At 61.8% G+C, this 53768-nt stretch carries 58 protein-coding genes and 1 pseudogene (2 of these 59 only partly in view); 29 read left to right on the top strand and 30 right to left on the bottom strand.

Annotated elements, in window-relative coordinates:
- The 5 genes in view from FHT82_RS26855 to FHT82_RS26835 are tightly spaced (at most 14 nt apart) and all read left to right on the top strand, a layout consistent with a single transcriptional unit that may run on beyond the window.
- On the top strand, positions 1–833 hold the 3' portion of the coding sequence (locus FHT82_RS26855; RefSeq protein WP_183735740.1) for a sll0787 family AIR synthase-like protein. It extends 145 nt beyond the left edge of the window; 833 of the gene's 978 nt are visible here — the last part of the coding sequence; its start codon lies off the left edge, out of view; it ends in the stop codon at positions 831–833.
- Positions 830–2167, top strand: coding sequence for an MSMEG_0565 family glycosyltransferase (locus FHT82_RS26850; protein WP_183735739.1), 1338 nt, complete (start codon positions 830–832; stop codon positions 2165–2167). Before FHT82_RS26855 ends, FHT82_RS26850 begins: the two co-directional genes overlap by 4 nt.
- Complete coding sequence (locus FHT82_RS26845; protein ID WP_183735738.1) at positions 2160–2447, top strand: MSMEG_0570 family nitrogen starvation response protein; 288 nt, start codon at positions 2160–2162, stop codon at positions 2445–2447. Before FHT82_RS26850 ends, FHT82_RS26845 begins: the two co-directional genes overlap by 8 nt.
- A gap of 14 nt (positions 2448–2461) precedes the next feature.
- Positions 2462–3733, top strand: a complete 1272-nt coding sequence (locus FHT82_RS26840) for an MSMEG_0569 family flavin-dependent oxidoreductase (protein WP_183735737.1) — start codon at positions 2462–2464, stop codon at positions 3731–3733.
- Between the two features lie 2 nt (positions 3734–3735).
- Positions 3736–4608: a Pnap_2097 family protein gene (locus FHT82_RS26835; protein WP_183735776.1), complete on the top strand. Its 873-nt coding sequence runs from the start codon at positions 3736–3738 to the stop codon at positions 4606–4608.
- Here the strand turns inward: FHT82_RS26835 and FHT82_RS26830 are convergent.
- Positions 4571–6010: a PLP-dependent aminotransferase family protein gene (locus FHT82_RS26830; protein ID WP_183735736.1), complete on the bottom strand. Its 1440-nt coding sequence runs from the start codon at positions 6008–6010 to the stop codon at positions 4571–4573. The two genes, FHT82_RS26835 and FHT82_RS26830, sit on opposite strands and share 38 nt — an antisense overlap.
- A gap of 90 nt (positions 6011–6100) precedes the next feature.
- Here FHT82_RS26830 and FHT82_RS26825 point away from each other — a divergent pair, with 90 nt between their 5' ends.
- The gene (locus FHT82_RS26825; protein ID WP_183735735.1) at positions 6101–6964 is read left to right on the top strand and encodes a DMT family transporter; all 864 of its coding nucleotides are present in this window, start codon (positions 6101–6103) and stop codon (positions 6962–6964) included.
- A gap of 45 nt (positions 6965–7009) precedes the next feature.
- Positions 7010–7735 (top strand): class I SAM-dependent methyltransferase, encoded by a 726-nt coding sequence (locus tag FHT82_RS26820; protein WP_183735734.1) that lies wholly within the window; start codon positions 7010–7012, stop codon positions 7733–7735.
- A gap of 21 nt (positions 7736–7756) precedes the next feature.
- On the opposite strand, the gene FHT82_RS26815 is transcribed toward FHT82_RS26820, so the two are convergent.
- Positions 7757–8377: a CGNR zinc finger domain-containing protein gene (locus FHT82_RS26815; protein WP_183735775.1), complete on the bottom strand. Its 621-nt coding sequence runs from the start codon at positions 8375–8377 to the stop codon at positions 7757–7759.
- Between the two features lie 161 nt (positions 8378–8538).
- On the opposite strand from FHT82_RS26815, the gene FHT82_RS26810 reads away from it, so the two are divergent.
- Entirely contained in the window at positions 8539–9378 is an 840-nt protein-coding gene (locus FHT82_RS26810; protein WP_183735733.1) for an alpha/beta hydrolase, read from the top strand.
- A gap of 10 nt (positions 9379–9388) precedes the next feature.
- On the opposite strand, the gene FHT82_RS26805 is transcribed toward FHT82_RS26810, so the two are convergent.
- The 4 genes from FHT82_RS26805 to FHT82_RS26790 form a co-directional block, all read right to left on the bottom strand.
- Positions 9389–9763: a VOC family protein gene (locus tag FHT82_RS26805; RefSeq protein WP_183735732.1), complete on the bottom strand. Its 375-nt coding sequence runs from the start codon at positions 9761–9763 to the stop codon at positions 9389–9391.
- Positions 9764–9769: 6 nt separating this feature from the next.
- Positions 9770–9946: a hypothetical protein gene (locus FHT82_RS26800; RefSeq protein WP_183735731.1), complete on the bottom strand. Its 177-nt coding sequence runs from the start codon at positions 9944–9946 to the stop codon at positions 9770–9772.
- A gap of 112 nt (positions 9947–10058) precedes the next feature.
- Positions 10059–10493, bottom strand: a complete 435-nt coding sequence (locus FHT82_RS26795) for a DUF1801 domain-containing protein (protein ID WP_183735730.1) — start codon at positions 10491–10493, stop codon at positions 10059–10061.
- 12 nt (positions 10494–10505) lie between these two features.
- Positions 10506–10937 (bottom strand): DUF1801 domain-containing protein, encoded by a 432-nt coding sequence (locus tag FHT82_RS26790; RefSeq protein ID WP_183735729.1) that lies wholly within the window; start codon positions 10935–10937, stop codon positions 10506–10508.
- Between the two features lie 165 nt (positions 10938–11102).
- On the opposite strand from FHT82_RS26790, the gene FHT82_RS26785 reads away from it, so the two are divergent.
- A complete protein-coding gene (locus FHT82_RS26785) occupies positions 11103–12725 on the top strand; it encodes an ABC-F family ATP-binding cassette domain-containing protein (RefSeq protein ID WP_183735728.1) in 1623 nt (540 codons plus the stop codon).
- Here the strand turns inward: FHT82_RS26785 and FHT82_RS26780 are convergent.
- On the bottom strand, positions 12722–13675 hold the full coding sequence (locus tag FHT82_RS26780; RefSeq protein ID WP_183735727.1) for an SDR family NAD(P)-dependent oxidoreductase: 954 nt from the start codon (positions 13673–13675) through the stop codon (positions 12722–12724). The two genes, FHT82_RS26785 and FHT82_RS26780, sit on opposite strands and share 4 nt — an antisense overlap.
- A gap of 116 nt (positions 13676–13791) precedes the next feature.
- Between FHT82_RS26780 and FHT82_RS26775 the strand changes: the two genes are divergently transcribed.
- Entirely contained in the window at positions 13792–14709 is a 918-nt protein-coding gene (locus FHT82_RS26775) for an AraC family transcriptional regulator (RefSeq protein ID WP_183735774.1), read from the top strand.
- A 156-nt stretch (positions 14710–14865) separates the two neighbouring features.
- On the top strand, positions 14866–15771 hold the full coding sequence (locus FHT82_RS26770; RefSeq protein WP_183735726.1) for a S1C family serine protease: 906 nt from the start codon (positions 14866–14868) through the stop codon (positions 15769–15771).
- Between the two features lie 44 nt (positions 15772–15815).
- Here the strand turns inward: FHT82_RS26770 and FHT82_RS26765 are convergent, their stop codons facing one another.
- Both FHT82_RS26765 and FHT82_RS26760 read right to left on the bottom strand, forming a co-directional pair.
- A complete protein-coding gene (locus FHT82_RS26765) occupies positions 15816–16544 on the bottom strand; it encodes an alpha/beta hydrolase-fold protein (protein ID WP_183735725.1) in 729 nt (242 codons plus the stop codon).
- On the bottom strand, positions 16541–17506 hold the full coding sequence (locus FHT82_RS26760; protein WP_183735724.1) for an acetylxylan esterase: 966 nt from the start codon (positions 17504–17506) through the stop codon (positions 16541–16543). The genes FHT82_RS26765 and FHT82_RS26760 overlap by 4 nt, the downstream gene beginning before the upstream one ends.
- A gap of 279 nt (positions 17507–17785) precedes the next feature.
- Between FHT82_RS26760 and denD the strand changes: the two genes are divergently transcribed.
- From denD to FHT82_RS26745, 3 genes are read left to right on the top strand one after another with little or no spacing between them, the layout of a single operon-like run.
- Positions 17786–18772 carry a D-erythronate dehydrogenase gene (gene denD / locus FHT82_RS26755; RefSeq protein WP_183735723.1) on the top strand — a complete coding sequence of 329 codons (987 nt, stop codon included), beginning with the start codon at positions 17786–17788 and terminating at the stop codon, positions 18770–18772.
- 1 nt (position 18773) lies between these two features.
- Entirely contained in the window at positions 18774–20036 is a 1263-nt protein-coding gene (gene otnK / locus FHT82_RS26750) for a 3-oxo-tetronate kinase (RefSeq protein WP_183735722.1), read from the top strand.
- Positions 20029–20664, top strand: coding sequence for an aldolase (locus FHT82_RS26745; protein WP_183735721.1), 636 nt, complete (start codon positions 20029–20031; stop codon positions 20662–20664). Before otnK ends, FHT82_RS26745 begins: the two co-directional genes overlap by 8 nt.
- On the opposite strand, the gene FHT82_RS26740 is transcribed toward FHT82_RS26745, so the two are convergent.
- Positions 20661–21470, bottom strand: coding sequence for an endonuclease/exonuclease/phosphatase family protein (locus FHT82_RS26740; protein WP_183735720.1), 810 nt, complete (start codon positions 21468–21470; stop codon positions 20661–20663). The genes FHT82_RS26745 and FHT82_RS26740 overlap by 4 nt on opposite strands.
- A gap of 93 nt (positions 21471–21563) precedes the next feature.
- Here FHT82_RS26740 and FHT82_RS26735 point away from each other — a divergent pair, with 93 nt between their 5' ends.
- The 3 genes and pseudogenes from FHT82_RS26735 (at position 21564) to FHT82_RS30720 (ending at position 22231) form a co-directional block, all read left to right on the top strand.
- Complete coding sequence (locus FHT82_RS26735; protein WP_183735719.1) at positions 21564–21767, top strand: hypothetical protein; 204 nt, start codon at positions 21564–21566, stop codon at positions 21765–21767.
- A gap of 8 nt (positions 21768–21775) precedes the next feature.
- Positions 21776–21955, top strand: coding sequence for a hypothetical protein (locus FHT82_RS26730; protein WP_183735718.1), 180 nt, complete (start codon positions 21776–21778; stop codon positions 21953–21955).
- 49 nt (positions 21956–22004) lie between these two features.
- Positions 22005–22231: pseudogene (locus FHT82_RS30720) on the top strand (hypothetical protein).
- 22 nt (positions 22232–22253) lie between these two features.
- Here the strand turns inward: FHT82_RS30720 and FHT82_RS26725 are convergent.
- Complete coding sequence (locus FHT82_RS26725) at positions 22254–23168, bottom strand: SDR family oxidoreductase (protein WP_183735717.1); 915 nt, start codon at positions 23166–23168, stop codon at positions 22254–22256.
- A gap of 101 nt (positions 23169–23269) precedes the next feature.
- Here FHT82_RS26725 and FHT82_RS26720 point away from each other — a divergent pair, with 101 nt between their 5' ends.
- The 3 genes from FHT82_RS26720 (at position 23270) to FHT82_RS26710 (ending at position 26739) form a co-directional block, all read left to right on the top strand.
- A complete protein-coding gene (locus FHT82_RS26720; RefSeq protein ID WP_183735716.1) occupies positions 23270–23839 on the top strand; it encodes a TetR family transcriptional regulator in 570 nt (189 codons plus the stop codon).
- A gap of 103 nt (positions 23840–23942) precedes the next feature.
- The gene (ampC, locus tag FHT82_RS26715; protein WP_183735773.1) at positions 23943–25094 is read left to right on the top strand and encodes a class C beta-lactamase; all 1152 of its coding nucleotides are present in this window, start codon (positions 23943–23945) and stop codon (positions 25092–25094) included.
- Between the two features lie 136 nt (positions 25095–25230).
- On the top strand, positions 25231–26739 hold the full coding sequence (locus FHT82_RS26710) for a mechanosensitive ion channel family protein (RefSeq protein ID WP_183735715.1): 1509 nt from the start codon (positions 25231–25233) through the stop codon (positions 26737–26739).
- A 3-nt stretch (positions 26740–26742) separates the two neighbouring features.
- Here the strand turns inward: FHT82_RS26710 and FHT82_RS26705 are convergent, their stop codons facing one another.
- Positions 26743–27228, bottom strand: a complete 486-nt coding sequence (locus FHT82_RS26705; protein WP_183735714.1) for a YcgN family cysteine cluster protein — start codon at positions 27226–27228, stop codon at positions 26743–26745.
- A 188-nt stretch (positions 27229–27416) separates the two neighbouring features.
- On the opposite strand from FHT82_RS26705, the gene FHT82_RS26700 reads away from it, so the two are divergent.
- From FHT82_RS26700 to FHT82_RS26690, 3 genes are all read left to right on the top strand, one after another.
- Positions 27417–29603, top strand: coding sequence for a transglycosylase domain-containing protein (locus FHT82_RS26700; RefSeq protein WP_183735713.1), 2187 nt, complete (start codon positions 27417–27419; stop codon positions 29601–29603).
- A 129-nt stretch (positions 29604–29732) separates the two neighbouring features.
- Entirely contained in the window at positions 29733–30320 is a 588-nt protein-coding gene (locus FHT82_RS26695; protein ID WP_183735712.1) for a DUF1214 domain-containing protein, read from the top strand.
- Positions 30313–30861: a DUF1254 domain-containing protein gene (locus FHT82_RS26690; RefSeq protein ID WP_183735711.1), complete on the top strand. Its 549-nt coding sequence runs from the start codon at positions 30313–30315 to the stop codon at positions 30859–30861. Before FHT82_RS26695 ends, FHT82_RS26690 begins: the two co-directional genes overlap by 8 nt.
- A 650-nt stretch (positions 30862–31511) precedes the next feature.
- Here the strand turns inward: FHT82_RS26690 and FHT82_RS26685 are convergent.
- Positions 31512–32162, bottom strand: coding sequence for a MarC family protein (locus FHT82_RS26685; protein WP_183735710.1), 651 nt, complete (start codon positions 32160–32162; stop codon positions 31512–31514).
- A 191-nt stretch (positions 32163–32353) separates the two neighbouring features.
- Complete coding sequence (locus tag FHT82_RS26680; RefSeq protein ID WP_210276913.1) at positions 32354–33223, bottom strand: transporter; 870 nt, start codon at positions 33221–33223, stop codon at positions 32354–32356.
- 426 nt (positions 33224–33649) lie between these two features.
- Here FHT82_RS26680 and FHT82_RS30715 point away from each other — a divergent pair, with 426 nt between their 5' ends.
- Positions 33650–33991 carry a hypothetical protein gene (locus FHT82_RS30715; protein ID WP_183735709.1) on the top strand — a complete coding sequence of 114 codons (342 nt, stop codon included), beginning with the start codon at positions 33650–33652 and terminating at the stop codon, positions 33989–33991.
- 15 nt (positions 33992–34006) lie between these two features.
- On the opposite strand, the gene FHT82_RS26670 is transcribed toward FHT82_RS30715, so the two are convergent.
- Positions 34007–34177: a hypothetical protein gene (locus FHT82_RS26670; RefSeq protein WP_183735708.1), complete on the bottom strand. Its 171-nt coding sequence runs from the start codon at positions 34175–34177 to the stop codon at positions 34007–34009.
- A 542-nt stretch (positions 34178–34719) separates the two neighbouring features.
- Here FHT82_RS26670 and FHT82_RS26665 point away from each other — a divergent pair.
- Positions 34720–34926 (top strand): hypothetical protein, encoded by a 207-nt coding sequence (locus FHT82_RS26665; protein WP_183735707.1) that lies wholly within the window; start codon positions 34720–34722, stop codon positions 34924–34926.
- 257 nt (positions 34927–35183) lie between these two features.
- The gene (locus FHT82_RS26660; RefSeq protein WP_183735706.1) at positions 35184–36233 is read left to right on the top strand and encodes a DUF2336 domain-containing protein; all 1050 of its coding nucleotides are present in this window, start codon (positions 35184–35186) and stop codon (positions 36231–36233) included.
- 131 nt (positions 36234–36364) lie between these two features.
- Here the strand turns inward: FHT82_RS26660 and FHT82_RS26655 are convergent, their stop codons facing one another.
- The 4 genes from FHT82_RS26655 to FHT82_RS26640 form a co-directional block, all read right to left on the bottom strand.
- Entirely contained in the window at positions 36365–37951 is a 1587-nt protein-coding gene (locus FHT82_RS26655; RefSeq protein ID WP_183735705.1) for an ABC-F family ATP-binding cassette domain-containing protein, read from the bottom strand.
- Between the two features lie 125 nt (positions 37952–38076).
- Complete coding sequence (locus FHT82_RS26650) at positions 38077–38415, bottom strand: DUF1491 family protein (RefSeq protein ID WP_183735704.1); 339 nt, start codon at positions 38413–38415, stop codon at positions 38077–38079.
- 37 nt (positions 38416–38452) lie between these two features.
- Entirely contained in the window at positions 38453–39901 is a 1449-nt protein-coding gene (locus FHT82_RS26645) for a methyl-accepting chemotaxis protein (RefSeq protein ID WP_183735703.1), read from the bottom strand.
- 126 nt (positions 39902–40027) lie between these two features.
- Positions 40028–41002 (bottom strand): oxidoreductase, encoded by a 975-nt coding sequence (locus tag FHT82_RS26640; RefSeq protein ID WP_183735702.1) that lies wholly within the window; start codon positions 41000–41002, stop codon positions 40028–40030.
- Between the two features lie 54 nt (positions 41003–41056).
- Between FHT82_RS26640 and FHT82_RS26635 the strand changes: the two genes are divergently transcribed.
- On the top strand, positions 41057–42124 hold the full coding sequence (locus tag FHT82_RS26635) for an AraC family transcriptional regulator (protein WP_183735701.1): 1068 nt from the start codon (positions 41057–41059) through the stop codon (positions 42122–42124).
- Between the two features lie 2 nt (positions 42125–42126).
- On the opposite strand, the gene FHT82_RS26630 is transcribed toward FHT82_RS26635, so the two are convergent.
- On the bottom strand, positions 42127–43080 hold the full coding sequence (locus tag FHT82_RS26630; RefSeq protein WP_183735700.1) for a peptidoglycan-binding domain-containing protein: 954 nt from the start codon (positions 43078–43080) through the stop codon (positions 42127–42129).
- Positions 43052–44590, bottom strand: a complete 1539-nt coding sequence (locus tag FHT82_RS26625; protein ID WP_183735699.1) for a HAMP domain-containing sensor histidine kinase — start codon at positions 44588–44590, stop codon at positions 43052–43054. The genes FHT82_RS26630 and FHT82_RS26625 overlap by 29 nt, the downstream gene beginning before the upstream one ends.
- A 450-nt stretch (positions 44591–45040) precedes the next feature.
- Between FHT82_RS26625 and FHT82_RS26620 the strand changes: the two genes are divergently transcribed.
- Positions 45041–45565, top strand: a complete 525-nt coding sequence (locus tag FHT82_RS26620; protein ID WP_183735771.1) for a DUF5330 domain-containing protein — start codon at positions 45041–45043, stop codon at positions 45563–45565.
- 210 nt (positions 45566–45775) lie between these two features.
- Complete coding sequence (locus tag FHT82_RS26615; protein WP_183735698.1) at positions 45776–46198, top strand: SufE family protein; 423 nt, start codon at positions 45776–45778, stop codon at positions 46196–46198.
- 59 nt (positions 46199–46257) lie between these two features.
- Here FHT82_RS26615 and FHT82_RS26610 read toward each other — a convergent pair whose 3' ends face one another.
- The 9 genes from FHT82_RS26610 to FHT82_RS26570 all read right to left on the bottom strand — a co-directional run.
- Positions 46258–46683 (bottom strand): YciI family protein, encoded by a 426-nt coding sequence (locus tag FHT82_RS26610; RefSeq protein WP_183735697.1) that lies wholly within the window; start codon positions 46681–46683, stop codon positions 46258–46260.
- A gap of 272 nt (positions 46684–46955) precedes the next feature.
- Positions 46956–47387, bottom strand: a complete 432-nt coding sequence (locus tag FHT82_RS26605) for a MucR family transcriptional regulator (RefSeq protein ID WP_007821525.1) — start codon at positions 47385–47387, stop codon at positions 46956–46958.
- A gap of 438 nt (positions 47388–47825) precedes the next feature.
- Positions 47826–48158, bottom strand: a complete 333-nt coding sequence (gene mnhG / locus FHT82_RS26600; RefSeq protein ID WP_183735770.1) for a monovalent cation/H(+) antiporter subunit G — start codon at positions 48156–48158, stop codon at positions 47826–47828.
- 2 nt (positions 48159–48160) lie between these two features.
- Positions 48161–48478 (bottom strand): cation:proton antiporter, encoded by a 318-nt coding sequence (locus FHT82_RS26595; protein WP_183735696.1) that lies wholly within the window; start codon positions 48476–48478, stop codon positions 48161–48163.
- A complete protein-coding gene (locus FHT82_RS26590) occupies positions 48475–48954 on the bottom strand; it encodes a Na+/H+ antiporter subunit E (protein WP_183735769.1) in 480 nt (159 codons plus the stop codon). The genes FHT82_RS26595 and FHT82_RS26590 overlap by 4 nt, the downstream gene beginning before the upstream one ends.
- On the bottom strand, positions 48954–50498 hold the full coding sequence (locus tag FHT82_RS26585; protein WP_183735695.1) for a Na+/H+ antiporter subunit D: 1545 nt from the start codon (positions 50496–50498) through the stop codon (positions 48954–48956). Before FHT82_RS26585 ends, FHT82_RS26590 begins: the two co-directional genes overlap by 1 nt.
- Positions 50499–50598: 100 nt before the next feature.
- Positions 50599–50976 (bottom strand): Na+/H+ antiporter subunit C, encoded by a 378-nt coding sequence (locus FHT82_RS26580; RefSeq protein WP_183735694.1) that lies wholly within the window; start codon positions 50974–50976, stop codon positions 50599–50601.
- On the bottom strand, positions 50976–51395 hold the full coding sequence (locus tag FHT82_RS26575; protein WP_183735693.1) for a Na+/H+ antiporter subunit B: 420 nt from the start codon (positions 51393–51395) through the stop codon (positions 50976–50978). The genes FHT82_RS26580 and FHT82_RS26575 overlap by 1 nt, the downstream gene beginning before the upstream one ends.
- Positions 51396–51693: 298 nt before the next feature.
- Positions 51694–53768 carry the 3' portion of a putative monovalent cation/H+ antiporter subunit A gene (locus FHT82_RS26570; protein ID WP_183735692.1) on the bottom strand. It continues 286 nt past the right edge of the window, so the window shows 2075 of its 2361 coding nt (coding positions 287–2361); the start codon falls outside the window, past its right edge; the stop codon is at positions 51694–51696.

Genomic DNA, 53768 nt, shown 5'->3' with positions numbered 1-53768 from the left:
TGCCCGATGGCAACGGCTACATGCTTTTCGCCATCGAGGGCTTCATCAACGAATTCGTCGCCGCCGACCCCTGGTTTGCCGGCTGGTGCGGGGTGATGGTCAATATTTCCGATGTCGCCGCGATGGGCGGCCGCCCGATTGCCGTCGTCGACGCCGTCTGGGCGAATGGCGAGACAGGCGCCGCGCCGGTGCTCGAGGGCATGCGAGCGGCCGCACGAACGTTCGGCGTGCCAATCGTTGGTGGCCATACGAATATCCGCACCGATCGCGGCCAGCTCTCCGTCGCCATTCTCGGCAGGGCGAGAAAGCTGCTGACGAGTTTCGATGCCAAGGCGGGCGATGTGCTGATCGCCGCAATCGATCATCGCGGCCGTTATCGCGAACCTTTCAACAACTGGGAGGCGGCAACCGATGCCCCGCCCGCGCGGCTGCGCGGCGATCTGGAGATCCTGCCCGACATCGCAGAAGCCGGATTGGCATTGGCCGCCAAGGATATCAGCCAAGGCGGCATTGCCGGCACTGCGATCATGCTGGCGGAATGTTCTGATGTCGGCATCGACATCGATATTTCTGCGGTCCCGCTGCCGGATGGCGTGGCGCTCGACCGCTGGCTCGCGACCTTCCCGAGCTTTGGCTACCTGATCTCCACCACGCCTGAAAAGGCCGACGAGGTGATCCTGCGTTTTGCCGCCCGCAACATCAGTGCCACTGTCATCGGCAGCGTCACAGCCGGCAGCGAGGTGGCGCTAACGGACGGGACCGAGCGCGCCGTGATCCGCGACTATGCGGAGCAGCCGCTGTTGCAGCTTGGCCGGCAGGAGAACGCGGCATGACACGCAAGCTGCGGATCGCCATGCTCTCGCATTCCACCAATCCGCGTGGCGGCGTGGTGCATGCCATGCAGCTTTCCGAGGCGTTGGCGAGCTTCGGCCATGAGGTCGTGCTGCATGCGCCGGATGCAAAAGGGACGGGCTTTTTCCGTGAGCCGGCCTGTGGCGCGGTGTTGGTGCCGGTTGCGCAGGTTTCTCCCCCTTCTCCCCAGCGGGGAGAAGATGCCCGAAGGGCAGATGAGGGGGCGGAGCGAAGCGACGCATCGAGCGGCAAGCGAGATGCTAAACTTGCGGGCGCGGCCCCCTCATCCGACCCTTCGGGCCACCAACCGGGGTTGAGCCACGGGTCTCAACCCGTCCTTCGCACCCCCGCTGGGGAGAAGGGAGGAATGACCGCCATGGTCGAACAGAGGATCGCCGATTACATCAATCACTTCCAAAACCCCGCCGCCCGCGGTTTCGACATCTACCACGCCCATGACGGCATTTCCGGGAATGCGCTGGCAACCTTGAAGGAGCACGGGCTGATCCCGGCCTTCGTCCGCACCGTCCATCATATCGACCAGTTCGCCGATATCAGGCTGATGGCGCTGCAGGATCGCTCCATCGACCATGCCGACCTGTTTTTCACCGTCAGTTCGATGTGGCGCAAGACGCTCGAGGAGACGCGCGGCATCAGCTCCATCGTCGTCGGCAACGGCGTCGATACCAAGCGCTTCTCTCCCGCCGTCGACGGCAGCGCGCTGCGCCGCAAACTCAAGCTTCCTGATGGCCCTGTTTTCCTCGCCGTCGGCGGTATCGAGGCGCGCAAGAATACGATCGCCATGCTGGAAGCCTTCGGCCAAGTGCGCGCCATCCGCCCGGATGCGCAATTCGTCATCGCCGGCGGTGCTTCGCTGCTCGATCACAGCGGCTATCAGGGCGAGTTCCGCGCCGTGCTTGCCTCACTCGGCGGACATGCGGCTGCCGTCCACATCCTCGGGACCATTGCCGATGAGGACATGCCGGCGCTCTACCGGCTGGCCGATACGCTGGTCTTCGCCTCGGTCAAGGAAGGTTTCGGCCTCGTGGTGCTGGAGGCGATGGCGAGCGGCGTGCCCGTCGTGGTCTCCTCGATCGCGCCCTTTACCGAATATCTCTGTAACGATGACGTCGTCTGGTGCGATCCGCACAATGCCGCCTCGATCGCCGAAGCCATGGTGATCTCGCTCATGCCGCCGGTGCGCGCGGGGCTCATCCCGCGTGGGATGACACTTGCCGCCCATCACAGCTGGCAGCGCACGGCTGCCGCCCATCTCCAAGCCTACGAGACATTGAAGGAGCCTGCCCATGCCTGAAATGCGCTTCGTCATCGCCTGGCCGGATGGCCGCGAAGAGACCTGTTATTCGCCCTCCCTGGTGATCCGGGATTTCTTCGAGGAAGGCCAGACCTATCCGATCCGCGATTTTCTCGACCGCAGCCGCAAGGCGCTGACCATCGCCAGCGACCGGGTGGAAGCGAAATACGGCTATCCCTGCTCGCTTGCCCGCGGCCAGCTCGCCCGCATCGAGGAGGCGGGCTCCCTCTTTCTTGCCGACGTCGATGCGCGCGTGCGCTGCGAAACCTTCATTCTCTGAAAGGAACCCGACCCATGACCCTTTCCCTCAAGCCGCATTACAGCGCCGTCGTGATCGGCGGCGGTCAGGCCGGGCTTTCGGCCAGCCATTACCTGACGAAATACGGCATCGATCATGTCGTCTTCGAAAAGAAGACCGTGGCGCATAAATGGAAGAACGAGCGCTGGGACGCCTTCTGCCTGGTGACGCCGAACTGGCAATGCCAGCTGCCCGATCACCCCTATGATGGCGACGACCCGCACGGCTTCATGGTGAAGGACGAGATCATCGCCTATGTCGACCGCTTCGTGAAAAAGGTGAATGCGCCCGTGCTGGAAGGCACCAGCGTCACGTCGCTGGAAAAGGTGGGCGACCTCTTCCGGCTCTCGACCTCGGCTGGCGCGGTGACCGCCGACAGCGTCATCATCGCCACCAGCCTCTACAGCGCGCCGGCCATTCCGCGCGCCGCCGAGCGCATTCCCGACGATATCCTGCAGATCCACACGGCGGATTATCGCAATCCCGGCCAACTGCCGGAGGGCGCCGTCGTCGTCGTCGGCTCCGGCCAGTCCGGCTGCCAGATCGCCGAGGACCTGCATCTTGCCGGCCGCAAGGTGCATATGGTGACCGGCAATGCGCCACGCTGCGCCCGCTTCTACCGCGGCCGCGATGTGGTCGACTGGCTTGCCGATGTCGGCCAGTACGACATCACCGTCGAGCATGACGGCATGACCAAGAAGAAGCACGATACCAACCACTATCTGACCGGCCGCGACGGCGGGCGCGATATCGACCTACGCAAGTTCGCGCTGGAGGGCATGTCGCTCTATGGCCGCATGGACGGCGTGTCCGGCGGACGGATGATTTTCGAAGCCAACCTCAAATCCAATCTCGACAATGCCGACCGCGTCTTTAACGGCATCAATGCGCTGATCGACCGGCACATTGCCGAGAAGGGCATCGATGCGCCGCCGGCAAGCGTCTATGCGCCGCTCTGGGAGCCGGAAAGCGAACCGGCGGAACTCGATCTCAAGGCGGAAGGTGTCACCTCCGTCATCTGGGCAACCGGCTTTTTGCCTGACTGGTCATTCGTCGGCCTGCCGATCTTCGATGGCACCGGTTATCCGGTGCAACGGCGCGGCGTGACCGGCATAGACGGTGTCTACGTGCTCGGCCTGCCCTGGCTCTGGACCTGGGGTTCCGGCCGGTTCCTTGCCGTCGGCAAGGATGCCGAGCATGTGGTGGACCATCTCGCCAGCCATCTGGAAGCCGCCCGTCCTGTCCTCAAACAGGCGGCCAGCGCTTGAACATGAATGTAGCGATCCTCGATTTTCATCCGCCCGAGCCGTCAGCGCGCGAGCTGATGGAACTGGCGCTTGCGCCGCACATGCTGATCGGCATGCCGCACCTGACGCCCACGGGCCTTTCGGAGACGTGGGCGATGAAGGAGCTCGGGCATCGCCACTGGCTGATGCTCGCCCGCCATCTCGGCATGGAGAATGCCGATTTCCGCACACCCGACGGCGGCGAGGCCTATGCGGCGATCTGCGCGACGTCGCTGGAGCACGCAAATTTCGATGCGGTGCGTGCCAATGACGTGCTGACGATCCGCTCGGCGCTCTCGCCGATCTCGCGCACGCAGGTCTCGACCCGTCACCGGCTTTTCGTGCGCGGCAACCTGATCGGCGAGGTGGAGTTGATCTCCACCTTCGTCTGCCGCATGCGGGAGGGCGACAATTACTCGATCGCCCGCGTTCCCCTGCCCGGCCTGACGGCGGCTGCCGAGGATAATGCCTTGGCAAGGACGGCGGCACTGCTGCGCGCCGGCACGCTGGAGACGCATTTCGGTCTGCCGGCCAATCCGGCCAAGGCGTTGCGCGGCTATCGGTTCGAGCCGGATGCCTCGCAGGAATTCAACGGCGCTGGCCTCTTCTACTTCGCCGAATTCCAGGCGCTCACCGATCGCGCCTTCGGGCGGTGGTTCCCTGAGCTTTCGCAGGTGTCCCGGCGAGAGATATTCTTTTCCGGCAATATCCGGCCGGGCGAAGCCGTGCGGGTGGAATTGATGGGGCTTTCTCCAGACCGACGGCAAGCCTGCTGCCGGCTGCGGCGGGAAGAGGATGGCAAGGTGATCGGCAAAGCCTTTATGGAGTGGCAGGCGGACGAATTGATGCCTGCTTGAGCGCATCCCGAAGCACCTCAAATACCCTGCTATCCAGCGTCTGGGAGACATTGAAGCGCATGAAGCCGGTGGCCGATTGCGACAGGCTGAAGGCATTGCCGGGCGCCAGTACGACATTGCGGGCAAGTGCGGCGCGCGCCACGACGGCGGCGTCGAGGCCGTCAGGCAGGTGGCACCAGAGGAACATGCCAGCCTGCGGCTCCAGCCAGGGCCGGATGCCCAGGGCTTTCAGCCGCGTCGTCACCTCGAACATCGTCTTGGAAAGGCGGCTGCGCAGGTTTTCCGCATGTTTGCGATAGCTGCCGTCGCTGAGCACGCCGAGCACCAGTTCGGCATTCATTCGTGCACCGCCGAAGGATGTGGCGATCTTGAGATCGATCAGGCCCTCAATCCAGTCCGGCCGCGCCGCAATGAAGCCGCAGCGTGCGGCGGCCGAGAGCGTCTTGGAAAAACTGCCGATATGGATGACGCGATCCAGCCCGTCGAAGGCGGCAAGACGCGGTGCGGCCGCATGTTCGAAATCGGCGAAGATATCGTCCTCGATGATGGTCAGGCCATGCTGCTCGGCGAGCTTCAAGAGCCGGTGGGCCGTCACCGGCGAGAGTGTCGCGCCGGTCGGGTTATGGATTGCGGAATTGGTGATGTAGAGCCGCGGCCTGTGCTCGGCGAGTGCGCCGGCGAAGCGTTCGATATCGGGGCCGGAGGGCGTGTAGGGAACGCTGACGACCTTGGCGCGATGGGCTCTCAGCAGCGCATGAAAGTTGAAATAGCAGGGATCGTCGACCAGCACCGTATCGCCGGGTTCGATCAGGAAGCGGCAGAGAAAATCGATCGCCTGGGTTCCGGATTCGGTGAGCATGATCTGGTCGGGCGAGGCCTCTATGCCGCGCTCGGCCATGCGCCTGACAATGAGCTGGCGCAGCGGCAGAAGGCCGAGCGGGGCGCCGTAATCGGAAAGGCTTGCGGCATCGGTGCGCGACAGAGTTCTCAGCGTCCGGCGGATGGCGTCTTGCGGAAACCAGGAAGGTGGCAGCCAGCCGCAGCCGGGTTTGAGGTCGCTTTCACGCGCCTCCAGCGATTGCCGCGACACCCAGAAGGGATCGACGGCGCGATCGAGCTTCGGGCCGATATCGGCGAGCGAGAGTGGTGCCGTCTGGCTCGCGACATAAAAGCCGGAACCGGGGCGTGAGAGGATCGCGCCTTCGGCGACCAGCCGTTCATAGGCATCGACCACCGTCGAGGCAGAGACTTTCAAGGTTCCCGAAAGGCTGCGGATCGACGGCAGCTTTGAGCCTGGTGTGAGGCTGCGGCCGGCAATGCGCTGGCGGATCGTCGCCATGACCATGCCGACCCTGCTGCCAGCCTGTATCTGCTCGTCCATCCGTACTGGTCCTTTCACCATTACAGTTTCAGCAAACTGTATCGAACTGTGGCTGGCAACACCAGCGCGAAGCGCCGATAAGCGTGGGACGAACTAATGAGGGAGCCTCGCATGGATCGCACCGCGACCGGATGGATCAATGGTTTTATCGGCGTGCTGATCTTCAGCGGGTCGCTGCCGGCCACACGCGTGGCAGTGATGCAGCTTGATCCGGTTTTTCTGACAGTCGCCCGAGCGGCGATTGCCGGCATTCTGGCGCTCTGCCTGCTGATCGCCTTCCGTGAGAAGAGGCCTTCGCGGCAGGATCTCATCTCGCTCGTCGTTATCGCGCTTGGCGTTGTCGTCGGCTTTCCGCTGCTGACAGCGCTGGCGCTGCAGCATGTGACCTCGGCGCATTCGATCGTCTTCATCGGCCTGCTGCCGCTCGCGACCGCGATCTTCGGCGTCGTCAGGGGCGGCGAGCGGCCGAAGCCGGCATTCTGGCTTTTCTCATTGCTCGGCAGCGCCTTGGTCGCAGGCTTTGCGCTGATGCAGGGGCTGACCGCCTCGCCTATCGGCGATGCGCTGATGCTCGGCGCCATCATCGTCTGCGGGCTCGGTTATGCCGAAGGCGCCAGGCTGTCGCGTCGGCTCGGTGGCTGGCAGGTGATTTCCTGGGCTCTCGTCGTATCCCTGCCGGTCATGCTTGTGGCTGCCATCGCCTACCGGCCGCCCAACCTCGCCGACATCCAGACGCCCGCCATGCTGGGCCTCGCCTATGTCTCGCTCTTCAGCATGCTGATCGGTTTCATCTTCTGGTATCGCGGCCTCGCGCAGGGCGGCATCGCCGCCGTCGGCCAGCTGCAGTTGCTGCAGCCCTTCTTCGGGCTGGCGCTTGCCGCAACGCTGCTGCGCGAAACGGTGAGCTGGTCCATGCTTGCCGTGACGGTCGCCGTCATTCTCTGCGTGGCCGGGGCACGCAAGTTTGCGAAATAGGCTTGCGAATTGACAGTTCGGATATCGTGTAATAATTAAAGTTACATGATGAGAGATGACCATCCGCCCTCGCCCCCTGACAGATCTGCGGCCCGCGTGCCGGCATCCCCCTTCACCGGGGATGCGGTCAAATCCTATCTTGAAGGTCCGCCGCGCCAGGTTCCGGGTTTCTCAAGCCTGCATCGCATGGCGGCGATGCTGATGGCGGAGCGCACACCCGTGAACGGCCGGGTGCTCGTGCTTGGTGCGGGCGGCGGACTGGAACTCAAGGCTTTTGCCGAGGCGCACGAGGGCTGGACTTTTGACGGTGTGGATCCCTCCGCCGACATGCTGCAACTGGCAAGGCAGGTCGTCGGAGAGCACGGCAGACGCATCGGTTTTCACGAGGGCAGCATCAATGTCGCGCCGGAGGGTCCGTTCGACGCGGCGGCGTGCCTGCTGACCTTCCATCATATCCCTCGCGAACAACGCCTTGAAACACTTCAGCAAATTCGGCGTCGCCTGAAAGCGGATGCGCCGTTTGTTCTGGCGCATGTGAGCTTCCCGCAAACGGAGCCGGAGCGATCGATATGGATCGATCGGCATATCGCTTATGGCGCACCCGATGGGGCGGATCCTGCGCGGCTGAACAATGCCCGCAAGGCCATGCGGGAAAGGCTCGAAATCCTCGCCCCAGAAGATGAGGAGGCCATGCTGCGCGCGGCAGGCTATTCAGACGTAACCCTGTTCTACGCGGCCTTCAGCTTCAGAGGTTGGGTGGCTTATGCCTAACCAAGCTGCCTGTCGCGGCCCTCAAGCCTGCCTGATCCGGTGCCGATGCGCGGCCTGTTTGGCGCGATTGCCGCAGAGCGCCATGCTGCACCAGCGCCTGCGATGACCACGGGTGTGATCGGCAAACAGCAGCGTGCAGGACGGGCCTTCGCAGGCCTTCACATTGGAAAAATCCTCCGTGCAGACAAAACGGCCGAGCGCCTCGCCGACCGGTAGCAACAGCGCTTCCGGCGAGCGCCATTTGCGCATGTGCTGGAAGTCGAAGACCTCGCCCTCATCGGTCTGCCGCGCCACGACGCGGCTGTACCCTTCGTCGCGTTCCAGCAGACGGTTCAGCGGTTCGAGCTCGGTGAGCGCCTCGGGCTTCAACGGCTTTCCCCTGTGCTCGCGGACGAAGGTCCGGAACCACTCGCGCAGATTCCTCGCCTGATCGGCGACCTTGTCCAATTCTCCCGGCAGCGCCTGAGCCCGTATGGCCTCCAGCGTTTCCAACGAGACGAGCTTTGCCTGATCGAGCCAGCGCAGCAATCCCTCCCCGTCCTCGATCGCGTCGACAGGCACATCGACTGACGTTGCCACCGAGTTCAGAAAATCCAGCGCCGGTGCATCACCCAGAAAAAGGGCGGTAGAGTGGTTATCCATCACGGGTCCTATTCCGGCTGCCGTGCAATCCAAAGCAGCTTCTTTCGAAACGTTGTTTATATGTAACCGTTCAAATTGCTGTTGACAAGTTATCTTCTTCGAGAGTAACCGTTCTATACCGATTTAAGCAGTTACGAGGCGAAAACGAAGGAAACATGACGATGACCAAGATCAGCTACCGCAACACCACCGTCGACGGCATCAAGATCGCCTATCGCGAGGCCGGCGCGCGGGGCGCTCCGAAGCTCCTGCTGCTGCATGGCTTCCCGACCTCCGGCCACATGTTCCGCGATCTGATCCCGCTGCTTGCCGATCGCTATCACATCATCGCCCCTGATCTTCCGGGCTTCGGCCAATCTGGCGATCCGGCTGTCAACAGCTTCGACAGCATTGCAGAGACGATCGACCGCTTCACCGAGATCGTCGGCTTCGATCGCTATGCCGTCTATGTCTTCGATTACGGCGCGCCGACGGGCTTCCGCTTGGCGGTGAAGCATCCAGAGCGGATCACGGGCATCATCTCACAGAATGGCAATGCCTATGTCGATGGCCTCAGCGAGGCATGGAACCCGGTGCGGGCCTATTGGCAGGATGGAACGCAAGAAAACCGCGCCGTGCTGAAGGCGTTCCTCGGGCCGGAAACGACGATCTGGCAGTATACGCATGGCGTTGCCGATCCGACCACGGTCTCGCCAGACGGTTATTCGCTCGACAATTTCTATCTCTCGCGTCCGGGCGCGGAAGATGTGCAGCTCGATCTGATGGGCGACTACAAGAGCAATGTGGCGCTTTACCCGACCTTTCAGGATTACTTCCGGACCCACAAACCGCGCTTCCTTGCCGTCTGGGGCAAGAACGATCCCTTCTTCCTGCCACCAGGTGCGGAGGCATTCGCCCGCGATATTCCCGATGCCGTAATCAAGTTCTTCGACACCGGCCATTTCGCGCTCGAAACGCATGCGGAAGAGATCGCCGCCGCGATCCGCGATTTCCTCGGCTGAGGCTGACCGACTATCCGGAGGTGACGCAGAAATTGTTGCCTTCGGGATCGTTCAGCACGGTATAGTCAGCCGTTTCACGCACGAAGGTCGCGCCGAGCGATATCAGGCGCGCGACCTCCTTTTCGCGGTCATCGGCTGCGATATCGAGATGAACGCGGTTGCGGGCCGGCCGCTCTCCCCGGCGAAGATGGAAGCAGAGGCGCGTTCCCGGGCCTGCGACCATCACCACCGGGTCGGTTTCGGGTGTCAGGCCGAGCGCTGCCAGACGCGCGATTTCCTCATCGTCGTAAGGCAGAACCGCATAGCCGTCGAGCGCCTCAGCCCAGAAGCGGGCGACGCGCGAGGGCAGATCGCAATCGACGACGATTTCCTTCAGCCGCCCCATCGTCTCTCACGAATTGCCGGAGCGGCGCTGGACGACACGTTCAGCGACCGCGCCGCCGACTGCGGGCAGCAGGCCGAAAAGGATCAGTTGCGGCGTTCCTGTCAGCGCCAACAGGCTGGACAGGAGAATGGCGATGAGCATTCCTGCCAGTCCGCCTACCAGATAGGGAAGGTAATCTTTCAAGAGAGCCTCCGTGTTATCGGGTTTCAGTCGACGTGATTGAACAGGGTCCCAGATAGGACGCTTTGCGGTATCGGCAATGACCGGTTTTGGCACGAAACGCTTTTGGGCCGATCTAGCCGCTTGCTTTCTTTGAAGCGGGTTTGCGCGCCGTGTTCAGCGCCACTGCCGCCTGCACCAGCGCCTTCAGTGCCGTTTCATTGATCTCCTCCCCTTCATGAATATCAATCGCGCGTCGCGTATTGCCTTCAAGGCTGGAGTTGAAAAGGCCAGCGGGGTCTTCCACGGAAGCACCTTTGGCGAAGGTCAGCTTCACCACGGCCTTATAGGTTTCGCCGGTGCAGATGATGCCGGCATGTTCCCAGACCGGGACGCCACGCCATTTCCACGTTTCCTCCACGTCCGGGTCGGCCTCGCGGATGATGGCTCTGACACGGGCGAGCGTTTCGCCGCGCCAGTCGCCGAGTTCCTTGATCTTCGCATCGATGCGTTCGGCGGGAGAGGGTTCCTTTGGTTCCGTTTCCTTTTTCGTCGTCGCCGCTTTCTTCATCGTCTCTCTTCCTTACATTTTCTCGCCCGGCAGCAGGCTCGCCTGCTTCACCCATTCTGTAAACTGCGCCTCGTCGATCTCATCCTCTTCGTGGATGTGGAAATAACGTGTTTCCGCGGTCTTGGATTCTCCCGACGGAACCGGCTTGAGCCCGGCGCCGCGGAAGAAGGCGACCTTGATGTATTTGTTGAAGCAGTGGATGCCGAGAAACCAGCCGTCGCCCTTCATACCGTAGAGCGGCGAGTTCCATTTGACGGCCTTGTGGGCATCGGGAACGGTGCGCATGATCAGTCCGTCGAGGCGGCGGCCGACCTCGCTTTTCCAGCCGGGCATGGCGGCAATATAGGCCTGCACCGGGCCATCGCCCTCGCCTTTGGCGATCTGCGGATTGCCGCCTGACAGCAATCGCGGTTCTGCCTGTCTGTCAGTCGTTTTGTCGACCATGGGGTTCCTCCACCGAGGGGGATAATAAGGAGGGATCACCGGATTTCCAGTCACACCGGGCGGGTCGTTTCCAACATCACGGCTTCATGACGCGGAAAAATTGCGACAGGAGCGAAAACCCGTGGCATAAGGGCGCCAAATTCTCTTGAAGCACCCGCGTTAGACATGATCCGTATCGACAATATCAGCAAGCAGAACAGCCACCGCATCCTCTTCATCGAAGCCACAGCCGCCCTCAATCGCGGCGAAAAGATCGGCCTGGTCGGCCCGAACGGCGCCGGCAAGACCACGCTTTTTCGCATGATCAACGGCGAAGAGCTGCCGGATGAAGGCCAGGTCTCGGTCGAAAAGCACGTCACCATCGGCTATTTCAACCAGGATGTCGGCGAAATGGCCGGCCGCAGCGCGGTTGCCGAAGTGATGGAAGGCGCCGGCCCCGTCAGCATCGTCGCAGCAGAACTGCGCGAGCTGGAAGCGGCCATGTCCGATCCCGACCGCATGGACGAGATGGAAGAGATCATCGAGCGCTATGGCGAAGTGCAGGCGCGCTATGAGGAACTGGACGGCTATGCGCTCGAAGGCCGGGCGCGTGAGGTTCTGGCGGGTCTCAGCTTCAGCCAGGAGATGATGGACGGCGATGTCGGCGCGCTTTCGGGCGGCTGGAAGATGCGCGTGGCCCTCGGCCGCATCCTGCTGATGCGGCCGGACGTGATGCTGCTCGACGAGCCGAGCAACCATCTGGATCTCGAAAGCTTGATCTGGCTGGAAGAATTCCTCAAAACCTATGAAGGCGCGCTGCTGATGACCTCGCACGATCGCGAGTTCATGAACCGCATCGTCACCAAGATCATCGAGATCGATGCCGGCTCGCTCAACAGCTATTCCGGCGACTACGGCTTCTACGAGCAGCAGCGGGCACAGAACGAGAAGCAGCAGCAGGCGCAATTCGAGCGCCAGCAGGCGATGCTTGCCAAGGAAATCAAGTTCATCGAGCGCTTCAAGGCGCGCGCCAGCCACGCCTCGCAGGTACAGAGCCGTGTGAAGAAGCTGGAAAAGATCGAGCGCGTCGAGCCGCCGAAGCGCCGCCAGACGGTGGCCTTCGAATTCCAGCCGGCGCCGCGTTCGGGCGAAGACGTCGTCAACCTCAAGAACGTGCATAAGAAATACGGCAGCCGCGTTATCTATGAAGGCCTGGATTTCATGGTCCGCCGCAAGGAGCGCTGGTGCATCATGGGCGTCAATGGCGCCGGCAAGTCGACGCTGCTGAAGCTGGTGACGGGCACTGCCGATCCTGATGCCGGCAGTGTGGCGCTGGGTGCCAGCGTCAAGCTTGGCTATTTCGCCCAGCACGCCATGGACCTGCTCGATGGCGAGCGTACCGTGCTGGAATGGCTGGAAGATTCCTTCCCGCTTGCCGGCCAGGCGCCGCTCAGAGCGCTTGCCGGCTGCTTCGGCTTTTCGGGCGATGACGTCGACAAGCGCTGCCGCGTGCTTTCCGGCGGCGAGAAGGCCCGCCTCGTCATGGCCAAGATGCTGTTCGACCCGCCGAACTTCCTCGTGCTCGACGAGCCGACCAACCATCTCGATCTCGACACCAAGGAAATGCTCATCAAGGCGCTCGCCGATTTCGAGGGCACGATGCTGTTCGTCTCGCACGACCGGCACTTCCTTGCCGCCCTTTCCAACCGCGTGCTGGAACTGACGCCCGACGGCATCCACCAGTATGGCGGCGGCTACACGGAATATGTCGAGCGCACCGGCTACGAGGCTCCCGGCATCCACGCTTAACGGCTAAACGCGTCTACACCGGTCAGTTCCGCCGAGAGCGCCCAGAGACGGGCCGCCTCGTCGGGATCGACGGCATAGGCGCGCACGCTGGTTTCCGCGCCGTCGTCCGAGATGACAGCGACGTTACAATCGGCGCAATAGATGCCGCCGAGGCCTGCAAGCTGCGGCGAGGTTGCAGCCCAGACCTGTGTCGCGGCGCCCTGTGCAGGCGTTTTGAAACTCGGGTCGATGGCATTGCCCTCGGCATCGATCCAGCCGGCGGCGACCATTTCCTCCTTCTGCAAATGGCGCTGCAGCGGCGTCAAGATCTTGCCGGGATGCAGCGAGAAAGCGCGTATGCCGGTATCCCTGCCCAGCCTGTCGAGCTGCACCGCAAAGAGCGCGTTTGCAGTCTTCGACTGTCCATAGGCCTGCCACCGGTCATAACCCTTGGTGAACTGGATATCGTCCCAGCGGATGGGCGTGATGCCATGAGCACCGGAGGAGACGGCAACCACGCGGGCTCCGCTTGCAATCGCCGGCCAGAGACGGTTGACGAGCGCGAAATGGCCGAGATGGTTGGTGGCAAATTGCGCCTCCCAGCCCGGCCCTATCAGAGTTTCCGGGCAGGCCATGATACCGGCGCTGTTGATGACCATATCGGCCTTGCGTCCCGACGCGACGAAGCGCTCGGCAAACCGCCGCACGCTTTCGAGATCGGAAAGATCGAGCCTTTCTACCTCTACATTGGCGATACCGGCGAGCGCCCTGGCCGCCTCTTCGGGCCGGCGGGCGCCGACCAGCACATGGCTGCCTGCCCGCGACAGCGCCTTCGTCGTCTCCAGTCCGAGGCCGGAATGGCCGCCGGTGACGATTGCCAGTCTGCCCGTGAGATCGATGCCCGCGAGCACGTCGTCAGCCGTCGAGCGGGCACCGAAACCGGAGCTGATCGGGTGTTGCGCGTTTTCCATTGATGTCTCCTTTCTGCTTTCGGCCGAAGAGTAATGCGGTGGCGCGCATACGATCTATGCGTTAAAGTCCACGATATGTTTGCGATCGTCCGGATTTCCACATGAGTTCCGTTTCCATGGATCCGCTCTCCGATGTGCTGGCGCTTTTGAAGCCGAAGAGCTACGTCTCGCTCGGGCTCGATGCCGGCCGCGACTGGGCGATTGATTTTCCGCCGCCGCAGGGCATCAAGTTCAATGCCGTGCTTTCGGGCAGCTGCTGGCTGGAGGTGGAGGGCGTCGAGCCCATCCTGCTCGAAGAGGGCGATTGTTTCCTGCTGACGCAAAGCCGGCCCTTCCGCATGATGAGCGATCGCAGCCTGCCGACAATCCCGGCCCATGATATCTATGCGCATGCGAAGGATGGGGTTGCCATCTGCAATGGCGGCGGCGCCTTCTTCCTGGTCGGCAGCCGCTTCGGCTTTTCCGGCGCCGGCGCGGATCTGCTTGTCGGCATATTGCCGCCGGTCGTCCATATCAGCGAACATTCGGATCAGGCTTCGGTTCTGCGCTTTGCGATCGACCAGATGGCGCGGGAACTGCGCGGCCGGCATCCGGGCGGTTTCCTGATGACGGAGCATCTGGCGCATATCATGCTGATGCAGATCCTGCGACTCTATCTCGCAGCCCCCGATACCGAAGGCACCGGCTGGCTCTTTGCGCTCGCCGACCGGCAGATCGGCCTGGCGATCGGCGCCATGCATGCCGAGCCGGCGCGGCGCTGGACGCTGCAGCAGCTTGCCACGTTGGCCGGCATGTCGCGCTCCTCCTTTGCCGAGCGCTTCAAGGAGAAGGTCGGAGCCGCGCCGATGGATTATCTCACCCGCTGGCGTATGATGCTGGCAGGCGAGCGTCTGACAAACAGCAGCGAGCCGATCGGCACGATCGCCCTTTCGCTCGGCTACGAGTCCGAAAGCGCCTTCAGCACTGCCTTCAAGCGGGTGATGGCGCGCTCGCCGCGGCAGTATGGCCGAGAGGCGGCCGCTCAAGCGAGATAAGGTCAGGTGAGATAAGGCCGGGTAAAAGACCGCAGGCCACAGGTCTTGCAGCGGAGCGTTCCGTTACATAGTTATCAAGGGAATGGTATGCGTCCGGCCCTTGCCGGCCCTCGCGACATTCCGAGCCATTGTGCTGCGCCTTACGAGGATGAAACCATGAATATCGACAGGATCCTGCGGTCAGTTGTGGCCGTTCGCGCCTCCATCCCCGAAGATGCCTTCACCGCGAATACGCTGGGCACCCGCCGGGAAGGAAGTGGCGTCGTCATCAGGGATAACGGGCTGGTGCTCACCATCGGCTACCTGATCACCGAAGCCGACGATATCTGGCTGACGCGCCAGGACGGCAAGGTCGTTCCCGGCCATGCGCTGGCTTACGATCAGGAAACCGGCTTCGGCCTCATTCAGGCGCTTGCGCCCCTCGACCTGCCGGCGGTCGAAATCGGCGACAAGGTCAAGACCAAAGTCGGCGACGCGGTGATCCTTGCCGATGGTCTGGGCGAATTCGTGCAGGCCCATATCGTCGCCAAGCAGGAATTTGCGGGCTACTGGGAATATCTGCTCGACGAGGCGATCTTCATCGCACCGGCCCACCCCTCCTGGGGCGGCGCGGCGCTCATCAGCGACGAGGGCAAGCTGCTCGGCATCGGATCGCTACGCCTGCAGATGATCCAGGACGAAGAGGTCGCAGATATCAACATGGTCGTGCCGATCAACCTTCTGCCGCCAATCTTGGAAGACGTGCTGCACCGCGGCCACATCGACCGGCCGCCGCGCCCGTGGCTCGGCGCCTTTTCGGCCGAAAGCAACGGCGAAGTGGTAGTCATGAGCGTTGCCAAGGGCGGCCCGGCAGCACAGGCCGGCCTGCAGCAGGGCGACGTCATCTCCGAAATCCGCGACGGCGAGGTGGACGGGCTTGCCGATTTCTACCGGAAGGTCTGGAAGAGCGGGCCTGCGGGGTCGGAAATTCCGATACGCGTGCTGCGCAATGGTCGTGAAGCCTGGCTGCGCATCAAATCTGCCGACCGCAACAGCTTCCTGAAGAAGCCGCTGATGCAGTAAAGCCCAACGGTGCTCAGAGATAGAGCGGCGCCATCCGGCGGCATTTAGATGTAGAGCGGCGCCATCCGGCGCCAGGCACCCGCGCGGTGTGCCCTGCCATCCCAGAAATGCAGTTGATGGCCGACGCCCTTTTCGGCAAGCAGCCGGCTGAGGTATCGGTTGTTGTCAAGGAAGGGATCCTCGTTGCCGATCGTCAGGACGATATCGACCTGGCGCAGCTTCTCCAGCCGCCAGTCAGAGGGAAGACCCGGCAGGAAATGCGTCGGCATGTGGAAGTAGACGGTCTCGTCGTAATAGCCCTCGAAGAGATCACCGAAGGACTCGACCCTCATCGTCAGGTCGTAGCGGCCGGAAAAGGCCACCAGCTTGCGAAAGAGATGCGGGTGGCGAAAGACGAGGCTGGCGGCCTGGAAGGCGCCGAGGCTGCAGCCGTGGACGATGGTGCATTCGTGCCGGTTGCGGCTCTCCATCAGCGGCAGAACCTCGTTCAGCACATATTCTTCGAAAGCGATATGGCGACTGATACGATCGGCCGGATGGCGGCGGAAATCGTAGAAGGTCTCGTTCGCCAGGCCTTCGATGCAGAAAAGCTGCAGGTGACCGGCCTCGAGTTTATCTCTGAGGCTGGCGACGATGCCGAGATGTTCGTATTCCCAAAAGCGCCCTTCCCGCGTTGGGAACATCAGTACTTTGGCGCCGGCATGGCCGAACACCAGAAGCTCCATGTCACGATGGAGCCGATCGCTGTACCAGCGCAGATATTCTCGGTTCATAGACCCCTGAAAAACCGCCCGACTCGCTCGTGCAGCGCAGTCTGCTGCACTGCACTATCAAGATAGTCGAAATGCCCGGCATCCAGGATGAAGATTTCATTAAATTTTGATTGCGGCAGAGCGTTCGCCACCGTGAACTGACAGGGAGGTGCTACCGCCGGATCGAAGAGCGCGACAGCGGTCAGCATCGGCACTTTGATACGCGTCGCAGCCGTTGCGGCATCGAAAAGGCGCAGCTTTTCAAAGACCTCGGGATGGGTCTTTGCATATTCCTGCACCGAATGGGCGCTGCCGACAGTCGGCAATGTCAGCCACAGCTTGCGGTTCCCGAAGGTCGGCACGGTCAGATGGCCGCGCGTGATTCTGACATCAAAGGGAATTGCGAGCGCGCCGATGCCACCGCCGAAGCTGATGCCGCTATAGCCGATATGGCCTGACAGAGCTGGATAGAGCGCCAGCAGCACAGAGACGGCAACCCAGAGATCCTCGACACAGCCGCCGATCACGTAATGATCGGGATCGTCGATATCGTGCAGCACATGCCAGGGCGCCTCCGGCGAGATCGGCGGATGGGCGCTGCGCGACATGCCGCGGAAGCAGGGAAAGAGGATCGCGGTCTCCTCGACCGGGATATCGAATTCCGGCTGGTCGCGGCCGCCATAACCGTGGCCGACGACGAGACCGCGCTTGATCTCGCCCTTGCGGGGCGTAAGCAGCCAGCCGCCGATGCTGATATTATCGGTGGAGGTGTAAACGATATCCTGCACATGCCAGTCCGGATGGGCGTCCTTGCTCTTGGTCAGCACCGGCTGCGGCCTCACCGTCAGTGCCCTGGCATAGCGTTTCTGCCAGAAAGCATCGAAGCCCGGCGGTGCCTCGGGCGGGCGGATCGCCTGCAGATCGGCAAGCGTCATGCCGTAAGTGGGGTCGAAGTCGAAGGGGTATTCTGTCGGGATGCTCATGCAACGCTTGTTGCCGCGAAACCGGCCGTGGGGCAAGACCCGCGGGGATGTCCCAATACTGCCTTCGGCGTCCGGGGAGACCGAACTGCATCGACAGGAGCCCTGTCGCCGCGGCTCATGGAGTGGTTTCCAACTCGCAATCAAACAGGCCCTTCCGGCTGAAATTGCGTGACAGCCCTTCCCGGCTGGTCTTAACTGGAAACGTGGCGTCCACGCCGACTCAGGCGGCGGCGCGTTTTCTGTTGGCGTTCATTTCATCGGTCGGAGGGACCGCTTCAAATGAAAATCCTTGTTATCGGCGCGGCCGGGATGATCGGCCGCAAGCTCGTCCATGCTTTGTGCGAGCGCGGGACGCTGAACGGCAGATCCATCGACGCGCTGGTGCTGGCGGATGTCGTGGCGCCGGAAAAACCTGATTTCGGCGGCGCAGTGGAGGCCATTGCGGCTGACCTTTCACAGCCGGGAACGGCCGAGCAGCTGATCGCTCGACGGCCGGACCTGATCTTCCATCTGGCGGCAATCGTCTCCGGCGAGGCGGAAGCGGACTTCGAGAAGGGCTACCGCGTCAATCTCGACGGCACACGCTTCCTGCTGGAAGCGATCCGGCTTGCCGAACAGCCCTATTGCCCGAAACTCGTCTTCACCTCCTCCATCGCGGTCTTCGGCGAGCCGCTGCCATCGATTATCGGCGATACACATCACCTGACGCCGCTGACGAGCTACGGCACGCAGAAGGCGATCGATGAACTGCTGCTGGCAGATTATTCCAGGCGCGGCTTCCTCGACGGCATCGGCATCCGCCTGCCGACCATCACCATCCGCCCCGGCAAGCCGAACCGGGCCGCCTCCGGTTTCTTCTCCAGCATTCTGCGCGAGCCGCTGATCGGCCAGGAGGCGGTGCTTCCGGTCGATGAAAGCGTTCGTCACTGGTTTGCAAGCCCGCGCGCGGCCATCCGCTTCCTGCTCAAGGCTGCCGAACTCGAGACAGTGCCGCTCGGACAGATCCGCACGCTGACCATGCCGGGGCTTGCCGCCACCGTCGGCGATGAGATCGAGGCGCTGAGGCGCGTTGCCGGCGAGAGCGCCGTGAGGCTGATCCGGCGCGAACCGGACGCTGGTATCGCCAAGATCATCGCCGGCTGGCCGCAGAGCTTCGATGCCAGCCGCGCCCTGTCGCTCGGCTTCACAGCCGAGACATCCTTTGACGACATTATCCGCGTCCATATCGAGGACGAATTGAACAACAGACTGCCGGAGCGCGCCTGACATGCTGCTTGGAGCCATTGCCGATGATTTCACCGGCGCCAGCGATCTTGCCAATACCCTTGCGCGCGGCGGCATGTCGACGATGCAGTTCGTCGGTCCCGGCCGCGGCAAGGTGAATTGCGAAGCGGGCGTCGTGGCGCTGAAGACACGCTCGGCGCCGGTCGAGGATGCGGTGTTGCAGTCGATGGATGCGGCGCGCTGGCTGCTGGACCAAGGCTGCGAGCAGATTTTCTTCAAATATTGCTCGACCTTCGATTCCACGCCCGAAGGCAATATCGGCCCGGTGGCCGAAGCCCTGCAGCGGCTGACGGGCGCCAATGTCACCGTCGTCTGCCCCGCCTTTCCGGCAACGGGCCGACGGGTGTTCATGGGCCACCTTTTCGTCAAGGACAAGCTGCTCAGCGAATCCGGCATGGAGAACCATCCGCTGACGCCGATGACCGATCCGGATATCCGCCGCTGGCTGCGGCTGCAGACGCGCGGCGGCGTCGGCAGCATCACGCTCGATACGGTGCGCGAAGGTTCTGGCGCCATCCGCAGCCGCCTGCGCGACGAGCTGACCGAGGGCAACCGCCTCGTCGTGGTCGACGCCATCGAGGATGCCGATCTCCTGACGATCGGCGAGGCGGTGGTCGATCATGAGCTGGTCACCGGCGGGTCCGGACTGGCGCAGGGGCTGGTGTGCAACTTCGCCAAGCGCGGCAAACTATTAGGCATTCCGGCCGAGGTACCCGCCGTCAGCGGGCCGGGCGTCATCCTCTGCGGCTCCTGTTCGCTTGACTCGCAGAACCAGGTCGCCTGCCATCTGCAGAACCATCCCGGTCTCTCGATCGATCCGGCGGCTATTGTGCGCGGCACGATGTCGATAGAGCATGCCGCCCGCTGGGTAGCCTCCAATGCGGACGACAATCCGATCGTCTATTCCACCACCTCGCCCGATGTCGTGAGCTTCGTGCAGCAGCGCTTCGGGCGCGAGGAATCGGCAAAGATCCTCGAGGATTTCTTCGGCGGCCTTGCCAAGCGGCTTGCCGATACCGGAACGCAGCAGATCGTCGTCGGCGGCGGGGAAACGTCAGGCGCCGTCGTCGAAGCGCTCGGCCTCAAGCAGATGATCATCGGTGCGGAGATCGATCCCGGCGTGCCGGTCCTCGTTTCCGAGCGCGGCCGGCCGATGCGGCCGATCGGCCTGGCGCTGAAGAGCGGCAATTTCGGCTCGCCCGACTTTTTCGCCAAGGCACTGGACAGGGTCGCCGGCCATGAATGAGGCAGCACTGCGGGAAAGCATCGTCCGCTGGGGAAAATCGCTTTTCGAGCGGGGGCTTACGGCCGGCTCTTCCGGCAATATCTCGGTGAAGACCGAGGACTTCTACCTCGCAACGCCGACCAATTCCTGCCTCGGCTTCCTCGATGCCAACAGGCTTTCGAAGCTCGACAGCGACGGCAAGCACCTCTCGGGCGATGCGCCGACCAAGGAATTGCCGCTGCATTTCTCCTTCTATGAGAAGCGGCCGCAGACGGGTGCCGTCGTGCACCTGCATTCCACCTATGCGACGGCGCTTTCCTGCCTTGCCGATACCGATCCGAAGGATGCCATTCCGCCGCTGACGCCCTATGTCGTCATGCGTGTCGGCAAGGTGCCCGTTGTGCCCTATACGCGGCCGGGCTCGGCGGATGTGAAGCCGCTGATTGCCGAAATCGCCGGTCAGCACAGTGCGGTGCTTCTCGAAAATCACGGGCCGATCGTATCGGCCGCCACGCTTGATTCTGCCGTCTTTGCCATCGAGGAGCTGGAAGAGGCGGCGAAGCTTTCGATCATCACCCGCGGCATGAAGGTGCGACAGCTGAATGGCGAGCAGATTGCCGACCTGGAGAAGCACTTCAAGCTGCGCTAGGCAACTTCAAGTAAAAGCGCCCGATGATCGGAAACCTCGGGCTGTTCGACAATTTCAAAGCGCTCCACCACGACCTCCGGCGTCACCAGCATATAATCGGCAAAGCGCCCCTCCTTCGGATAGAGCGAGGTGCGGGTATCGGTAAAGCCTCTGCCGGTGACGAGATCGTTGAGGCCGAGGCGGCCAAGCTTCTCGAAGGTGACGCTGTCAGGCAGCACATTGAAATCTCCACAGACGACGAGGCGTTCATCACCGGGCCAGACGCGTTCGATGAGTTCGACCAGTGCGTCGGCCTGGGCATGGCGGGCCGGAATGTCGCCCTTGCCTGCGGGATCGCGCAGGCCGTGAAGCTGGGCGATGGTGACGGAAAAGCCGCCGGAGTAGTCGAACAGGCGGATGCAATGGGCATTGCGGGATCGCGGATGCTCGCCCCAGTCATCGGCCGAAAAACGGCCATGGATAAAATCCGCCGCCTGGCCGATGACAGGATATGATTTACGCACGAAGGTGGCGATACCGAATTCGGTCGTGAAGACCGTCTCGCCGTCAAAGAGATCGCCCCGCGCAAAGGGGCAGAAGAAGCCGTCATGGTCAGGCAGAATGGCGGCGATTTCGTCGTAAAGATGGGCGCGTTGCGGCAGCACAGTGTTGCCGTCGCGATATTCCAGCCAGTCAGGCGCACCCGCAGCCGATCGCACCACCTCCTGCAGGCAGAAGATATCGGCCTCCGCGCCCGCAAGATAATCGATCAGCGGTGCGTGAATGCTGCCGCCCCAGACATTCAGTGAAATGATCCGCAAAGCCATGCGAGCTCCCTTTTCGGCGAAACTAGCAGATTCGCACAGGGAACAATGCCGGTCCTGCCCTGTTGTTCTCTGCGACAGTAAAGGAGAAATATCATGGCACTGAACAGTCCCAAGGATGGTGCGCCCGGCACCACAGATCAGTCGCCGCGCTGGGAAGGGCCGCAGGGCACGAAGCCAGCAGGCTATCTGCATGCGAAGGATGATCCGGAAAAGGCCCGCGATGCCCACGGCGAAAACCTCAACCATCCCAATGTGAAGAAGGTTTCCGACGCCATGAAGACCAAGGAAGATGATTAGGAAGACCCATGGCCAACCCGCAACGTTTCATAAAACCGGAAGCAGGTCCGCCCGCCGACACCGGCAACCAAGATTCACACGGGAAAGAGTCCGGCAAACCGCCGATCCTCAAGCCGGACGCCGGCAGCGACGGCAAACAGCCTATTCCGCTCATCAACCCCTCGGGCGGTGGCGCGGTGACGCGCTAGAGCCTTTCCTGGTTAGCTTGCAGCATTCTGTTGGCTCAAACGGAGTCGGATGGTCGACCGGCCGGCGCGCGTCGTAGCCCAGATCTACGGCCAAGCCGGCCGGTCGATCAGACGGCCCGTTTCAGCCAACCCCGCTGGTTTGCTAGCAAACCAGCCAGGGCCGGGCATCTTTGCGCCAGGATCAAAGGCGATCGGCTCGGACGTACCTGGGGTATGCCCGTCGCCAATCGCCTTTGCCCTGACACAAACCTGCTCCGGCAGAATGCTTCAAGCTAACCAGGAAAGGCTCTAGATCCCGTCAGCGATAGCCGGTGTCATCAGCCGGTTTGCCGGGCTCCTGCACCTCGGCAAGATAACGCCAGCAATCCGGCCGCGTGCCGTCGAGATCGGTGAAGCCGTAAGCCTCGGCCAATTGGAAGCTCGACAGCGACTGGCCGTTCCATCTGCTGCGGTCGGGATCGGCAGCGAGTGCGGCGACTGCCCGGCCGGTGAAACGCGGCGTTTCCGAGATAACAAAATGCGGCTGGACCTTTGTGCCATCCCGCCAATTTTCTTCCTTCACGCCATAGATCTCCAGCATCATTTCCGAGCGCATCCAGCCGGGCGAAAGCGAAACCGCGGTCGCGCCGTGCGGCGCGAGGTCCCTGGCATGCGCCCAGGCCATACGGTTCGTGCCCGTCTTGACGAGATCGTAGTAGGGGCAAAGCCGGTAATGGGTGGCGTTGTAATCCGCCGTACCGTCGGTCATCTCCACCAGCAGGCCGCCGGGCCGCTCGATCATCAGCGCCAGCGCGTAATGGGCGGTGATGAAATGCGTGTCGATCGCAAGCCGCAGCATGCGAAGACCCTTGTCGAGGGAGTGCTCCCAGACCGGTTTGTCCCACTCCGTCAGATGCTCGCCGCCCCAGATGTCGTTGACGAGAATATCCAGCCTGCCCTGCTCCGCACGAATGCGGGCAACCAGAGCTTCCACCTCACCCGGGACCAGATGATCCACCTGCATGGCGATGCCGCGACCGCCAGCCGCACTCACCAGTTCGGCTGTTTCCTCGATGGTTTCCGGCCGGCCATATTCGGATTGCTGCGCGCGGGTCGTGCGGCCGGTCACATAGACAGTCGCGCCTGCCGCGCCCAGCTCCACCGCGATGCCGCGACCGGCGCCGCGCGTTCCGCCAGCGACAAGTGCAACCTTTCCCTTCAAGTCCGCTGTCATTTCGCTCTCCTCCCCGCTAGAAACAATCGGCGGCCTAGCCGGCCCCCTTGTATATAAACGAATGTTCGTTCATAAATCTGTTGAACGCAAGAGGAAATTTCATGCCGCGTCCGCGCACGCTTTCCGATGAACGGCTGCTATCGATGGTTCTCGATGTGATCCAATCCAAGGGGCCGGATGCAGCGACCTTTGCAGCAGTCTCGAAGGCGAGCGGCCTCTCGGGCTCGACACTGGTGCAGCGTTTTGCCACCAAGGCCGGCATGCTGCGCGCCGCCCTGCTCCATGCCTGGGACAGGCTGGATGCGGAAACGGCGCGGCTCGCCGAAGCCATGCCGAAGACGGCAGATGGGGCGATCGCCTTGCTGACCGGCCTTTCCCGAGACTATGGCGACAACCCCGCCTCCTACGCGGAAGGCCTGCTCCTGCTGCGCGAGGATTTCCGCGATTCGATGTTGCGCGCCCGGGGCGCTGCCTGGGGCGCGGCGCTGACGGCAGCGCTTGCCGAGCGTTTCGAGGGACAGAGACAAGCGCAGACCATTGCCCGGCTGATGCTGTCGCAATGGCAGGGATCGCTTCTCTGGTGGGGCTTTTCCTCCGAGGGCGCAGTCGCCGACTACGTGGAGCGGGAACTGCGGCTCTTTCTTGCCGCCCTCGAGCCCAAATTAATCTAGGGTCTCCTGCGAGTTCTTATCGTTTGCGGAGGGGCAAAGAGGCGGGCTATCGACCATGTACCGGCCATGTCGCCGGGCGCACGTGAAGGAAACGCTCGTGAATATGAAACACTGCCTTATCGCCCTCGTTTTGTCGGCGAGCCCGCTTCATGCAGCCGACATGACGGACAAGGCGTTCCAGGAGATCGCAAACCGCATTTTTCAGCCGGTGATCAAGGCCTACGATATTCCGGGGCTCGCCGTCGGCGTTTCGATCAACAGCTCCGAATTCTACTACACTCACGGTGAAGCTTCGCGCGAGACGAAGGCACCCGTCACCAGCGACACGATCTTCGAGCTTGGCTCCGTCAGCAAAATTTTTAATGTCACGCTCGCAGCACTTGGAGAACAGCGCGGCCTGTTGTCGATGGAACAACCCGTCTCGACCTATCTGCCGGAGCTCAAGGGGAGCGCCTTCGACCGGGTCACGCTCGTCAACCTCGCTACCCACACCTCGGGCGGCCTGCCGCTGCAGGTGCCGAACAGTGTAACTGATGATGCCGAGTTGATGACCTATCTGAAGGCCTGGAAGCCGGCCTACAAGGCAGGCACCATGCGCTCCTATTCCAATGTCAGCATCGGCCTTCTCGGGCGCATCGCCGGAGAGCGTTTCGGCGGGAGCTACAGGCAGGCGGCCGAAGGCCAGCTGTTTCCCGCCCTCGGCCTCAAGAGCACCTTCATCTCGGTTCCGCCTGAGGCCATGGACCGCTACGCCTTCGGTTATGCCAAGGACAATCGTCCCGTCCGCGTCGGCCCAGGCGTCCTCGATGACGAGGCTTACGGCGTCAAATCCACGGCTCGCGACATGGTCCATCTGCTCGCGCTGAATTTGAAGCCGGATGCTCTGGCGCCCGAGTTCAAGGCGGCGATCGAGAAGACACATACGGGCTATTTCGATACGGCCTATTACACGCAGGACATGGTCTGGGAGCAATATGCCTGGCCGGTCGCGCTCAAGCGGCTTGTCGACGGCAACTCGGCCAAGATGAGTTTGGAAAGCCAGCCGGTCAAACAGCGGGCGAAGCCGCTTGCGCCGCAGACATCAGTGCTGATGAACAAGACCGGATCGACGAACGGCTTCGGCGCTTATGTCGTGCTGGTGCCGAAGGCGCATATCGGGCTGACGATGCTGGCAAATCGGAACTATCCGAATACCGCACGCGTCGAAGCAGGCCTGAAGCTCATCCAGGCACTCGAGGCATACGCCGCGAAATAGCCGCCACGTCGGCCGGTCGCAGCAGCGGTTGCGGCCGGCCGACGTTAGCGGTGGCGATACCCTATCCATTCGTGTCAGAGGACAGAACTTCTTCATCCGTGATATAGGGTCGAATGCCCCAACCAGGATGCAATGCATGTCATGGACCATGCTGGAAGATCCGCTGTATCAGTTTATCGCTCTCGTTCTGCTCAGCGCCGTGGCACGGTTCATCTTCGGACGAAACCCGACCTTCCGGCTGATCGCCAATTTCGTCTTCTTTGCACTGCTGACGCTGCTGCTCGTTGAGAACGAGATTGCGCCCTACACGTCAGACATGGGCCAAGCGACGGATCTTTTCCGGCGCATTTTCGTCGGGGTCGCCAAGGCGGTCTGGTGGATCGGCGGGGCGATGGTGCTGACAAGCTCGGTGCGGCTCTTCCTGATCTTCGAGCGCAAGCCGCGCGAGGCGCGTCTGCTGCAGGACCTTATTGTCGCCATCATCTATGTCGGCGCAGCACTTTCAGTCGTCGCCTATGTCTTCGGCGCGCCCGTTGCCACGCTGATCGCCACCTCGGGCGTCTTCGCCATCGTGCTCGGCCTTGCGCTGCAGAGCACGCTGAACGACGTCTTCTCGGGCATCGCGCTCAATCTCGGCCGGCATTACAGCGTCGGCGACTGGATCGTCCTCGATGACGGCGTGCAGGGCCGCGTGGTGGAGACGAACTGGCGCTCCACCCACCTTTTGAACGGCACGAACGACCTCGTCATCGTGCCCAACAGCGCTCTTGCCAAGGCGCGGCTGACGAATCTGACGAGTCCTGAAGAAGCCCATGGCGTCTCGCTGAAGATCCGGGTCGTGCCCTCAAGCCCGCCGGCGACCATCGAAGAGACGATGCGCACGGTGCTGCTCAGCAGCAACGCCATCCTGAAATCCCCAGCCCCCGTCGTCAGCATCACGGGGCTGGACGGCAACGCTATCGAATTCGAACTCTCCTTCCGCGTCTCCGGACTGGGTGAGGCGACCGCTGCCAGGAACGAGGTTTACGATCTTGTCTATCGCCATACCAAGGCGGCAGGCCTGCAGCTTGCCGCACCCGCGGGTTCGCCGGCAATTCCCGTTGCCGATCCGCAGGAAGAAGCCGGAAAACATCCGAACTCGGCCTGGCGCCTGCTCAATGCCATCCCGCTTTTCTCGACGCTGACGGAAGACGAGAAGGAGTCGCTCGCCGCTGACATGAAGCGGCTGAACTTCCGCAAGGACGCCCTGATTGCGACGCAGGATACGTCGCTGACTTCCCTGATGATCGTGCGGCGCGGCGTTGCCATCGTCGAGCGGCACGAGGGCAGCGAGATCATCGAGCTTGCCAGAATTGCGCCGGGCGACCTGTTCGGGGAACGCGGCGTGCTGATGGGCGCGCTGGAGCCGGCCAATATCCGCGCGCTCACATCGGTCGTGGTCTACGAGATCGCCAAGGACCACCTCGCCGCGATCATGCAGGAGCGGCCAGCACTTGCCGAAGAGCTGGGTCTGCTGCTGTCTCGCCGGATCGAATCCGAGAAGCATCATTTCAGCGCAGGCGTGTCGGCCGAAGCCAGCCATCCAACCACACTGACGACACGCATCCGGCATCTCTTCCAGATCCCTCACAACACCTGGCAGTGACGATCAGCTAGCCTTTTCCTCGGCTTTTTCGGAGTCGTCACCGACCGTCAGCGGCCAGTCGACGACATAGTCCTCGAAATCGTCGATATCGACATCGTTTTCGCTGACGGTGCGGCCGCGAGCCGAGATGCCGGCAGCGTGGACGGTTTCCGGATCCCCCGAGACGAGTGGGTGCCACCAGTAGAGATCGCGCCCCTCGTTGACGAGGCGATAGCCGCAGGTGGGCGGCAGCCATTCGATCTCGGAAACGTTCTCCTTGGTGAGCTGAATGCAATCGGGCACGAAATCCCAGCGGTTCGGATAGCTGGAGCAGCGACAGCTCTCGCTGTCGAGCAGCTTGCAGCGGATCGAGGTGAAATAGACGTCGCCGCTATCCCATTCCTCGATCTTGTTGAGGCAACAGAGGCCGCAGCCGTCGCAGAGGCTTTCCCACTCCTCTTCATTCATTTCGGCAAGCGTCTTGCGCTTCCAGAAGGGCAGATCGTTCATCGTTCGTTTCTTGCAACAGCCGCCCGCAAATTCGCGTGACGACCGTTCAACTCTCTTGTTCTTGTGCGCAAAATCAACCAATTATTCAACATGCTCCGGCTATCCGGAGAGTTGCGGCCCCTTTCAGGCCCCGCTCCGGCGTCCGGGTTTTGACGGCCGCCGAGCGCGATCAGGCGGGAATACAGGACGTGCAGGATCCGGACAACCCACATAATGGGCCAAATAATGCGCCAGATGAGCCCGAAAACGGGCAAGGCAAGAAGCAGCCGTCGAAAAACCGGCATCTGTTGCTGCGCATCGATTCATGGATCGACTCGACCATCTGGAACGCCGGCTTCCGCGCCGCTGAAATCTGGGAAGACACCACCATCTTCTTCCGCCGCTTCCGTGTTCGCGGCTGGAAGCGCATGGTCTTCGAACTTGCCGGCGAAGGGCTGACACTTGGCGCCGTCGGCATGGTGCTGATGCTGGCGCTCGCTCAACCGGCTTTCGAGGCTACCAAGGAAGACTGGCGCAACCGCGGTGATTTCGCCGTCACCTTCCTCGACCGCTATGGCAATGTCATCGGCCATCGCGGCGTGATCCATCAGAATTCCGTGCCGATCGACGAGCTGCCGGATTCGCTGATCAAATCCGTCCTCGCGACCGAAGACCGGCGCTTCTTCGACCATTTCGGCATCGACGTCGTCGGCCTCTTCCGCGCCATGGTCACCAATGCCCAGGCCGGCGAAGTCGTCCAGGGCGGTTCGACCCTGACGCAGCAGCTCGCCAAGAACCTGTTCCTTTCCAACGAGCGGTCGATCGACCGCAAGATCACCGAAGCGTTCCTCGCCTTCTGGCTGGAAGCGAACCTTTCCAAGAAAGAGATCCTCGCCACCTATCTGGACCGCGCCTATATGGGCGGCGGCACATTCGGAGCCGCGGCTGCGGCGCAATTCTATTTCGGCAAGAACATCACCGACGTGAATCTGGCCGAATCCGCCATGCTCGCCGGCCTCTTCAAGGCACCGGCAAAATATGCCCCGCATGTGAACCTGCCGGCGGCACGTGCCCGCGCCAACGAGGTGCTGACCAACCTCGTCCAGAGCGGGCTGATGACCGAGGGACAGGTGATCGCCGCGCGGCGCAATCCCGCAACCGTCGTCGACCGCAACGAGGTGGAATCGCCTGACTTCTTCCTCGACTGGGCCTTCGACGAGGTGCAGCGCCTGTCGCCGCGCTTCCACCAGCGCTCGCTGATCGTGCGCACCACGATCGACATGGGCATCCAGCAGGCGGCAGACGATTCCATCGAGACGTCGCTGCGCGAATATGGCGAGGCCTATCACGCCAAGCAGGGCGCGATGGTGATGATCGAGAATGGCGGTGCCGTGCGCGCCATGGTCGGCGGGCGCGACTATGGCGAGAGCCAGTTCAATCGCGCCACTAGGGCGCTGCGCCAGCCGGGCTCATCCTTCAAAGTCTATACCTATTCAGTGGCCATGGAGAGCGGGATGACGCCGAAGACGACGATCATCGACGCGCCGATCTCCTGGGGCAACTGGAGCCCGCACAATTACGCAAACCGCTATGCCGGCCGCATCACGCTGGAAACCGCCGTTGCTCAATCGATCAATACCATTCCGGTGCGCCTTGCCAAGGAAAAGCTCGGCATTCAGCCGATCCGCGCCATGGCCAAGGCCATGGGTGTGGAAACGCCGATCCGCGACGACGTAACAATCCCCATCGGCACTTCGGAAGTGACTGTGCTCGATCAGGCGACCGCCTATGCGGTTTTCCCGGCCGGCGGCTACCAGTCGCGTCGCCATGGCATCACGCAGATCCTCGATTACGGTGGCGACATTCTCTACGACTTCGACCGTGACGAACCGCCCGCCAAGCGCGTGCTTTCCGAACAGGCCGACAGCTACATGAACCAGATGCTGTCGCGGGTGCCTTATGTGGGTACGGCGCGCAAGGCGGCCCTCGACAACGGCGTCGTCACCGCCGGCAAGACGGGCACGACACAGGCCTATCGCGACGCCTGGTTCGTGGGCTTTACCGGCAACTACACCTGCGCCGTCTGGTTCGGCAACGACGACTATACGTCGACCAACAACATGACCGGCGGCTCGTTGCCCGCCATGACCTTCAAACGCGCGATGGATTATGCCCATCAGGGAGTGACGCTGCGCCCCATTCCCGGCATCGAAAACCCGCTGCCATCCGAACAGGATATCGCCAAGGCGCAGGCCAACAAGCCGAAGGATGGCGCGCCGACCCTCGTCCGCCCGCGCATGCTCTCGGTGCAATCGACCGACATTCTCAAGGGCATCGGCGAAAAGCTGAAGGATGCTGCACCACTCGAGGCGCAGAAGGTCGCGAGCGCGCAGTGATGCTTTCTTATTTTGGCAAACCGGCATAGCTGGTTTGCCAAGACATGGGGGACACATCGCCCCATGGCATTCCACCCTGCCAGAATCAGTGGTAACCCTTTCAACTGATTTGATCTTCAAGGGCGCAAGGTGTTTCGGTTTCCCCTTTTCATCCTGATCACGCTGATCGTCGCCTTCGGCGGCGGTATCATGATTTCGCTTTACGCGCTGGATGCAACGCAGGGGTTCGGAGCGATCAGGCTCGGCGCCTGGGAGGCTTTTCCGGAGTTGCAGACTGTCGATGCGGACCCCTATGCGAAGTCGCATCGGGCGCGTGCCGGCAAGCTGCTCTACGGCAGCGCCGAAGGCCTGACCTTTACCGCGGCTGTGGATGACGACGGGGCGCGGCTCAATGCCGCCTGCCATTACCGCATCATCGGTCAGACGCCGCCGGCGCGCCTTTGGACGCTGTTTACTGCCGACAATGCCGGTAATCCGGCCTCGCTGCAGCCAGGCCTGCCGGCCGCGCTGAATTCATGGACCGTGCTGCGCCGGCCGGACAGCAGCTTCACCATCGACATTGCAACCCGTGCTGTGCCCGGCAACTGGCTGGCACTGCCACAGGCCGGCACGTTCCGGCTGGTGTTGACCCTGTTCGACACGCCGACGGCCGGCAGTTCCGGCGTGATCGACCTTTCGATGCCGAAGCTCACCAAGATCGGGTGCGGCAATGCTTAGGGTGTTCTTCGCCGTCATAACCGGGCTTTTCGGCGCAGCACTTCTGCATCTCGTCATCATTCTCGCGCTGCCGCACTTTACCGGCCGCGATGCGGCGACGCGCGTGGAGGCGGAAGGCGATCCGAACAATTTCTACCTGCTGACCAACCGCTATGACGAGGCCGGGCTCGCCAACGGCGATCCCTTCGTGCGCACCGCCGTCTGCTCCTTCGATGTGAGCGAGGCACCGGTGCATTTCACCGCCAAGGGCAATGTGCCCTTCTGGTCGATCGCGATCTACGACAGCGCCTCCAACGAGGTCTTCAGCATGAATGACCGCACCTCCGTCGGCGGCGCGCTTGACGTGATCACAGCCAGCCCGATCCAACTGACCGATCTGCGCAAGAACCTGCCACAGGAATTACAGCAGACGATCCTGGTGGAGATGGCGCATTCCGAGGGCTACGCCGTGCTGCGCACGCTGGCGCCGCAGGCAAGCTTCGACGAAGCTGCGCGAGCCTTCCTGACAGAAGCGGGCTGCGACGAACTCGACGCCCGCTAGGTGTTTCAATTGAAATCGCGAAGTAAAAGCCACATCCCCGAAAGGAGGGGGGAGGCGTGGGCCAAGCCTGTAAACCGGAGATTAGACAGCCGTTTGATTCGTCGCAAGCGTCGATGGGCGTTTCGGCCTAAATGCAGCGTCTGGAAATAACCTTAGAGTGTCATTTCGCCCTCAGCCGGAACCGACCTCTCCCGCTTCATCAGGCCCGCTGTCGTCGCGGATCACAGGAACGCCCCAATGAATGCCTTTGGTTACCTCCGGCTGCGCGACGACGGGCGCAGCTCGTGGGCGAGGTCGTTCAGTATTCGGGACACCTATCGGCTCTCCTACATCCGCGGGCCTGAAGGACGTCTCATCGGCCTCGCGCAAGAACTCAACTGAGCGCACCGGCGGTAAGTCGCACCGCCGCCAAGTTTGAACGAAGGTTGGCAGCACCCAACGAAAACGAAAAATCCCCATAGACCGGGAACCGCGCTTTCCATCCCGCGGGTTCTTTCCCTGGAGGCCTTCGGACGCCGACCCGGGCCAGCCCAAGACTTGGAGAGCCGGCATCCGAAACCCTTCACAGAAGCGGTCGGCGGCATAGGCAGCTGCGCGCGCTTACGATGAGGCAGGCCTGGTGGTGCGTGTCAATCGGACATTGCGCGGCATCAATGCAGGCCGATCACTCCGTACTCTTGAAGAGCTTCTACGATGCCATGGAAAATGAGCCCCCCGCCCATCGTCGCGACGAAGAAACCGACGATCCGAGTAACCGCATCAATCCCCATAGGGCCTACTCGGCCGATGACCTTTTCGGCATAAGCCAGGCACAGGTATGTCACCAGCATTGTCGCCAGGATAGCCCCCCCGATGGCGAGAAACGAGGCCAGTTCAAGCCGGGAGCCTTTTACAAGCGACGTCATGCCAATGATGGTTGCGATTGCACCGGGGCCGAACATAATCGGCATGGCGAGCGGCACAAAAGCGATATCGCCGTTTTGCCCTTCGGCTGCCGTTGTCGATCCGCCCGGAGGAGAGCCCGAAAACAACTGAAAGCCTATCCGGAGCAGAATGATCCCGCCGACGACACGAACCATGCTCAAGGAGATCCCAAATACTCTAAGTATAAATGTACCAAAAATAAGGAAGAAGAACATGAGGAGAGCCGCGTATATACATGAGCGGCGTGCAATGTCTCGATGCTGTTCCGAACTCTCACCTTTCAGTAGATTAATAAATACAGGTAATGCTTCCAGCGGGTTTATGATCGCCAACAATGTAGAAAAAGTACTGACAAACAATGTCAAAACCTGTTGCATGACCGCTTTGCCTCCAATTTCACGCACAAAGGCTATAAACTTAGCGAATGGCCTGTGGCAGGGCTATCAGGACGCAGAACGATATCGGCCCCTCAGCGGAGCGACGATCCTACGCATCAATAAGACCAGCGGAGTGAAGCCGCTTTCAGAGAGTACCTTCAAAGACTGCCCGATCGCTTGGCCCCTGCCGCTCAACGGGTCGGAAAGAGGAACGTCAACTGTGCGCGCAACTGCCAATCAGGGCCGGTGTCATCCGGCTTAACTATGTTGTAATAGGCGGATACCTGCGCATTGACCGGCTGATGACCTATCTCGAAGATGCGTCCGATGCCGCCGCCGGCCGGGACAGTCCAGCGATTGTCCCCAGCGGCCTCCCAGTTGGCGGTGATGACGGGGCTCGTCGTCAGGTACCAGCCGTTAGCGAGGTTGTAATTCAGAAACGGCTGGAACGTCAGGGCATTGACGTCGGAACGGTCGTCGTCTCCCGCAAAAGACCACAGATTTATGGCCAGAAAGCCCGTCGTTATTTTGAGTGGCTTGACACTCAAGAAGGTGACGAATCCAGGGCCGGCCGACCACTTTCCCGTTCCAAGGAGATTGTTGGTGGCAGTCGGGATTTGAAAGACCGGCCCAGCGCCCCAAACCAAGCTTACATCCGGAGCCAACTCCACGGGCTTGCTCGGCGAAAAGAAGAATTCCGGTGTGAGGTCTCCAAGACCAAAGTGGCTATTGCCAATGTCATCGCCAAATACCCTCTCAGCTTCCTGAAGCTCCTCTCCGGCGAGGAAGGGCTCCTGGTAGATTACTGGCAGGATCGGGCGAATGATCAGATTCCAGTCATCATTGAGGCGAACCGGAAAAACCGGCTGAATATTAAGAACGTTCTGAGTGTTGTCGGTGTTGCCGAGGCCAAAGTTGGTTTCATTCTGAAACGGTAGGCTGATCATATTGGCTATCGGGTTTTGTGCAGCCTCGCGTAAATCCTCTTGAGCACAGGCTGTCGAAACGTGGAACGCCAGCGCGGCTGCGGGAACCGCCATTCGAATCGCATTGCGCATCATCAATTGTCCCCCTAGGCAACGCCCAAGCTTTCGCCATCGCTAATATAGCATCTCCGTTGCTTCGTAGGTTGAATAATGCGGCTACGCAACCAAAGTCCTCGATGCCTGTTGCCAGTCGGCAACAGGCTGTCCCGCAACCGCGTCGACGGCACCATAATTACCGTATCGCCGTCAAGGAGCGCGCCCGCACCGGAACGCTCCTATCATGGGGAAGAATGACGATTCCCGCCCCGAGAAAACATCTGCGCACGACGGATATCTGAACCGCCATCGCGCTAGCGTGGCGGGATACGGATAGTAGCCGCACTGGTCGTAGCGGCCGTTGTAGTAGTAGGGGTATCCATAAGACCGCGCCGCAGTTCCAATAGCCAGTCCGGCGGCCACTGCCGGCGTACCGGCATACCAGGCACCATGGTAGACTGGGGCATGCCAGTAGTTGCCGCTGTGCCAGGCGTAGGTATTTCCTGTCCGGTCGTCGTGGTACACATGCTCGTTCCCGACACGCGCATAGCTCCCAGTGAAGTCTCCCCGGCCAAAATCGCGACCACCAAAGTCTCCACCGCCGAAATCGCGGCCGCCAAAACCGTCGCCACCAAAGCCGCCACCTCCGAAGCCGCCGCCACGGTCGATGAAAAGTGCGGCAGGTCCGCTGGACCCACTAAAGCATGTCGCGCAAAAGTGTGCAGCGATTTTGCGATAACGACATGCGTAAAACAAAGGCCTAAAGCGTGGCAAGCGGATCTGAAAGATCGTAACAACACGCCTTAAAGTTGTTTCCGTGATTTACTTGTTCTTGACGCGTGGCGCGGGATGCGCCGGTTTCTTGTCAGGGGTTTCGACGATCCGCTCGTAACGGACGCCGGTGAACCAGAGGATCTTTGCTTCACGGGGCTCCTTGCCCGTGCGGCGCGGCGCCTCACGCAACCGGTCCGCCAATGCGACTACAATTGCCATTCTCGTCTCCATGCACTGCCCGAGACGGATGAACTTGCGATGGATTTCACCCTGCCCGCCATGCCGCGGGCCAGCGCGTCCTCAAGCGCCGGATGAACCGGACCGAGGGCATTCGCGCCTTTCTCACGGCACTTGATCGAAATACCGTGATGCTGCGGAGCTTCCACGATCCATATTCCCAAATCGCGTCGTTCCTGTCCGAATTGAGACACACGACCGTTAACAGATTACTAATATTCAGCCACTGCTTTAGGCAGTCTGCTTGGCAGTGAGATAACGCGCAGAATGGTTGTTTGGTTTCAGCCGAGGAAAAGAAAAGACAGGCTGAAAACCGGTCGATAAAATTAGAAACAATTCATATAGTTAACGGCTCTTCGCCGCTGAAGCGGCAACTGCGCCGGAGGTGTTGCAAATATGCGTCACGAAAATATTAATTGCGGTGGGGGTCGGCGGGTGTATTCTGCCCTCGTCGGCCAAAAGTTCTAAGGCGATGGCCGCTTGGGAGATTATACGTGCTCTTGCTGTCATACGGAGAGCAACCCATGCCCTTTCTGTATAACTCCGCATTCACTTCAGAAGATTTGGACGTGCTGCGCGGTGCGCTGGATGCCTGGTGCGCGGAAAAGCATATCGACATCAGAAGCGTCGAAGCGCAGTTGGCTGCTTCGACGGCACTCGACCTTTACCACTCGGGTCATGACAATCACGACAAACTGCTGTCGGCACTTAGAGGCCGCAAGAGCCGCTAGATTATTTGCCGGCTATTTATCCACACGTTTAAAAACTGGAAATCGCCCCACGTCCGGGGCGATTGATTTTATTTTGCTGGCTCATCAAATTGCAACACGCGAAACGTGTATATTTCTGTTGCATTTTAATAGAATCTTCAGCATGCATTAACCGTGCCGGTGTAGGATTTGTTCATAACCATATGGTCCGACGTGCGTCCCGCCAGCGCTTGTCGGCCCACGGTTTCCCGCTTGTTCTGCGTTTTCAGGGTGCTCTTGTGCGTGACCGGTTTCGAGACCTAGAAGGCCCCATGGCCATCAGGAAGAAGGACGTGGTGTTGATGGCGACTGTCAGCAGTTTCGAGAACCTGTCACATCCGACACGCTCCGAACTGCGCCAGTTTGCCGAACTCTTCATGCCGCTTTTCCAGGCCTCCTCCGAAGAAGCGAGGCGGCAGGCCGTTGCAGCCCTTTCCCAATGCGAGAACATGCCGGCGGCCGTTGCGCTCTTCATCGGCAATCAGCCGATCGAGATCGCAGCCCCCTTCCTCACCTCCTCCAAGGCAATCGATGACGACACGCTGATCACGATCGCCCGCACCCAAGGTGCTGCGCATGTGAAGGCGATCGTCAGCCGCGATGCCCTGTCGCCTGATGTCATCGATGCGCTGGTGGCACTGCGCCAGGCCGAGCCGCGCCCGTTCGCCACCGCACCTGTCGAGCAGCCCGCCATGCCGCTTTCGCCGATGCCTGCTGCGCCGGAAGCAGACCAGGAGGAAGCACAGCGTCTTGCCAATGAAGAGGCGCTGCGCGAGCGCATCCGCAGCCTTGCCGGCCATCTCGGCCGCAATGATCAGGACCGGCTCGGCCTGCGCTCGCTGTCCGATATTCAGGAGGCGCTGCTGGTGCGCTTTGCGCGCTCGCGGGAAGCCATGCATTTCGCCACCGCACTTGCCGATGCCCTGTCGGCCAGCCGCTGGCTTGCGGAGCGCATCATGCTCGACCTCTCGGGACAGCAGCTCGCCACGACGCTGACGAGCCTCGGCATGGGCTTCCTCGATTCCGTCTTCGTGCTGGAGAAGCTCTATCCGCATCTTGCCGAAGTCCCGCACAATGTCAGCCGCGCCTTCCTCGTTCTCGATGCGCTGGACCCGGAAGAATGTCATGCCCGCGTGGAAACGTGGCGTCGCGCCGACCGCTACACCTATAATCCGCAAGCGCCGGCAGCAGCCCAGCCGGCGCCTGTCGCACAGGCACAGGCTCCCGCCTACCGCTTCATCCGGCAGGCGCCGGTGCGCGATCTCAAGAGCGTCAGCCGGGCACGCTAACCGCCGGTTCGGCATGTCCTTCGCGCAACTAAAGCACGTCGCGATCTCCAAGATTCGCTCGCCGTGCTTTAGATCTTTGTTTTTACGCGTGTCGTTATCGCAAAACCGCGCACACTTTTGCGCGACACGCTTTATCTTGCAGGCAACGCCAACCGGCGGGTCATACCGACCATTTCCAGAAACACCTCATCGTGGCTGACGATCAGCAAGGCGCCGTCATAGGCCCTGAGGCCGGCTTCGACGGCGGCGATGGAATCGATGTCGAGGTGGTTGGTCGGCTCATCGAGGATCAGCAGCGCCGGCGGTGTTGCGCCGCCGAGAACGCAGGCAAGGCCGGCGCGCAGAAGCTGGCCGCCCGACAGCGTCGAGACGACCTGCAGCGCCGCATCGGCCCGGAACATGAACCGGGCGAGTGCTGCGCGGCAGGCATTCTCATCCGATTGCGGGTTCAGCCGCCGGAAATTGTCACGGATCGACGTCGCGGGATCGAGCAGGCTGACGCGCTGGTCGAGCATGGAGAAAGAGGTGAGGACGCGGACCGTTCCTTCCCATGGTTGGAGATCATCTGAAATCAGCGCCAACAATGTCGTCTTGCCCGAGCCGTTCGGGCCGGTGACGGCAATGCGTTCGGGACCAGTGATATCGAAGGACAGTTTGCGGATGATCGGTTCGCCCGCCTCGTAGCCGGCGGTGACCGCATCGATCTTCAGCACCGATCTGCCGGGCGGCAGGCCGGTCGAGGGCAGCTTGACGGAGAGCGGCTGCAGGATCTCGATACGCTTGCGCGCCTCCTCGGCATCCGCAAGCGCCTGGGCGCGGCGGCGCTCGGCAAGGCGGGCATTCTCGCCGCTGGTATTTTCCGCCTGGCGTTTCAGGCCGCCGGCAATGATCCGCGGCATGTCGCCCCTGGCGGCCTTCTTCTTTCCGGCGCTGTCCTTGCGGGCCTTGCGCTCGGCCGTTTCCTGTGTGCTGCGGGCGACCTCCGCCACGCGTTTCCTGGCATCGGCAAGATCGTGCTCGGCGGCGGCCAGTTCCAGCGCCTTGCGGGCACGGTAATCACTCCAGTTTCCGCCATAACGCGTGGCGCCAAGCGTGGTCAGCTCGACGATGGCGTCCATCGTTTCCAGCAGTTCGCGATCATGGCTGACGACGAGCGCGCCGTGGCGCCAGTTGCCGAGAAGCGAGATCACTGCCTCGCGGCCGTCGCGGTCCAGATTGTTGGTCGGTTCGTCGAGAATAAGGAAATCCGGCTCCTCGAAGATCAGGGCGGCGAGTGCTGCACGGGTGCGCTGGCCACCGGACAGCGCTGCCAGCGGCGTCTGCGGGTCCGCAGCAAGGCCTGATCGTTCCAGGGCTGCATCGATGCGTGCTTCGAGCGTCCAGTCGGCGACAGCAAGTTCGTCGGCACTTGCGTCGCCGCTTTCGGCACGGCGGAGGACGGAGAGAGCTTCGGTCGCGCCGAAGAGATCGGCGACGGTCTCATCCGGCCCGACCTGCACGCTCTGGCGCAGGATGCCGATGGTACCCGATACAGCGATGGAGCCGGTCTGCGGCTGCAGCTCGCCTGCAACCAGCTTCAAAAGCGTGGTCTTGCCGACGCCGTTGCGGCCGACGAGGCCGGTGCGCTCGGCGTTGAAACTCAGATCGATATTGGAGAAAAGCGGCCGGCCGTCAGGCGTGGACCACGAAAGATTGGAAAGCGTCATGGATGCAGGCATGGAAATCCCCGATGGCAAGGCGAATTGGCGTTGCGATCAGGTTCATATCCATTGAGCACACATCCTGTTGGTATTGCGGATGGCGGTAAACTAGGTGGAAAATGGCATAAATTCAAGGCAGGCCGTCAGCCGGCCATCGGCACGAGCGCCGAAACCTCGTCCGCTTCCAGTTCGACGATCCAGAGATCGGGGTCGAACTTGCGCTCGCGGTCCAGCATCTCCCGCACCCTGTCCGGCTCGGCGCGTTCGAGCCTGATTTCGAACAGGCGGTCGCCGCTGCTCTCCTCGTCGAAGAAGCTCTGCGGGGCGGGCGCGTAGAGGGTTTCGAGACCGTCGCGGAAGCGCTGGCGGATGAAAATGGCACCGGCCTCCTCCGCGCCCTTCTTCTCCACGGCAGCAAAACCGCCCGCAGAGAAAACCCTGCGGACGAGAGCGGAAACATAGATATCGGCGCGCAATCTCATGGGTGCGGTATAGACTGCGCGGCAGATGGCGGCAACGCTATACCTTCACCGCCAGCCGCAGGCCGCCCCAATGGCGGCCGCGGACAGTGATCGGGGCGGAAATATCCTTCATCATGACGAAATTGCCGGCGCCCATGTCCCGCCGATAGGTCTGGACGAGGAAGGGCGCAGTGCTTCTGCCGGCAGCCAGGCCGACGCGATCGTTGAAGATGCGGCGGTTGCGGCTGTTTGCGGTATTCCAGACGATATCGCCGGGCCGCTGCGGCTGCGAGAACTTCTTGTTGTGGGTCGGCAGGTAACCGTTTTCATCGACGGCGGCACAAAAGGCGATGCGCTCGTCCGAACCTGCCACCGGCTCCTGGATCGGTGGCAGCAGGCGGTCGGTGAGCTCGGTAAAGGATGTCATCATCTGCACCGGATCGGCGCCGGGAATGGGACGGTACTGGCGGCTGAACAGGCTCTCCATGCCGATTGCCCCCTCGGCAACGGCACGCTCCAGGGCACGCGATATATCTGCGGCGACGGATTGCGCCTGTTCGATCCAGTGGCGGTCGGCGGTTTCAACACCGGCGCTTGCGGTCAGCTGGATTAGCGTTTCGGACAGGCCGACGACGCTGTCGACGCGTTTGGCCGCTTGCTGCAGCCGGCCGTTGGAATCCAGCACTTCGGCGGACATTTCGCCGAGCTTGGCGACGAAGCCGGCGCAGTCCCTGTCCACGGCCTCGGTCGTATTCGCCATGACGGCGGAACTGTCGAGGATGCGGGTGATGACATGCTCCATGCTTTCGAAGGCGCCGCGCATCGCCTCGGATTTTTGGCGCACGCCGGCCGCACTTTCCCGCGCACCGCCGCCGACAACCGATAGTCGGTCGATCTTTGCGCGAAGCTGCTCCAGCGTTTCCTGGATGGAGCCCGTCGCCTTGGAGGTCTGCAGCGACAGAGCGCGGATTTCGGATGCGACGACGGCAAAGCCCTTGCCCGCCTCGCCGGCACGGGCAGCTTCGATCGCCGCATTGAGGGCCAGGAGATTGGTCTGGCGGGCAATGGTGCTGATCTCGGCGGCGACCTTGTCCACATCCGTCAGCGAGCGGGAAAAGCCGGAGATTTCCGTGCTGATTTCTTCGGAAGACTGGACCATGTGACGGATTTCCTCGACCGAGCCGGAGAGGCGGTCGGCCGATTCCTTCAGCATATGGCGAGCCTCGGAAGCAGTACCGTCCGTCTCGCGAAGGGAAACGGCGACGGAGCGATTGGTCTCGGCGATCGAGAGAGCGGTGCGGGTGACATCGTCGAAGGCGGCGGCATGGCGGGCGGACATCGCCGCCATGTCCTGGATGGCGCCGGCAATATCGACGAGATCGACGCCGAGCGTGGAAGCCTCTTCGGCGAGACGCGAGAGGATATGGCGCAACGCGTCGCGATCCGGCCCATCCGGCTCATGGGCCGGACTTACGGTATTCTCCTCCACTACTTTCAGCGCCTGCATGATCGAGCTCCCCCAAGCTACATTAGGGAAGCTTCAAACAACATGGTTAACAATTGGCTAAGAATATCGAGGGTTATACTTAGGTCGTAAAGGCCCTACCCCGGCGCCGCATGTGAGCCTATGGCCTCAGCTCTGCGTGAGCCCTGTCAGTCTTTCACTCATCTGCCAGAGACGTTCGGCAAGTTCCGGATCGGTCGCCCAGGGGCGCACGCCGAGCAGTTCCTCGGAGTCGGCGGGCACAGCCTTGGCTATATCGCAGTTCTCGCAATAGACGCCACCCATGCCTTCCAGCTCATCGCTGACGGCGCACCAGATGGTGGTTGCCGCTCCCTGCGCAATGGTCTTCTTGTTGTTTTCGGGGTCGATGACCGGATTGCCGTCGGCATCCACATAGCCGCTCGCCAGCAGAAATTCGCGCGACTGGTGGCGGATGAGATCGGTCGTGACGATGCCGCCGGGATGCAGCGAGAAGGCGCGAACGCCGTGCCTTGCGCCCAAAGCGTCCAGCGATACGGCGAATAGCGCATTTGCCGTCTTCGACTGGCCGTAGGCGACATAGGGCTGGTATTCGCGGTCTTCGAACATCGGGTCGTCGAAATCGATGCCGGCACGGACATGGCCGCGGGAGGAGACGGCAACGACGCGAGCGCCTTCCGCCTGCACCAGCGCCGGCCAGAGACGGGCAGCAAGCTGGAAATGGCCGAGATGGTTGGTGGAGAACTGGGATTCGTAACCGCGGCCATCGCGCGTCAGCGGGTTGGCCATGACGGCGGCGTTGTTGATGAGGAAATGCAGCGGCTCGCCGTCTTCAAGGAAGCGATCGGCGAAATCGTCGATCGAATTGGGGTCCATCAGGTCCATATAGGCGAATGTCACGCTGGGAACGCTTTCACCTGCGGCCCTCGCCTTCTCGATATTGCGGGCGGGGACGATGACCTTGGCGCCGGCGGCGGCCATCACGCGGGCGGTCTCGAGGCCGAGACCGGCATAACCGCCGGTGACGATTGCCACCTTGCCGGAGAGATCATGGCCGGCAATCACGTCTTCCGCCGTGGACGCTGCGCCGAAGCGGGAACCGATGGGGGCTTGGGGAGTAGACATGAAATGTCTCCTTTCTAGTCGGAAAACATCTATGTCGGCCACGCGGGATTCTGAATGCTTGTAAATCCCGATTTCTTGCGCCATCGTACAAAGATGACCAGTGATCCTCTCTCCGAAATGCTCAGTCTGCTCGATGCCCGCTGCCTGATGGCCGGCGGGCTGATTGCCGGCGGGCCTTGGGCGCTCGCCTTTCCGCAGCCGAACCGCATCAAGATCAGCGCCGTCGCCAAGGGCCGCTGCTGGCTGGTGCTTGATAATGGCAGTGCGCCGATCCTGCTCGAAGCCGGCGACGTCATCCTGCTGAACGGCAAGCATTCCTTCGTGCTGGCAACCGATCTTGCGCTGAAACCGACCGATGCCGTCACGGCCTTCAAGGAGAAGAAGGTCAATGGCATGGCGCGGCACGGCGCGGGCGAGGATTTCCTCTATATCGGCGGGCATATCGCGCTTGGTCCCACCGGCACGGCACTGCTGCTTGATGTGCTGCCGCCCATCATCCACGTGCGGGCGACGCTTGCGGAAGCCGGTGTGCTGCGCTGGCTGCTGGATCAGCTCGTGCGGGAAATGGCCGCCGGCAAGCCGGGCGCGCTGCTTGCCTCGGCCCAGCTTTCGCAGCTCATCTTCGTGCAGGTATTGCGCGCCCATATCATGACATCGGAGCCGCTGACGGTCGGCTGGCTGCGCGCCTTCGGCGATGACAAGATCGCGCCTGCGCTGCGGCAGATGCATGCCGATCCTGCACGCGACTGGCAGCTTGGGGAACTGGCAAAGGCGGCCGGCATGTCGCGCACCAGCTTTGCGCTGCGTTTCAAGACTGTCGCGGGTGTGGCGCCGCTGACCTATCTGACCGCATGGCGCATGCGCCTTGCCGAACGGGCGCTGCGTGAGAGCTCCATGCCCGTCTCATTGCTGGCGCTGTCGCTCGGTTATACGTCCGAAAGCGCCTTCTCCAACGCCTTCAAGCGGGTGACTGGCATCGCGCCGAAACGCTACCGGAGCTCGGCCGCCATCAATATCGGGCCGATCGAAGAAGTGGTCGATGTGGAAGGACGGGCGCCGGCGGTGGACTATCGGCCTATGCGGCTTGCGAACCAGCCGTCAGTCCCGGCGCGGCAGGGATGATATCAGAGCGCGCCGATTTCCTTGAGCTTCTTCAGCACGGCTTCGCTCGGCTCGCCATTCTCAGGCAAATTGTAGTGCTTCTGGAAATGGCGGATGGCGGCACGGGTCTGTTCGCCGGCAACCCCGTCGACGCCGACATTGGCATAGGCCATGTTGGTCAGGCCCTTCTGGATCTTCAGCACCAGATCGACGTTTGAAATGCCTGACAGGGGAACCTGTTTCGGTGCTGATGGAGCCGTCTTGACGGTCTTTTCGGCGCTGCGGATGGCGGCCGCGACCGGATCTTCCTTCGTCGCCTTCGATGTCACGTCCTCCGGCGGTTTTTCGGCGGGAATGGTCGAGGGGCCGGCAGCATCGGTCCTGAGCGCGGCGAGCACGTCCGGCGTCGCATCGCCCGACTGTGCCATGCCGACGGTTTCTTCGAAGAAGAGGATGGCAGCACTGGTGCGCGGGCCGATAACGCCGTCCGCATTGCCGTTATAGAGGCCACGGCGGATCAGCTCTTTCTGGATATCCATGACGAGCTGGTTCGGCTGCTGGCCGGGCACTGCAGGCGGTGGCGTGGTCTCGGTCGTCGCGGCGGCATCGTCCGGCCGCTCGATGCGGAATGTGGTGACATCGCCCTGCAGCTCGGGCTGTGGACGGAAACCCATAACGTTCGGCGCGCCCGGATCGCGGGTGCGGAAGATCGGATGCGGGTGCGTACCGGGCTGATACCAGAGCGCGTTGGCGGCGACGAAGGAGAAGATGACGACGAAGGCGATCGTGCCGCCGGCAACGGAGGGATTGCGGCCGATGACGCCACCGAGCGCGCCCGCACCCTGAAGACCAAGGCCACCCAGCGCGGTGGCACCCTGCAGGCCGATGCCGCCGAGCGCCGCAGCACCGGTCATCAAAAGGCCCGGCTGCTGCCGTCCTTTCCTGCCCTTAGGCGATTTTCGCTTGCGCGCGGCCATCGAAGAGCCCCTCCTCCACTTCTGCGGCATCCACCGCACCCTTCAGCCGCGGCGGAAATTCGACCGCCCCCGTCCGGCCGGTATCCTCGCCGGTGCAGGCGCCGGAACCATCAGCCGCGATCTCGATGGTGATGATGGTGCCCTCGCCCGGCTGGCTGGCAATGGCGAAATGACCGCCATGCAGGGCGACAAGGCCCTTGACCAGCGAGAGGCCAAGACCCGTGCCCTCGAATCGGCGGGTATAATCATTCTGGATCTGGACAAAAGGTTGGCCAAGCGTCGCCAGCCGGTCGGCGGGGATGCCGATGCCGGTATCGCTAACCGTCAGCTTGAGGATGCCGTCGCGCATGGCCGCGTCGACGGTGACCACGCCGCCGGCCTCTGTGAACTTCACGGCGTTGCCGACGAGATTGATGAGGATCTGCTGCAGTGCGCGCTGATCGGCCATCACTTCGCCGATGCCGCGCTGGATGCGGTTCGTCAGAGTGACGCCCTTGCTCTTGGCCTGCAGCGTCAGCATCGATTCACAGGAGCGGATCGATGCGCCGATATCGAAAGACTCGAGCAGCAATTCGTAACGGCCCGCCTCGATCTTGCTCATATCCAGCATCGTGTTGACGACGGAGAGCAGATGCGCGCCGGATTCGCGGATCAGGCCGACATATTCGCGCTGGCGGTCGTTTTCGAACTTGCCGAAATATTCGCCGATCAGGATATCCGAGAAGCCGAGGATGGCGTTCAGCGGTGTGCGCAACTCATGGCTGACGGCGGCGAGGAAGCGGGACTTGGCGTCGTTGGCCAATTCCGCATCGGCCACACGCGTCTGCGCCTCGGCGCGAAGCCGCTGCTCCACCGAAACATCATGCAGCTGGGCGATGACGGCCGAAAGCATGCCGTCCATATCCCGCCGCGCGGTCATGTCCATGCGCAGATAAGCGAACTGGCGGTGATCGCGCGAGACGGAAGGACGCTCCAATCTCAGATCGACGGTTGCCTTTTCCTCGCCCTGGCGCAGGGCATCCAGCGCCTGCAGGAAAAGGATGCGGTCGGAGATATGAACCTGTTCGAAGAAGCCCCTGCCCTTCGGATCGCGCATCCACGCGAGATAATCGCGTCTGTCGCGACCGCCTGCCGCCGTCACGCTGCCGTGCGGATCGAGGAAGAGCACGAGGCCGGGGCTCATTTCAAGAAAGAGATCGTCGGCGCTGGCTGCTGCCGCGTTCTGGGGGATAGCCTGGCGGGAAAGCGCGATACTGCCGACGGCGGAAAACAGGAAGGCGGCGCAGACGGTGGCGACGCCTGCCGGAAGGGCGACAGCGGGGCTGGTGACGAGCGAGAGACCGAGGGGAGCAGCGACAAGGGCTGCGGAGGACAGGAAGACGAGGCGGCGCAGAATGGCGAGCTCGCTCTGGCGCACAGCTTCGCCGCCGCTCGTCCGGGAGAGCCAGCCTTCCGCTGCCCGGTCCACGAGGGCTGTCGCCCGGCCGCCAATGTCACTCAATACTCGCACGCAATACCTGCCCGAAAAGGCCTTTCATTGCCCCGGACAATAGGCCCCCGCGGCTTAAGGAAAGGATAAGGCAAAGTCGCCCTCCACAGTCCAAAAACGCCAAAAGTCCCGTTTTGGGCCATCCGCACGGCTCTTTGAATTTTGTGGTTAATAGCAGGTAAGCGACGGATTTTCCTTATATTTCAGTATCGCGTTAACTCTTGTGGCAGAGTGGTGGGCCAAAAGCCCAACAATTGCGGGCCGCAGTTGCCACCATGCTTAACGGCGATCATTAGAATTCGACTGAAATGCCCCGAAAATTGCGATCATTAAAATTCGAGACAAATTTGCCGCAAATGCCGACGAATTTCGAAAAGCGGCATTCGCAACTTGGCGGTAGGGTGAAAACACACCGGACAACCGGCCCGATTCGGCAGCAAGACCGGACGGGAAAACAGGATGGGCAAGACAATGTGGTTTCTGATCAAAGGATCATTCTGGTTTGGCCTTGTGCTCGTGGCGCTTTCCGTTTTCAGCTCGGAGAACCCCGACAATGCCGGCCACACGCAATTGCAGCTTTCCGACGCTTTCACGGCGGCTAGCGGCGCCTATGACTATCTGACCGGCATGTGCGCCGAAAAGCCTGAGGTCTGCACCAAGGGTGGCGAAACCTTGACGGCTCTCGGCTACCGGGCTCGCGAAGGCGCCCGTGTCGCCTACGAACTGCTTGACAGCCAGTTCAAGGACGATAATTCCAAAATGGTTTCCGCAAAATCGGCCGTGCCGCAGGCGTCTGTGGCGCTCGCCGCTCCTTCTCTGCCGGAAGCCGTCACCAATACCGTGCGCGAAGCACAGGCTGCGCTCAGCCAGCCAATGCCGCACATGCCGCAGCCCTACCGCCCGCCGGTGGAAGACGGCACTTCGGCCGAACAGGTCGTGACCGGTACCATTCCGGCCGGCACGATCCCGCTGCCGACGCCGAAGCCGGCCATCTGACGAATTTCGCGGGCAATCCGCCCGCACCCAAGCTTGCATCGGTGGTCCGCATGACGCGGAGATGCCCCATGCCTGACGTGCCTGCCCTGTTTATTTCAGCACTATGCTGCGCCGTGAGGATGCCCATCCCTCACGGCGTTTCTTTTTAACGGTTCAAATCTGCGGTCGCTTCGCCTATATGATCAGGTAACAGTGAAAGGCCTGATAAGTATGGCAACCCTCGACCAGATCATCGACGACTTCTCCTTCCTGGACGATTGGGAAGACCGCTACCGATATGTCATCGAACTCGGCAAGGCGCTGCCGGACCTGGCCGAGGAGAAGAAGACCTCTGAGAACAAGGTGATGGGCTGTGCCAGCCAGGTGTGGCTGGTGACGCATACTTCAGGCAATCTGGACAATCCCATCATGACGTTCGAAGGCGATTCCGATGCGCATATCGTGCGCGGCCTCGTCGCCATCGTGCTCTCCACCTATTCCGGCAAAATGGCTTCCGAAATTGCTGCTCTCGATGCTTTCCAGATCTTCTCCAAGATCGGGCTCACCGAAAACCTGTCGTCGCAGCGCTCCAACGGATTGCGCTCGATGGTCAATCGCATTCGCGAGGAAGCACGCGTGCGGGCTGCGGCCTGAGCAACCAAGCGCCCGGAGATATAGCCTCCGGACGCCTCGCGATTCAGTTTCCGATCAGATTATTTGCCGTCGGCCATCTTTTCGCGCAGGCGCTCTTCCTGTTCGACAAGCTCCGGCGTGAAGGCCTCGCCGAAATCGGCAGCTTCGAAGACCTGACGGATTTCGATCTCGCTCGGGCCTGGCATCGGATTGGGGCAACGCTTGATCCATTCGATCGCCTCATCCATGTCTTTGACCTGCCACAGCCAGTAACCGGCGATCAATTCCTTGGTCTCGGCGAAGGGGCCGTCAATCATCAGGCGCTTCGGACCATCGAAGGCGACGCGTTTGCCCTTGGAGGACGGATGCAGGCCCTCGCCTGCCAGCATGATGCCGGCATTGACGAGATCCTCGTTATATTTGCCCATGGCGGCCAGAAGCTCGGTCGAGGGCATGACGCCCGCTTCGCTGTCCGCAGTCGCCTTGACGATAACCATGACGCGCATTGTCTCTTCTCCTCTTATTGCGGCGGCGTGAGCGCCCGCCTTTCCTCAATCTTTTCATGCAATTCCGAACGCAAAACGCTCAAGCACTTTTGCGGGAATTGATCTAGAGACGGATGGGCTGTTGCCAGGCCGACATTTTTGTCGTGCTTTTTTTGAAGATAGATGACAATGGCCGAAAGTCATTCGAAGATGAGCGCCACCTTCGAAACGCGAATACAAAAAAGCCGGGCACCAGGCCCGGCTCTTCGTATCGTCCAGCGGAGGGAGAGGCCTCAGCCCCGGCCGCGCTTGCGGCGCTGTCCCAGGCCCATTTCCTTTGCGAGGCGCGAGCGCGCTTCGGCATAGGCCGGGGCCACCATCGGGTAATCGGCAGGCAGGTCCCACTTCTCGCGATATTCTTCCGGCGCGAGATTATGATGCGTCATCAGGTGACGCTTCAGGGACTTGAAGTTACCGCCGCATTCCAGGCACGTAATCTGCTCGTCCTGTACGGACTTGCGGACAGAGACTGCGGGCTTCTGCTTTTCGACGACCGCTGCCACCGGCTGCGGTACGGATGTGTTGCTCAATGCCGAGTGTACGTCGGAAATCAGATTGGCCAGGTCGCTGACCGGGACAACGTGGTTGCTGACATAGGCCGCGACGATATCGGCCGTCAGTTCCACGAGCAGCTCCGGCGCATTGCCGGTCGCCATATCCGTCATATTCTTTCTCCTGTTAGCATGCTCAAACGGTCCTTCTCCCAAAAGACGAAGAACCCTCTTCGTAGAGCCAAACAGCAAAAGAGCAGGTTGCAGCCTTTGTTTCGAAAAACCGGAAATCCACCCCTAGATTCCGAAGACCGTTCTCTGCGCCAATACTGCCTGAAGGTGAGCTACTACGTATTCTTCCAGGCCGTCACCCAGTTAGACATTGGCAATCAAGGCTAGGGGACTTGGAAGCAGTACGATTCTAATTCACAATCAGAACTCTACTTGAGTTTTCAAATAGCATCGTTTTCCGAAAAGGCCAATTATTAATTACGATTTTCCTAGAAAAAAAATCCATCACAAAGAATTGGTCAGCAGGTCAGCAAGCTTTACTCGTGCTTCCAGTGCATAAGTTTGCGTAAATTAGCTTAAAATTCTGAATAGCCCTCACTCTCAGCGCATTCGCATATCGTCACGTATTGAGATACGTGCTGGGAAATGCCCAGTTTTATGCGAAGCTCTCGCAAGAAGGTGTGCAGAAACAGGCGCCGTCAGGATGAAAAAGAGGAAACCAGCCAACGCTCTGGCAAGTACGGCAAGTTCGCCTGAGTAAAGCCCGGCGGCAAGCAACAATAGGCCGGAACCGACCGTGCCGGCTTTGGAGGCGGCATGCATGCGCGTGTAGAGATCCGGCAAGCGCACGATGCCGATCGCCGCCGCCAGCGCGAAGAAGGCGCCTACCAGCAGCAGCACAGCGGTGATGACAGCAAGCGCATAGTCCATCATCATCAGCTCCTCCTTCGCGTCTCAGGTCCGGCCTCTCCCACCTCTCCGCGCGAGAGCACGAAACGGGCGAAGGCGACGGTTGCCAGGAAACCGACGAGGCCAAGCGCAATGGCGATATCGATGTAAAGCGAGAAGCCGGTGCGCACGGCGACGACGGCGATGAAGCCGATGGCGATGCCCGTCAGCATATCGAGCGCCAATATACGATCCGGCAAGCTTGGGCCGGCAATGACCCGCCAGACGGTGAGAAAGAGCGCCACGCAGAGGATGCCAAGCGCTGCGATGGCGGCGGCGGAAACGATGGCGGCGGGCGTTATCATCCGAAGGCCTCCATAATGCGGCGCTCGAATCCGTCGGCAATATCGCGTCTGACCGCCAGCGGATCGGCACAGTCCAGCGCATGCACGTAGAGCGTGCGCCGATCCCCTGACACATCGACCGAGAGTGTGCCGGGCGTGAGCGTGATGAGGTTGGCAAGCAGAGTGATCTGGAAATCGCTCGTCACCGTCAATGGGAATGCGAGAATGCCGGGAGTAAGCTGCATGCGCGGCGAAAGCACCGTCAGCGCCACCCGCCAGGCCGAAAGCGCCAGCTCTTTCAGGAAAAGGCCGGCAAGCAGGAGGATGTGCAGCGGGCGGATACGGCGCGGCGGCGAACGGTCGGCAAAGGCCTCGCGCACGACGGAAAGCGACAGCAGCGACAGGGCTAGGCCGAAGACGAAATTATGCGGCGAGGCGCTGCCTGTCACGGCGACCCAGGCAATGGCGAGCGGCAAGCTCAGGAACAGGACGATCATCATATAGTCCCTTCCGGAAAGACGGAGAAGATATAGGCGGAGGGATCGGCAAGCCCGTCGGCCGCCGACCGAGCGAACTGCAGCAATTGCTCCGGCAGGACGCCGAAGCCGATGACGAGGATCGTCAATGCCGCAAGCGGCAGGGCAACCGTCCAGCCGGTCCGCACTGGCGGGAGTGGCAGCGGGGACGGACGCCAATAGGCAAACAGGAAGAGGCGGCCGAAAGCGATGGTGAGCAGGAAGCCGCCGAGCAGGACGGCGCCTGCCAGCCACCAGGCACTGAGATCGAGCGAGGCCTTAACCAACAGCGCCTTCGGCCAGAAACCGGAAAAGGGCGGCAGGCCGCAGGCGGCGAAGAACAGCATGAGCGAAATCGCCGCGAACCAGCCGCTCTGGCGATAGAGCCCCCCCAGTGCGGCAATCGAGAAGGAACCGCCCCGCCTGCCCGCTTCGCCCGCCAGCAGATAGAGCGCCGTCATCAGCACGACCGAATGCAACGCATAGAAGACCGCACCGCCGAGGCCATCGGCCGTACCGAGAGCAATACCGACCAGCATATTGCCGATGCCCGAAATCACCATATAGCCGAGCAGCCGGCGCAGGTCGGTTTCGGCAAGCGTCCCCAATGCGCCGACGAGGATGGTCAGGGCACCGACGACTGATATCAGCAGGCTGAGTTCGTCTCGTTCGGCAGGCAGCAGCATGACGAGGACACGCAGCAGCGCATAGACGCCGACCTTGGTCAGCAGGCCGGCAAAGAGCGCGGAAACGGCGATGCGCGGCGTGTGATAGGAGGCCGGCAGCCAGAAATTCACCGGAAAGGCTGCGGCCTTCATGGCGAAGGCGAGGAGGAAGAGGCAGGCAAGCGTCATCAGCGGCGCGGTGCCACTGAGTCCCGCCGCCCGCTCGGCGATATCGGCCATGTTGAGCGTGCCGAAGCTCGCATAGAGGATGCCGACCGCAATCAGGAATAGCGTCGTGGCGATGAGGTTCAGTACGGCATATTTCAGCGCCCCATCGATCTGCGCCCGTTCGGAACCGAGGATCAGCAGGCCGAAAGAGGAGATCAGCAGTACTTCGAACCAGACATAGAGGTTGAAGATGTCGCCGGTCAGGAAGGCGCCGGTGACGCCTGATATCAGCAGCATCAACAGCGGGAAGAAACCGTACCGCCGGCCGCTTTCGGTGGTGTCCGACAAGGCATAGATGCCGGCGGCAAGGGCAGCGACGGCTGCGGCAAGTGCCATCAGCGCGCCAAAGACATCCACGGTGAACGCAATGCCGAAGGGCGGCAGCCAGCGGCCCATCACCATGGTGAGCGGACCATTCTGGGCGACCTGCCGCAGCAGAGCGACGTCGAGAAGCAGCAGGACAACGAGGCCGGCAATGGCGATCCATGCCTGCAGGCGGGGAAAGCTGCGCAGCATCAGGAGCAGCGCGCCGAGGCTGATGCAGAGCGCGACCGGCAGGATCGCCAGCCAATGGACCGGCGGGATCGGGGTGGTGACCATCGCGGCCGAGAGGTCGGTGATGGGGGCGGCCATTAAGCGGTGCCTCCCATGAGGGTCGTCGGGTAGGCACCCCCCTTGTGGGGGAGATGCCCGGCAGGGCAGAGGGGGGTAGGCATCCGCATCTTACTCACCATCAATATCCCAACGGCGGCAACGGCCGGTCTTCAGGTTCGGCATCATGCATGCGGGTCGTATCGTCGGTGCCGAGCTCCTGATAGGCGCGATAGGTCAGGACCAACAGGAAAGCGAGGAAAGAAAATGAGATGACGATCGCGGTCAGGATCAATGCCTGCGGCAGCGGATTGGCGGCACCCGACGGCAGCATATCGACGCCAGTGGGGATGATCGGCGGGACCTCGCGGGTCAGCCTTCCTGCCGCGAAGATCAGGAGATTCACGGCATTGCCGAGAATGGCGATACCGAGCATGATGCGGATCGAGAAGCGCGACAGCATCAGATAGACGGCCGCCGAAAAGAACAGGCCGACGAGAATGGCAAAGAGCGCCTCCATCACTCCACCTCCCTTTCTTCCAGCGCCAGCGCAATCGAGGCGACGGCGCCGAGCACGACGAAATAGACACCGAGATCGAAGAGCATGACGCTGGAGAGCGGCACTTCCACGCCGAAGACGGTGGGGTAGGCCCAGAGGCCGGTCATGAAGGGCACGGCGAAGAAAATGGAGATCAGGCCCGCGCAGCAGGAGAGCAGCAGGCCGAAGCCGGCAATCACCAGCGGATGAAAGCGGATCGCCCGGCGTACCGCCTGCACACCGAATGCAATGCCGTAAATCGCGAGCGCAGAAGCAGCAATCAGCCCGCCGATGAAACCGCCGCCCGGCTCGTTATGGCCGCGCAGCAGGATGAAGACGGAAAAGAGCAGCATCAGCGCAGTGATGAAGGGTGCGACGGTGCGGAAGATGAGGGTGTTCATGGGGCGCCTCCGCTTCGTCGCGTAGCCGAAATGGTGGACGAGGAAAGGCAAATTACGACCGATCTGGCGCGCCGAAACCTATCCTCCCTCATTCCTGTGCTTGTCACGGGAATCCAGCCACGGCGCATCCGCGCCGTGAAAGACTCATTCCTCATGGCGAAGAGAGTCTTCCGTGTCCAAGGACTTGGGCACGCTGGATTCCTGTGACAAGCACAGGAATGAGGGGGAGATGTGTGGCGACGCGCCGCCATTGGCATCGCATTCGCTGCAAAGAAAACGCGCTTTGAAGAGACGTTTCTCATGCCTCCTCCGCATCCGGATCGTTCGTCGCCAGCCTGCGCTCCGCATTGCCGCGGATGCGGATGAGCGCGAGGATCGCCAATCCCGTCACCGCCACGACGGCGATTTCGCCGAGCGTATCCGTGCCGCGGAAATCGACGATGATGACGTTCACGACATTGGCGCCGTGGGCGATCAGCTTCGAATGGGCGTTGAAGAAATCGCTGAGTGCCGTGTCGAACGGTGCTTCCGTGGCGCGCATCAACAACAGCGCGAGGCCGAGGCCGCAGGCAAGCGAAAGGGCGATATCGAAGAGGCGGCGGGCGCCGTGGCGCGGATCGGTCGGCGACAGGCGCAGCCGGGTCATGACGAGGGCGAGGATGACGACCGCGAGCGTTTCGACCATGAACTGGGTGAAGGCGAGGTCCGGCGCGCCGAAAAGCAGAAAGATCAGCGCAACCGCAAAGCCCTGAATGCCGAGCGAGACGATCGCCGTCAGCCGGTCGCGGGCGATCAGGACGGCAAGAAGGCCGAGCACCGCGATGAGCATGATGCCTGCCTCATGCGGGCGCAGGCCGGCGGGCCAGGCAAGGGCCTGCGGCAATTCGCCATGGAGGATAAGCGGCACGAGGAGGATCGCCGCGACTGAGACGAAGGTGGAGGCGACATAGATATCCAGTCGCCCCGGCTGAACGATGCCGATGACGCGATGGGCGAAACGGACCAGCCCGGCGATGACATGGTCGAAGCCGCGATCCGGACCCCGGACGGAATGCAGGAGAAACGCCACAAGAGTACGAGCGCGGTCGAGCTGCCAGTAGACGGCGATGCCGAGCACCATCGTCAGCAGCGACAGGGCCAGCGGCACGCCGACATGCGGCGCGAGCGTAATAGAGATGATGGTGGTTGCCTTGCCGGCAACGGCAGAGGCCATGGGCGAGGATATCGCGCCATGTGTGAAGCCGGAAAAGAGCGCAGCAAGCAGTCCTGCGAGCGCGAGGACTGCCGGGCCGAGCCAGAGCAGGACCGGCGCCTCATGCGGATGTTTCGGCGTTTCCACCGGCCGGCCGGTAAAGGGCCTCAGCGCCACGGCAAAGGCGATCGCAAACATCAGTGCATTGCCGAAAACCGCGATGGCCGCGAACAGGATGGAATAGGGATCGCCGGCAGCCAGTGCCGTATAGATTTCCTCCTTGGCGAGGAAGCCAAAAAAGGGCGGCAGGCCGGCCATGGAAAGGGCGGCGGCCATCGCGATCGCAAAGGTCAGCGGCATGGCCTTTCGCAGGCCCCGAAGCCGCGTGATGTTGCGCGTGCCAGTCTCATGGTCGATGATGCCGGCGACCATGAAGAGCGCGCCCTTGAAGAGCGAATGCGCCACCAGATAGAGCACCGCTGCCTTGATGGAATAGTCAGACCCGAAACCGGTGAGCAGCACTAGCAGGCCGAGGGAAGAGACGGTCGTATAGGCGAGCTTCAGCTTCAGATCCGTCTGACGGATGGCAAGCACCGAGCCGGTGACGAGCGTCAGGCCGCCGAAGACGGGCAGCAGGACCTCCCATGCTGGCGTCGCGCCCATGACCGGGTTCAGCCGCATCAGCAGATAGACGCCGGCCTTCACCATGGTGGCGGAATGGAGGTAGGCGGAAACGGGCGTGGGCGCCTCCATGGCATTCGGCAGCCAGAAATGAAAAGGAAACTGCGCCGATTTGGTGAAGGCGCCGCCAAGCACCAACAGCAATGTCGCGAAATAGAGAGGGCTGCCCCTGACGACATCGCCGTATTGCATGAGCTCGGACAGCTGCGCGACACCGGTCATGCCCCAGAGCAGGAGCAGGCCGGCGAGCAGTATCAATCCTCCGCCCCCGGTGACGACGAGCGCCTGCAGAGCTGCACGCCGTGCGGCCTCGCGCTCGTGATCGAAACCGATGAGCAGGAAGGAGGTGATGGAGGTGAGCTCCCAGAAGATGAAGAACATCAGGAAGCTGTCGGAGACCACGACGCCGAGCATCGCGCCCATGAAAAGGAAGATGAAAGAGAAGAACCGGCCCTGATCCGGATGACCCCTCAAGTATCCGCCGGCATAGAGCACGATGA

Origin of the sequence: Rhizobium sp. BK275, from assembly GCF_014193555.1 — a bacterium.
In the GTDB taxonomy this organism is placed as follows: Bacteria; Pseudomonadota; Alphaproteobacteria; order Rhizobiales; family Rhizobiaceae; genus Rhizobium.
The sequence above is the reverse complement of the archived record's forward strand: the minus strand, read 5'-3'. Positions and strand labels throughout refer to the sequence as shown.

What these genes read in the sequence shown, in the direction of transcription:
- FHT82_RS26850 (WP_183735739.1), top strand. Translation starts at nt 830, where the DNA reads ATGACACGCAAGCTGCGGATCGCCATGCTCTCGCATTCCACCAATCCG.
- FHT82_RS26845 (WP_183735738.1), top strand. Translation starts at nt 2,160, where the DNA reads ATGCCTGAAATGCGCTTCGTCATCGCCTGGCCGGATGGCCGCGAAGAG.
- FHT82_RS26840 (WP_183735737.1), top strand. Translation starts at nt 2,462, where the DNA reads ATGACCCTTTCCCTCAAGCCGCATTACAGCGCCGTCGTGATCGGCGGC.
- FHT82_RS26835 (WP_183735776.1), top strand. Translation starts at nt 3,736, where the DNA reads ATGAATGTAGCGATCCTCGATTTTCATCCGCCCGAGCCGTCAGCGCGC.
- FHT82_RS26830 (WP_183735736.1), bottom strand. Translation starts at nt 6,010, where the DNA reads ATGGTGAAAGGACCAGTACGGATGGACGAGCAGATACAGGCTGGCAGC.
- FHT82_RS26825 (WP_183735735.1), top strand. Translation starts at nt 6,101, where the DNA reads ATGGATCGCACCGCGACCGGATGGATCAATGGTTTTATCGGCGTGCTG.
- FHT82_RS26820 (WP_183735734.1), top strand. Translation starts at nt 7,010, where the DNA reads ATGATGAGAGATGACCATCCGCCCTCGCCCCCTGACAGATCTGCGGCC.
- FHT82_RS26815 (WP_183735775.1), bottom strand. Translation starts at nt 8,377, where the DNA reads ATGGATAACCACTCTACCGCCCTTTTTCTGGGTGATGCACCGGCGCTG.
- FHT82_RS26810 (WP_183735733.1), top strand. Translation starts at nt 8,539, where the DNA reads ATGACCAAGATCAGCTACCGCAACACCACCGTCGACGGCATCAAGATC.
- FHT82_RS26805 (WP_183735732.1), bottom strand. Translation starts at nt 9,763, where the DNA reads ATGGGGCGGCTGAAGGAAATCGTCGTCGATTGCGATCTGCCCTCGCGC.
- FHT82_RS26795 (WP_183735730.1), bottom strand. Translation starts at nt 10,493, where the DNA reads ATGAAGAAAGCGGCGACGACGAAAAAGGAAACGGAACCAAAGGAACCC.
- FHT82_RS26790 (WP_183735729.1), bottom strand. Translation starts at nt 10,937, where the DNA reads ATGGTCGACAAAACGACTGACAGACAGGCAGAACCGCGATTGCTGTCA.
- FHT82_RS26785 (WP_183735728.1), top strand. Translation starts at nt 11,103, where the DNA reads ATGATCCGTATCGACAATATCAGCAAGCAGAACAGCCACCGCATCCTC.
- FHT82_RS26780 (WP_183735727.1), bottom strand. Translation starts at nt 13,675, where the DNA reads ATGGAAAACGCGCAACACCCGATCAGCTCCGGTTTCGGTGCCCGCTCG.
- FHT82_RS26775 (WP_183735774.1), top strand. Translation starts at nt 13,792, where the DNA reads ATGGATCCGCTCTCCGATGTGCTGGCGCTTTTGAAGCCGAAGAGCTAC.
- FHT82_RS26770 (WP_183735726.1), top strand. Translation starts at nt 14,866, where the DNA reads ATGAATATCGACAGGATCCTGCGGTCAGTTGTGGCCGTTCGCGCCTCC.
- FHT82_RS26765 (WP_183735725.1), bottom strand. Translation starts at nt 16,544, where the DNA reads ATGAACCGAGAATATCTGCGCTGGTACAGCGATCGGCTCCATCGTGAC.
- FHT82_RS26760 (WP_183735724.1), bottom strand. Translation starts at nt 17,506, where the DNA reads ATGAGCATCCCGACAGAATACCCCTTCGACTTCGACCCCACTTACGGC.
- denD (WP_183735723.1), top strand. Translation starts at nt 17,786, where the DNA reads ATGAAAATCCTTGTTATCGGCGCGGCCGGGATGATCGGCCGCAAGCTC.
- otnK (WP_183735722.1), top strand. Translation starts at nt 18,774, where the DNA reads ATGCTGCTTGGAGCCATTGCCGATGATTTCACCGGCGCCAGCGATCTT.
- FHT82_RS26745 (WP_183735721.1), top strand. Translation starts at nt 20,029, where the DNA reads ATGAATGAGGCAGCACTGCGGGAAAGCATCGTCCGCTGGGGAAAATCG.
- FHT82_RS26740 (WP_183735720.1), bottom strand. Translation starts at nt 21,470, where the DNA reads ATGGCTTTGCGGATCATTTCACTGAATGTCTGGGGCGGCAGCATTCAC.
- FHT82_RS26735 (WP_183735719.1), top strand. Translation starts at nt 21,564, where the DNA reads ATGGCACTGAACAGTCCCAAGGATGGTGCGCCCGGCACCACAGATCAG.
- FHT82_RS26730 (WP_183735718.1), top strand. Translation starts at nt 21,776, where the DNA reads ATGGCCAACCCGCAACGTTTCATAAAACCGGAAGCAGGTCCGCCCGCC.
- FHT82_RS26725 (WP_183735717.1), bottom strand. Translation starts at nt 23,168, where the DNA reads ATGACAGCGGACTTGAAGGGAAAGGTTGCACTTGTCGCTGGCGGAACG.
- FHT82_RS26720 (WP_183735716.1), top strand. Translation starts at nt 23,270, where the DNA reads ATGCCGCGTCCGCGCACGCTTTCCGATGAACGGCTGCTATCGATGGTT.
- ampC (WP_183735773.1), top strand. Translation starts at nt 23,943, where the DNA reads ATGAAACACTGCCTTATCGCCCTCGTTTTGTCGGCGAGCCCGCTTCAT.
- FHT82_RS26710 (WP_183735715.1), top strand. Translation starts at nt 25,231, where the DNA reads ATGTCATGGACCATGCTGGAAGATCCGCTGTATCAGTTTATCGCTCTC.
- FHT82_RS26705 (WP_183735714.1), bottom strand. Translation starts at nt 27,228, where the DNA reads ATGAACGATCTGCCCTTCTGGAAGCGCAAGACGCTTGCCGAAATGAAT.
- FHT82_RS26690 (WP_183735711.1), top strand. Translation starts at nt 30,313, where the DNA reads ATGCTTAGGGTGTTCTTCGCCGTCATAACCGGGCTTTTCGGCGCAGCA.
- FHT82_RS26685 (WP_183735710.1), bottom strand. Translation starts at nt 32,162, where the DNA reads ATGCAACAGGTTTTGACATTGTTTGTCAGTACTTTTTCTACATTGTTG.
- FHT82_RS26680 (WP_210276913.1), bottom strand. Translation starts at nt 33,223, where the DNA reads ATGATGCGCAATGCGATTCGAATGGCGGTTCCCGCAGCCGCGCTGGCG.
- FHT82_RS30715 (WP_183735709.1), top strand. Translation starts at nt 33,650, where the DNA reads ATGCCAGTAGTTGCCGCTGTGCCAGGCGTAGGTATTTCCTGTCCGGTC.
- FHT82_RS26670 (WP_183735708.1), bottom strand. Translation starts at nt 34,177, where the DNA reads ATGGCAATTGTAGTCGCATTGGCGGACCGGTTGCGTGAGGCGCCGCGC.
- FHT82_RS26665 (WP_183735707.1), top strand. Translation starts at nt 34,720, where the DNA reads ATGCCCTTTCTGTATAACTCCGCATTCACTTCAGAAGATTTGGACGTG.
- FHT82_RS26655 (WP_183735705.1), bottom strand. Translation starts at nt 37,951, where the DNA reads ATGCCTGCATCCATGACGCTTTCCAATCTTTCGTGGTCCACGCCTGAC.
- FHT82_RS26650 (WP_183735704.1), bottom strand. Translation starts at nt 38,415, where the DNA reads ATGAGATTGCGCGCCGATATCTATGTTTCCGCTCTCGTCCGCAGGGTT.
- FHT82_RS26645 (WP_183735703.1), bottom strand. Translation starts at nt 39,901, where the DNA reads ATGCAGGCGCTGAAAGTAGTGGAGGAGAATACCGTAAGTCCGGCCCAT.
- FHT82_RS26640 (WP_183735702.1), bottom strand. Translation starts at nt 41,002, where the DNA reads ATGTCTACTCCCCAAGCCCCCATCGGTTCCCGCTTCGGCGCAGCGTCC.
- FHT82_RS26635 (WP_183735701.1), top strand. Translation starts at nt 41,057, where the DNA reads ATGCTTGTAAATCCCGATTTCTTGCGCCATCGTACAAAGATGACCAGT.
- FHT82_RS26630 (WP_183735700.1), bottom strand. Translation starts at nt 43,080, where the DNA reads ATGGCCGCGCGCAAGCGAAAATCGCCTAAGGGCAGGAAAGGACGGCAG.
- FHT82_RS26620 (WP_183735771.1), top strand. Translation starts at nt 45,041, where the DNA reads ATGTGGTTTCTGATCAAAGGATCATTCTGGTTTGGCCTTGTGCTCGTG.
- FHT82_RS26615 (WP_183735698.1), top strand. Translation starts at nt 45,776, where the DNA reads ATGGCAACCCTCGACCAGATCATCGACGACTTCTCCTTCCTGGACGAT.
- FHT82_RS26610 (WP_183735697.1), bottom strand. Translation starts at nt 46,683, where the DNA reads ATGCGCGTCATGGTTATCGTCAAGGCGACTGCGGACAGCGAAGCGGGC.
- FHT82_RS26605 (WP_007821525.1), bottom strand. Translation starts at nt 47,387, where the DNA reads ATGACGGATATGGCGACCGGCAATGCGCCGGAGCTGCTCGTGGAACTG.
- mnhG (WP_183735770.1), bottom strand. Translation starts at nt 48,158, where the DNA reads ATGATGGACTATGCGCTTGCTGTCATCACCGCTGTGCTGCTGCTGGTA.
- FHT82_RS26595 (WP_183735696.1), bottom strand. Translation starts at nt 48,478, where the DNA reads ATGATAACGCCCGCCGCCATCGTTTCCGCCGCCGCCATCGCAGCGCTT.
- FHT82_RS26590 (WP_183735769.1), bottom strand. Translation starts at nt 48,954, where the DNA reads ATGATCGTCCTGTTCCTGAGCTTGCCGCTCGCCATTGCCTGGGTCGCC.
- FHT82_RS26585 (WP_183735695.1), bottom strand. Translation starts at nt 50,498, where the DNA reads ATGGCCGCCCCCATCACCGACCTCTCGGCCGCGATGGTCACCACCCCG.
- FHT82_RS26580 (WP_183735694.1), bottom strand. Translation starts at nt 50,976, where the DNA reads ATGGAGGCGCTCTTTGCCATTCTCGTCGGCCTGTTCTTTTCGGCGGCC.
- FHT82_RS26575 (WP_183735693.1), bottom strand. Translation starts at nt 51,395, where the DNA reads ATGAACACCCTCATCTTCCGCACCGTCGCACCCTTCATCACTGCGCTG.